This window comes from Klebsiella sp. (assembly GCF_027492335.1).
Lineage (GTDB): Bacteria > Pseudomonadota > Gammaproteobacteria > Enterobacterales > Enterobacteriaceae > Klebsiella > Klebsiella huaxiensis.
Map to the genome: position 1 here is coordinate 57,350 of NZ_JAPUEW010000094.1, position 56,787 is coordinate 114,136.

The window sequence follows — 56,787 nt, forward strand, 5'->3', positions numbered from 1 at the left end:
CCGGCGTACTGGGCGGTATTATTGCGGGCGCGATCGCGGCGTACATGTTTAATCGCTTCTACCGTATTAAGCTGCCTGAGTATCTGGGCTTCTTCGCCGGTAAACGTTTCGTGCCGATCATTTCTGGTCTGACCGCGATCTTTATGGGCATCGTGCTCTCCTTCATTTGGCCGCCGATCGGTACTGCTATCCAGACGTTCTCACAGTGGGCTGCTTATCAGAACCCGGTTGTCGCGTTTGGTATCTATGGCTTCATCGAGCGCTGCCTGGTGCCGTTTGGTCTGCACCACATCTGGAACGTTCCTTTCCAGATGCAGATTGGTGAATACACCAACGCAGCAGGCCAGGTATTCCACGGCGATATCCCGCGCTATATGGCAGGCGACCCGACTGCGGGCAAACTGTCCGGCGGCTTCCTGTTCAAAATGTACGGTCTGCCGGCTGCTGCTATTGCCATCTGGCACTCTGCTAAACCAGAAAACCGCGCGAAAGTGGGCGGCATCATGATCTCCGCAGCGTTGACCTCGTTCCTGACCGGTATCACCGAGCCGATCGAGTTCTCCTTCATGTTCGTTGCGCCGATCCTGTACGTCATCCATGCGATTCTGGCAGGTCTGGCATTCCCGATCTGTATCCTGCTGGGTATGCGTGACGGTACGTCGTTCTCTCACGGTCTGATTGACTTTATCGTTCTGTCCGGCAACAGCAGCAAGCTGTGGCTGTTCCCGATTGTCGGCATCTGCTACGCTATCGTTTACTACGTGGTGTTCCGTGTGCTGATTAAAGCGCTGGATCTGAAAACGCCGGGTCGTGAAGATGCCACCGATGACAGTAAAGCTGGCGCAACCAGCGAGATGGCTCCGGCCCTGATTGCAGCCTTCGGCGGTAAAGAAAACATTACTAACCTCGACGCATGTATCACCCGTCTGCGCGTTAGCGTGGCGGATGTAGCGAAAGTTGATCAGGCTGGCCTGAAAAAACTGGGCGCTGCTGGCGTGGTTGTTGCAGGTTCAGGTGTTCAGGCAATCTTCGGTACCAAATCCGATAACCTGAAAACTGAAATGGATGAGTACATCCGCAGCAACTAAGTTGTGATGTGGGGAGACTAAGGCAGCCAAATGGCTGCCTTTTTTAATGGGTCTATACCCGTCATACTTCAAGTTGCTTATGTGTTGGCTACGCTCATTCCCCCCAGTCACATAGTTATCTATGCTCCTGGGAACTCACTCCCTTGCCGCCTTTAAGCAACTCGAATTATTTAGGGTATATAACATAAAAAAGGGAGCCGATTGGCTCCCGAAACATTGACCAGCTATCAGAACTGATAGCTGGCAGTAATGCTAAAGTTGCGCGGTTCGCCGTACACAATCGAGCCGTCGATGTTGGTATCGTAGGTTTTGTCGAACAGGTTATTGACGTTGCCCTGTAAGGCAAAGTTTTTGCTGACCTGGTAACGGGTAAACAAATCCACCAGCGCGTAGCTGCCTTGTTCCGCACGGAAAGTACCGTACGGCGTAACGGTATCCTTGTACACCCGGTTCTGCCAGTTTACGCCGCCGCCAACGGTCAGATCAGGCATCACCGGCAGGCGATAACTGGTGAACAGCTTGACGCTGGTACGCGGCAGATTAGGGTTCACCGCGTTGCCTTCATTATCCTCTGCAACAAAGCGAGTCGCGCCGAAGGTCATCTGCCAGTTATCGATAAGCGCGCCGTTGATTTCGAACTCCACCCCTTTGCTTACGGTACCATTGACGGTTTTATAAGCCGCCTCGCCGTTGCTGCCAGGGATTTGCCCGCCGGTTGCCTGGCCGAGGTTATCCTGTTCGATGCGGAATATGGAGAGGGTGGTGGTCAGGCGGCTGTCCATCCAGTCGGACTTCAGGCCGACTTCATAGTTATTACCGGTAACCGGGGTCAGATATTTACCGGAGCTATCACGCTTATTCTGCGGCTGGAAAACGGAGGTATAGCTGGTGTAGGCCGACCAGTTATCGTTGATGTCGTAAACCAGACCGGCGTACGGCGTAGTATGGTTTTTCTCCATATTATAGGTCAGCGTCTCGATACTCCAATTGTTATAGCGGACGCCAAGGATCAGGTGCAGCGGATCAAGCAGGGAGATACGAGTCGCCGCATATACCGATTTCATTCGCGTGGTATCGTCCTGCGCCAGGCTCTGCGGTCCCCAGTTGGTTTCCGGGAAGCTGGCACTATTAAAGTCATAGAAATTACCGATCTCATCCGGAAATACGTTTGCCCAGGAGCTGAAGTAGCGGTTATTTTGCTTGCTGTAGCTGCCGCCAATCATCAGGTTGTGCTGGCGACCAAACAGGTCGTAGCCGCCATCTGCAAACAAATCCACGGCATCGACTTTACGTTTGCCGCTGTTCCAGCCGGTACCGCCAACGTAGGTAAAGCTCGGACCGTAATTGCCATAAGGACCAACTAGCATCCCGGTCTCTTTATTAACGTACGCGTCTACGTACATCATTTTGCTGTCGAATTTAACCTCTGAATGGGTTGCATTCATGGTCGCCTGCCAGGTATCGGCAAAGCGCTGTTTCAGCGTGACGAAAACTTTGTTGATCTCTTTGTCGTTATAGGCCCAATCAGGGGCTGTGCTATGAGAACGATCGTAGTGGTTTTTGCTGCCATCGGTATTCCAGCGCGGCAGGCCGCCCCATGTTGGGCTATTCACGTCGATACGCTGATATTCGTAGCCTGCGGATAAACTGGTTGAGGTCCCGAGGTCAGCATCAAGAATGCCGGAGAAGAAGGTTTTTTCGCTGTTATAACGATCGAGCCACGAATCATTATTTTGATAGCCAGCGATAATGCGCGCGCGTACGTTACCCTCTTCGGTGAGCGGGCTTTGCATATCAGCAACGTATCGCTGCTTATTCCAGCTACCGTACTCCGCAGAGATATTGCCTTTAAACTCGCGGCTGGTGGCATGTTTACGAATCATGTTGATTGATGCGGCTGGGTTACCCGTACCTGTCAGCAGGCCATTGGCGCCGCGCACGACTTCTACTCGCTCGAACAGTGCCATGTCGGTAAGGGCATCGCCCAGGTTCCAGCGGGATTCAAACCAGGTCGGAATGCCATCAACCATATAGTTATCTATCTGAAAACCACGGGAGTAATAGCTGGTGCGGTCAGAGTCGGCCTGGCTGCTGCTGATCCCGGTAGTGTGGTCCATCACGTCACCCAGAGTTTGCAACTGCTGGTCCTGCATCCGCTGTTCGGTAATGATACTGACCGATTGCGGAATATCGCGTTGGGCCATCTCCATTTTGGTCCCGGCGGAGGTGGTTTTGACGCTGTAATCCTGCTCTTGCGTATCTGAGCCGGTATCTGCGGAACCTTCTACAATAATCGTGTCTTCGGCCTTGCTGACGGCCTGGCTGAGCTGAGGAAAGAGCGCCAACGCTATGCCCATAGCAAGCAGGGACGGTGTGATACGCCCATCCTGGAAGGTGGTGGAGAGAGACATCATAAACCCTTGATCATAAGATAATTATTATTCGCCGGGGCTCTGTGACCGCGGTCGATCGAAAGCGCGTTGCATTCAATGTGAATACAAATGAGAAATATACGCATTAATATTTAAAGTGTAAACAGAAGTAAGCATTGCTCTGAAAAAGTTGGGGGTAGGTTGTTATGACTAACAACTTTCCACAGAGTTATGATTAATCAGTCAGCAGCTAAGTCCTTTGTCGCGTAAGAAAAAACGCTTTCAGGTTGAAAGAGTGGGAGTAACTCGCTCATACTCTTAAGCGAATCCTGTGCATCCGCGTTTATATGCAGGGGCAGGCCAGAGCACGGTATAAAAATTAATAAGGAATCAGTCATGGCAGAAGAAACGATTTTCAGTAAAATCATTCGCCGGGAGATCCCGTCGGATATTGTTTATCAGGACGAGTTGGTCACCGCTTTTCGCGATATCTCTCCGCAGGCACCGACCCATATTCTGATCATTCCTAATATCCTGATTCCAACTGTCAACGATGTAACTACGGAGCATGAACTGGCTCTTGGCCGGATGATGACCGTTGCGGCGAAAATTGCCCGCGACGAGGGGCTGGCTGACGATGGCTACCGTCTGATCGTCAATTGCAATCGCCACGGGGGTCAGGAGGTCTACCATATCCACATGCATCTGCTGGGTGGGCGTCCATTAGGTCCAATGCTGGCCCACAAAGGTTAATACCCATGCGCGCAGCCCATTTCGGCGCACTTCTGGCCGCGACGCTCCTGGTTGGATGCAGCTCGCATCCGGAAATACCGGTCAGCGATCAGCAAAGTCTGGTGATGGAATCTAACGTACTGGCGGCGGGGATTAGCGCTGAAGTACCGACGGTGACCGCCTCAGAGATACAAGCGACGGCGACCACACGACTATTTAATGAGCGCCAGGTACCGGTGACCGTGCACTATCGCTTTTTCTGGTATGACGCCAGAGGGCTGGAGATGCATCCACTTGAACCGGCGCGCAGCATAACGGTTCCCGCGCACTCCTCGATCACGCTTTACGGCAGCGCCAATATTCTGGGGGCGCACAAGGCCCGACTTTATCTTTATCTGTAAGAGGTCATCGTAATGATTAAAATGTGTCGCTATGCACTTGTTACCGCACTGGCGATATTCCTTGCCGGGTGCGTAGGGCCAGGTCAGCAGCCCGCTCCCGTTGAGGAAGCACAGCCAAAACCGCAGCAGCCTGTTCAGCCGCAGCCGACTGTGCCAAGTATTCCTGTGATACCTACGCAGCCAGGCCCAATTGAACATGGCGAGGAGCCAGCGCAACCGGCCCCGCGCGTGCGTCATTATGACTGGAGCAGCGCAGTGCAGCCGATGGTTGGACAAATGCTGCAAGCGGGTGGCGTGACAGCAGGTAGTATTCTGCTGATTGATAGCGTAAACAACCGCACCAACGGCACGTTGAACGCCGCTGAGGCGACAACCGCATTACACAACGCGCTGGCGGGTAACGGGAAATTTACCCTGGTATCGCAGCAGCAGCTTGGCGTCGCCAAACAGCAGCTTGGTCTGTCGCCACAGGATAGCCTCGGCAGCCGCAGTAAGGCGATGGGTATTGCCCGTACCGTTGGCGCACAGTATGTGCTCTATTCCAACGCGACCGGCAACGTCAACTCGCCTGAGCTGAAAATGCAACTGATGCTGGTGCAAACTGGCGAAATTATCTGGTCAGGTAAAGGTGCGGTTCAGCAACAATAAGCTTACGCGCGACGAAGTGCTGTCGCGCTTTTTTCCTTGCTTTTCACCTGTCGCCGCGCTGACTGAAAACGGTCTGAGCGGCGGCAGTTGTGTCATCAGCGATGGTCGACAAAGATTGGTTCTGCGCCAGCCGCATGATGTGCAGGCGCCAATCTGTCATTTTCGTCGCCAGTACCATGTGCTCTCCCGTCTCCCTGCTACGCTTGCTCCGGCTCCGCTTTTTTATTCTCCTGCCTGGATGGTGGTGGAATATTTCATCGGTGATGTGGCAAACGCACTGCCGGAGTGTCCGGCGCTTGCGGGGTTACTGTATCATCTGCATCGCCAACCACGCTTTGGCTGGCGTATTACGCTGAGCCCATTGCTTGAGCTTTACTGGCAGCAGTGCGATTCCGCCCGGCGCACGCCGTTATGGTTACGCTGGCATAAGCAACTGTTGCTACGCGGCGAACCTCGGCCGTTGCGCCTCGCGCCATTACACATGGATGTTCATGCGGGCAATATTGTCCATAGCGAGGGCGGGCTGCGGCTTATTGATTGGGAATATGCCGGGGATGGTGATATCGCGCTGGAGCTGGCTGCGGTATGGATTGAGCCCGTGGCGCACCGCCAGCTAGCGGCAGAGTACGCGAGGCTGGCGCATATTGATGAGCTTCGGCTATGGCGACAAATACAGCGCTGGCGTCCATGGGTACGTCTGCTGATGGCAGGCTGGTATGAGCGACGCTGGCAACAAACCGGCGATCGACAGTTTATTGCGCTGGCGAATGAGATATGGCGTCAGTTAGAGAAAGAATAAAAAGATAAGAGAGGTATGTGTGGGCCCGGTAATGTTGGATGTCGAAGGTTTTGAACTGGATGCGGAAGAGCGTGAGATTCTGGCGCATCCTTTAGTTGGCGGGCTAATCCTGTTTACCCGCAACTACCACGATCCGGCGCAGTTACGCGAGCTGGTTCGCCAGATCCGCGAGGCTTCGCGCAACCATCTGGTGGTGGCGGTTGACCAGGAAGGCGGTCGCGTGCAGCGTTTCCGCGAGGGTTTTACCCGCCTGCCGGCGGCGCAATCCTTTGCCGCGCTGCTCGGCATGGAAGAGGGCGGTAAGCTGGCAGAAGAGGCCGGTTGGTTGATGGCCAGCGAAATGATCGCCATGGATATCGATATTAGCTTTGCGCCGGTGCTGGACGTTGGGCATATCAGCGCTGCCATCGGCGAACGTTCTTATCATGAAGACCCCGACAAAGCGCTGGCGATAGCCCGTCATTTTATTGACGGAATGCACGGTGCGGGAATGAAAACTACCGGTAAGCACTTCCCCGGTCACGGTGCGGTGACCGCAGATTCACACAAAGAGACGCCGCGTGACCCGCGCGCGCAAGCGGAGATTCGTGCTAAAGATATGGCGGTATTCCGCACGCTTATCACTGAGCAGCGGCTGGATGCCATTATGCCCGCTCACGTTATTTACAGCGACGTTGACCCGCGTCCGGCCAGCGGTTCAGCACACTGGCTGAAGACGGTTCTGCGCGGTGAACTGGGCTTTGACGGAGTTATTTTCTCTGACGACCTGTCTATGGAAGGGGCAGCGATTATGGGCAGCTACGCCGAGCGTGGGCAGGCATCGCTGGATGCGGGTTGCGATATGATCCTGGTCTGCAATAATCGTAAAGGTGCGGTCAGCGTGCTGGATAACCTGTCGCCGATCAAAGCAGAGCGTGTTACGAAATTGTATCATAAAGGTTCCTTTAGCCGTCAGGAGTTAAGGGATTCCGCCCGCTGGAAAACGATAAGCGCGCAGCTCGAACAGCTTCATGAGCGCTGGCAAGAGGCGAAATCCGCGTAATAAACCTGAAAGGCATTGTTGTCTGGTGAGGATGCGATGATTATCTATTTACATGGTTTTGACTCAAACAGCCCCGGTAACCATGAGAAGGTGCTTCAGCTTCAGTTTATCGACCCGGATGTCCGGTTGATTAGCTACAGCACGCGGCATCCCAAACATGATATGCAGCACTTGTTAAAAGAAGTCGATAAGATGCTGCAGCTGAGCGCTGACGATCGTCCGCTTATTTGCGGCGTGGGCCTTGGCGGTTTCTGGGCTGAACGGATTGGTTTTCTTTGTGATATCCGTCAGGCCATTCTGAACCCGAATTTGTTCCCCAATGAAAATATGGAAGGTAAGATTGACCGGCCGGAAGAGTATGCTGATATCGCCACTAAGTGCGTGAATAACTTCCGTGAAAAAAATCGCGATCGTTGCCTGGTAGTGCTCTCGCGTCAGGATGAAGCACTGAATAGCCAGCGTTCGGCGGATTTGCTGCATCATTACTACGAGATCATCTGGGATGAAGAGCAGACCCACAAGTTTAAAAATATCTCTCCTCATCTTCAGCGAATAAAAGCCTTCAAAACCCTCGGCTGATCCTCCTCCAGCCCGCAGTGTGAAAACACCGCGGGCTTTTTTTATCCAGTTATGCGGCTGTGCGCTCAAAAAATATGCGGTAAAACTTGATGCATATCAATTTTGGTATGACCAATGCACCGTTCATGTTATTCTCGATCTCGTTGGATGGTTTCATTGCTGTAACCTGCTGTTAATTAAAGGCTATTGTTATAACTTTTAATTAACAATTGGTTAATAATTTTAGGGGGTTGTGTGACTACACCAATGAAAAAAATAGTGATTGTAGGTGGTGGGGCCGGTGGGCTGGAGCTGGCGACTCAGTTGGGTAAAAAGTTGGGTCGTAATAAAAAAGCCAAAATAACGCTGGTCGATCGCAATCATAGCCACCTGTGGAAACCGCTGCTGCATGAAGTGGCAACAGGTTCACTTGATGAAGGTGTAGATGCGCTGAGCTACCTGGCTCATGCCCGCAACCACGGCTTCCAGTTCCAGTTAGGCTCGGTGATGGATATCAACCGCGAAGCGAAGACCATCACCCTTGCCGAAGTGCATAACGAGAAAGGCGAGCTGCTGGTGGCCGAGCGTAAGCTGCCTTATGACACGCTGGTGATGGCGCTGGGCAGTACCTCTAACGACTTTAATACCCCAGGCGTAAAAGAGAACTGTATTTTCCTCGATAATCCACATCAGGCGCGTCGTTTCCACCAGGAAATGCTGGATCTGTTCCTTAAGTATTCAGCGAATCTTGGTGCGAACGGTAAGGTGAATATCGCCATCGTTGGCGGCGGCGCGACCGGCGTGGAGCTGTCTGCTGAACTGCACAATGCGGTAAAACAGCTGCACAGCTACGGCTATAAAGGGCTGACCAACGAAGCGCTGAACGTGACGCTGGTGGAAGCCGGGGAGCGTATTCTGCCTGCACTGCCGCCGCGCATTTCTGGCGCTGCGCACAGCGAGCTGACCAAGCTTGGCGTTCGCGTGTTGACTAAAACCATGGTCACCAGCGCCGATGCTAACGGTCTGCACACCAAAGACGGTGAATTTATTGACGCTGACCTGATGGTCTGGGCGGCAGGGATTAAAGCACCGGACTTTATGAAAGAGATTGGTGGTCTGGAAACCAACCGTATCAATCAGCTGGTGGTTGAGCCGACGTTACAAACGACACGCGATCAGGATATCTACGCAATCGGCGACTGTGCGTCATGCGCCCGTCCTGAAGGGGGCTTTGTCCCACCGCGCGCTCAGGCTGCCCATCAGATGGCAACCTGCGCTCTGCACAATATCCTGGCGCAAATCAAAGGTAAGCCGCTGAAATCTTATACTTATAAAGATCACGGTTCGCTGGTGTCGCTCTCCAACTACTCCACCGTCGGTAGCCTGATGGGCAACCTGATGCGCGGCTCAATGATGATCGAAGGGCGCATTGCGCGTTTCGTGTATATCTCTCTGTACCGCATGCACCAGATTGCGCTGCACGGCTACTTTAAAACCGGCCTGATGATGCTGGTTGGGCGTATCAACCGTATTATTCGTCCGCGTCTGAAGCTGCATTAATGACCGACGGGCGGCAGAACCTGATGGTTTTGCCGCCCGGTGTATCTATAGCTCAATTCCAGAATATCCTTCTGCCTTATCCCCTAAACCTTCTCGGATTCCTCTGAATCCTGCTATTTTCCTGTATTTTTAATCCGCTTCTTATTTGCATGCCCTGTGTCCCGATCGCAGAATTACAGGCAATAGCAATGAAGGAGGATCTCCCGTGAATAAATCGATGTTGGCGGGTATAGGAATTGGCGTGGCCGCCGCGCTGGGCGTTGCAGCCGTTGCCGGTCTTAACGTGTTAGATCGTGGCCCACAATACGCGCAGGTGGTGTCCAGTACGCCGATAAAAGAGAGCGTTAAAACGCCACGTCAGGAGTGCCGAAACGTCACCGTGACCCATCGTCGCCCGGTGCAGGATGAAAACCGTATCGCGGGTTCCGTATTAGGTGCAGTCGCCGGTGGCGTTATTGGCCATCAGTTTGGCGGCGGACGCGGTCGTGATGTTGCTACCGTGGTCGGTGCGCTGGGCGGCGGCTACGCCGGTAACCAGATACAGGGATCGATGCAGGAAGGGGATACCTACACCACTACCCAGCAGCGCTGCAAAACGGTGTACGACAAATCGGAAAAAATGCTCGGTTATGACGTCACTTATAAAATCGGCGACCAGCAGGGTAAAATCCGCATGGATCGCGACCCCGGGACGCAAATTCCGCTGGACGGTAACGGCCAGCTGATTCTGACGAATAAAGCGTAAAAAAGACGTTTATTTCTATTAGCCCCTCAGTTTGAGGGGCTTTTTTATCAGAAGCTCAGAGCGTAGTTCAGGCCAAAGGTGCGACCGCGACCTTTGTACTCATATAAAGAGCTGCTGCCGTAGGTTGGGCTGTAAAGCAGCGGTGCGCGCTGGCCCCAGATAGTGACATAGTCTTCATTGAGCAGGTTTTCGATGCTGAAGGTTAGCTTGCCGAGAGGAAGCGCGTAGCTGCCGATAAAGTCCACGGTGTTATAGCCATCAAGTTTATTGCCGCTGGCATCGCTGATATCAAATACCTGTTGGCTTTGTACCCGTAGCGACCACGGTTCCGGTGCCCAGCCAACCCAGGCCGTCGCCTTTGATGGTGAGGCGAGCGTCACATCCCACTTCTGCCAGCTGCCGTTGCTCTTCACCTGAGATTTCAGCACGTTAAAGTTAGCCCCGGCGCTCCAGTCGCTGTTCGGGAAGAAGTAATCCACTGCGCCCTCAACGCCATAAATACGGCGTTTGTCAGACTCGACGTCGATAGTCATATCGGTACGGTTAACGACGATGGTCTTATCTGAGGTGGAGTAATAAGCCGCCAGCTGAGTGCGTAGATTATCACCGGTGTAGCGCCAGCCGAGCTCGTAAGAGTTGACTTTAATTCCCTGCAATGGCGAATCGCCAACGTTAACGCTTGAAAGCAGAGGCAGATGACCGTTAACCGCTGCGCCATATTTGCCAATGCCGTAATATTTGCCCGGATCCGGCAGCTCAACGCCCTGGGAGAAGTTAAACCAGGTCTGCTGACGGTCGGTAAGATGAGCAACAATCCCGGCGTTAAATAAGAAGTTGTCGTAATCGGTTTTACCACCCGGAATCGCATCCGCCGAGCTGACTTTGCCGTTGGCGACATCCTGCTGCTGGGCGTAGCCGACAAAATCATCGACCTTATTTTCCGTCCACTGGTAGCGCACACCGCCGCTAATCGTGAAGATATCGTTCAGGTCATAGCTGGACTGCAGGAAAGGTGCCAGGTTGGTAATGCTGTAGCTCGGATAACGACCGGTAGTATAAATCGACTGATTATTCAGGCCGCCGGAAGGCATCGATTGCCCCAGGTCGAAGAACATCTGGTTGGCGTTGAAGGTTTCGTGATCGGCATCCAGTCCCCAGGTCAGATCCCAGCCGTCCAGCGGCTGGCTATTCAGGGTTATCTTCGCGCCATATTGATCGGTATCCTGCTTTGAGGAAGAGAAGCTGCTGACCTGGCCTTTACTTAGCGTAGGGAAGGGGTAAAAGGTCAGGGATTCATCACGATAATAGACCTGGCTGACCAGGTTCTGACCAAAGAAGTCAGCATCGGAATATTGCAGACTAATCAGGTGGCGTTCGGTGCCGGGGACGCGGTCGGAATTAAGCCCGTCAGTGGTGAAGGCTTTACCGTCGCCGGTCACCGCCGACATATTTTTCCCCAGATACAGTCCGTAGTCGTCGCCCTGACTTTTATAGTACTGCGTAACTAGCTGCAGCTGACGGTTATCGTCAATTTCAATGGTGCCTGTACCCATCACGTCCAGGCGGTCGGAATGCTGGAGGCCTGTCTGGGTATTATCGAGGATAAGCGCATCGTTGTTGCCGTCATACCAGCCGCCAAAGCGTTGATAGGCTACGGACAAGCGGCCAGATGCGTGGTCGGTTCCACCACTCACCGCCGCCGCGACGCGCTCATCATGATCGTTACTATTAGCAAAGCCGGTTTTGCCGCCCAGTTCCAGATCGACCTGGCGCTCCTGTTGGCCCTTTTTGGTGACGATATTGATAAGACCGCCGGTACTGCCGCCGCCGTACAGCGATGTTGCCCCGGAGATCACTTCGATGTGCTCAATGTTGAAAGGATCGATAGAGTCGAGCTGACGGCTGTCGGTACGGGAAGAGTTAAGGCGAACGCCGTCAATCAGCACCACGATCGCGCGACCGCGCATATTCATGCCGTAGTTAGTACGTCCCTGGCTGCCGACGTCGATGCCGGGGATCAGCTGCGCCAGGACATCTTTGAACTCTTTACCGCCCTGAACCTGTTGTTCAATTTCCTGGCCTTCGATAACCCAGGTGGTCTGGGCCATTTCAGCGACGGTACGGTGTGTACGGTTGGCGCTGACGATCATGTTGTCATCAGCGGCCCAGGCGGGGAGGGCGGTTGCCAGCAGCAGTGGGTTAAGCACCCAGAGACGCGTTTTCATGCTCATTCCTTTTATGAGTTTACGATATCGTTGTTTTAGTTTTCCGGTACGGGCGCACCGGTTGTTACAAGGTGAAATAAACAGAAATGTTTAAGGCTGAAGTTTGCCCGTATTGATTATTGTTATCAATATCATTTACGTGAAATGTGCAAATAACCTATTGAAAGCATTACTTAATGTGCGGGTAATTAGGGGGGTGACCGACGGAGGAGCCATCGGTCAAAGAGAGATTTAGTGCTGAAGAACCTGCGGCCAAAGACGCATCGTGGTCTCGGCAATTTGCATGATTTTAGTGAAATCTGCACCTTCGCGGGCGCTGATTGACATGCCCTGCAATACGCAGCTTAAGAACTGCGCCAATTGGCTCACGTCGCCGTCAGACGGAAGTTCGCCGCGTATCTGCCGCTGCTGTAGAAATTGCGTCAATGCCTGTTCCTGCATGGCATGCCGCGATTTAAGTGTATTGGCGATATCGGTAGACGAGGCCGCCAGCGCTGCAGAGGCGTTGACCATAAAGCAGCCTGCGGGCGTTTCTTTGCTGGTAAAGCAGGTGGCGACAGCGGTGAAATAATCGCGCAATGCCTGATCGACGGTTTTGCCCTCATCAAACAGCAATGCTTCGTGTTTGGCGGCAAAGCGAGAGATGTAGCGATCCAGCACTGCGCGAAACAACCCCTCTTTATTCACGAATTCTGCATAGAGCGTTGGCGCTTTTGCGCCCGTCGCCTCCACCAGATCGGCGAGAGAGGTGGCTTCATAGCCGTGCTGCCAGAAGAGTGTCATGGCCTTATCCAGCGCCGCGTCCCTGTCGAACACTTTAGGTCGGCCACGGCTTTTTTTTACACAACCCTGAACGTCAGTTGTCATGGTGCCGTTGTACCTGTGTTGGTTTGTTGAAAGGCCATTATAAAAATAAACGTCATAGGCTGCCAGTGATGTCGCTCTAAAAATAAATAATTCATATATGTATGAATTTTAAGTTTTTTATAAATAGTTAAACGGTCGTTATAAAAATGGTTTGACGTGTGATGTGGATCACATTATTATTTACCTATCGATCGTTAAGTTAATTCGTTCGACCCTACAAAAACATTCATCTGCATAGGTATAATAATCATGAAAAACGTTAAAACATTGGCCATCGCCGCTGTTCTTAGCTCGCTCTCTTTCGCAAGCTTTGCCGCTGTTGAAGTTCAGTCAACCCCGGCAGGCCAGCATAAAATTGGCACCGTTTCCGCTTCCGCCGGGACCAACCTGGGTTCTCTGGAAGATCAGCTGGCGCAAAAGGCTGAAGAAATGGGCGCAAGCTCTTATCGTATTACTTCGGTAACCGGTCCTAACACCCTTCACGGGACTGCGGTTATCTACAAATAATTTTTTGTACCCTGTCATGCCACTGACAAAACGCGGACCTGACCCCTTCAGCAGCCCGCGTTAGCAAGAAATATGTTGTACCCTGTTTGATTATTGCTACAAAAAAACCGCCAGCACGTTTGTGTCAGGCGGTTTTTTTATATCTGCTTTCAGGAGGCTATAGCGACTGCGTGCTGCCACCATGGTGACGCGTCACGTCAACCGGCATACCTGAACGCAGCGTCATTGCGCGTTCCATAACATCCTCATCGGTTAACTGGGTCTGCTTAAAGGCCTGCATGCTGTCGTTAAGCGTAATAGGCAGCGTCTGCGGATCGTCATCAATGTGTTTGGACAGCGGCTGGTGAATTTCAACCAGACGTGTACCGTTCGGCTCGACAGAGGCTTTAATCGGCGTATTGATAATGGTGACCTTAGTGCCCGGCGTTATCTTGCTATACAACGTTTTGATATCGTCATCACGCAGGCGGATGCAGCCGGAGCTGACGCGCATACCGATGCCGAAATCAGCGTTAGTGCCGTGAAGCAGATAGACGCCGCCGTAGGCTGCCAGACGAATGGCGTGGTGGCCCATCGGGTTATCTGGCCCGGCAGGCATGACGGCGGGCAGGTCAATGCCCATTGCTTTATAGCGGGCGCGAATATTGGCCGTAGGCGTCCAGGTCGGGTTTGCACGCTTGTCGGAAACGGTAGTGACCATCGTTGGCGTAATGGTATCGCCGCCCAACTGACCAATGCCGATAGGATAGACAGTGACCTCGCTTTTACCCGGCGGATAGTAGTAGAGGCGCAGCTCGGCCAGGTTAAGGACTAACCCTTCGCGCGGCGCTTCAGGTAACAGGGTTTGTAGCGGAATCGTCAGCACGCTGCCCGCTCGCGGAACGTAAGGATCAACGCCAGGGTTCGCCTGTAGCAGTGCCAGAAAACCGACATTGTACTTTTTGGCAATGGCTTCCAGGGAACCGCCGTTATTTTCGACGACGTGAAACTGATTTTGCCCAACCAGCCGGCTGCCCGGAGGCGGCAGCGGCCAGGTATTTGCGCGGGCGGGTAGCGCCAGCGCGGCGGCGATGACAATCATCCCCAACCAAATTGAAATACGCGAAAAGCTTTTCATCACGCTAATTCCATATAATGTAAGTGGTTATTTTTATACGTAAAGTCTTGCGCATTATGGCGTAGCGAGTGTTGGGAAGTGCAGAGGAATTGCAAAATGTTTGTAAATTTTGCAGAGCATGTTGGAGGGGCGGGACACGGCGTCCTGGCCGTATCCCGTATCCCGCTAAGCGGTGGCGTTTTCTTCCAGTTGACGCATAAACTGACGCACCCAGTCCATCCGCGTTTTACGCTCGGCAAGGTCCTGCATAAACTTCAGACGCGTCGGGCCATCAAGTCGATAGTGCTGAGGCTGTTTCTGCAATAAGCCAATTAGCCACATGGGGTTAACGTGATTCTTCTCGTTAAACTCAACGGTACCGCCTTTTTCGTTGCTCTCCAGTTTGCGGATCCCTAGCTTCTGCGCCTGCTGGCGTAAACGGGCGATATCGAGCAGGTTTCTTGCCGGATCCGGCAGTTGGCCGAAGCGATCGATAAGCTCAACCTTGATCTCCTCCAGCTCGTTTTCATTTTTCGCGCTGGCAATGCGCTTGTAGAACGACAGGCGAGTATTCACGTCCGGGATAAAGTCGTCCGGAAGCAGTGACGGCATCCGTAACTCAACTTCCGTCTGCTGGCTGGTGAGATCTTCCAGAGAGGGTTCGCGCCCGGCTTTCAGGGCATCGACGGCGTTTTCCAGCAGCTCCATATACAGCGAGAAGCCGATGGTTTCCATGGAACCGCTCTGGTCTTCACCCAGCAGTTCACCCGCGCCGCGAATTTCGAGATCATGGGTCGCCAGCGCAAACCCGGCGCCGAGATCTTCCAGCGACGCGATAGCCTCAAGGCGTTTTTGCGCATCGGTAGTCATCGCTTTCGGATGTGGCGTCAGCAGCCAGGCATAGGCCTGATGGTGCGAACGACCAACACGACCGCGCAGTTGGTGCAACTGCGCCAGACCAAAGTGGTCGGCGCGTTCGATAATAATGGTGTTGGCGGTGGGAATGTCGATCCCGGTTTCGATGATGGTGGTGCACACCAGCACGTTAAAGCGCTGGTGGTGGAAATCATTCATCACTCGCTCCAGCTCACGCTCGCGCATCTGCCCGTGGCCGATGGCGATACGTGCTTCCGGTACCAACTCTGCCAGCTTGTCTGCCGCTTTCTGGATGTTTTCGACATCATTAAAGAGATAGTAAACCTGGCCGCCGCGCAGCACTTCGCGCAGGATAGCCTCACGCACCACCAGAGCATCATATTCGCGCACAAAGGTTTTGACCGCCAGACGGCGGGCGGGCGGCGTAGCAATAATCGACAAATCGCGCATCCCGCTCATCGCCATATTCAGAGTTCGCGGAATCGGCGTCGCGGTCAGGGTCAGGATATCGACATCGGCGCGCATTGCCTTGATGCGCTCTTTGTGGCGCACGCCGAAGCGGTGCTCTTCATCGACAATTAGCAGGCCAAGATCGCGCAGCTTAACGTCCGGTTGCAGCAGCTTATGGGTACCGATAAGTATGTCGACTTTCCCTTCAGCGACCTGTTCGAGGATCTGCGCCTGTTCTTTGGCGCTTCTGAAACGCGAGAGCATCTCGATGCGCACCGGCCAGTTGGCGAAGCGATCGCGGAAGTTATCAAAGTGCTGCTGGGCGAGCAGGGTGGTCGGCACCAGCACCGCCACCTGCTTATGGTTTTCAACCGCCAGAAAAGCGGCGCGCATGGCGACTTCAGTTTTACCAAAGCCGACATCGCCACAGACCAGACGGTCCATCGCCAGCGGCTGGCACATATCGCTTAACACGGCGTTGATGGCCTGCGCCTGATCAGGCGTGGTTTCGAACGGGAAGCCGTCGCAGAATAGCTGGTACTGCTCTTTATCATGTTTAAACGCGTAGCCTGCTTTTGCTGCTCGTTGGGCGTAAATATCCAGCAGCTCGGCGGCTACATCGCGCACCTTCTCGGCGGCTTTCTGCCGCGCGCGCGCCCAAACGTCGCCGCCCAGTTTATGCAGCGGCGCGTTCTCTTCCGCGCCACCGGCGTAGCGGCTAATCAAATGCAGCGACGACACCGGCACGTACAGTTTGGCGTCGTTGGCGTAGGTCAGCATCAGGTATTCGCCATTAATGCCGCCCGCTTCAAGGGTTGTCATTCCGGCGTAGCGGCCTACGCCATGCTCAAGATGCACCACCGGCTGGCCAATATGCAGCTCCGCCAGGTTGCGGATCAAGGTGTCCGGGTTAATGGTGCGCCGTGAATCCTGGCGGCGACGGGCAACGCGTTCGCCCAGAAGGTCACTTTCACAAATCAGCGCCAGGTTACGCTGGCTGTCGATAAAACCATGTTCCGCCGCGCCAATCATCAGGTAGCGGCCATTACCGGTAGCGTCTTCAAGGCGTTGAATATATTTCGGCGCCACCTTAATCCGCGCCAGCATTTCGCCCAGCGTTTCGCGACGGCCTTCGCTTTCCACAGAGAAAATCACTGGCCCGCTGAAGGATTCAAGGAAGCGGCGCAGGTTATCCAGCGGCGCTTTGTTCTGCGCCTGAATTGCCAGTTCGGGTAATGTCTGATAACCGAGGTTGGTATTGGCGGCTTTCTCCGCCAGACGCTCGGTTTTAAGCTGCACGCGCGGCCATTTTTTTAGCTCGCTAAACAGCTCATCGCTACGCAGCCAAAGTTGTTCCGGCGGCAGAAGCGGGCGCATTGGATCGACGCCGCGATTTTCAAAGCGGGCGCGGGTTTCATTCTGGAATCGTTCGGCGCTGGCCTCCAGATCGCCAGTATTCACAATCAGCGTTTTGGCCGGGAAATAGCTGAACAGCGGCGGTAGCGGCTCGTTAAAAAACAGCGGCTGCCAGTATTCGATCCCCGCCGGCAGTGTGCCTTTACTGACTTGCTGGTAAATATGTTCGGCGTCGCGTTTCACGTCGAAGCGGTCGCGCCATTGGCTGCGGAAAAGTTCGATAGCGGCCTGGTCAATCGGAAATTCATGCGCAGGTAGCAAATTAATGGCGACGACTTCTTCCAGTGTGCGCTGGCTGTCGACGTCAAACAGACGCAGGCTGTCGATTTCGTCATCAAAAAAGTCAAGGCGATAAGGCTGCTCGCTACCCATTGGGTACAGGTCAAGCAGCGCCCCGCGCGTGGCGTATTCACCGTGCTCCATCACCTGATCGACATGGCGATAACCGGCGCTATCAAGCTGCGAACGCAGCGCATCCCGCGATAGACGTTGGCCTTTTTTCATCACCAGCGCATGACCATGAAGGAAATTATGCGGGCAGACGCGCTGCATCAGGGTGCTGACCGGAACGATCAACATGCCGCGTTCCATGGTCGGAAGCTGATAAAGGGTGGCGAGACGGGAAGAGATAATATCCTGGTGCGGCGAGAAGCTGTCGTAGGGGAGCGTTTCCCAGTCCGCCAGGCCAGCCACCATGCTGTCGGTAAACTGCCTGATTTCATCATTCAGCCGCAGAGCGTTTTGCATGTCCGGGGTGATAAGGATCACCGGTCCGGCGTGACGCTCGGCCATTTCCGCCACCAGCGTCGCGCAGGCCGCGCCGGTAAGTTCGCCAAGCTGGCGCTGATCGCCGGCTTTGACCGGCAGAGAGTATCGGTTTTGTTCAGGCATAGACGGTATCATAATCTCTTGGGGATTCGCTCTGCCGATATGGAGGGCAACTCGCTGATATTCAATAGTGTGATTATCCGCGATCGACCTGGATTCGCCAACCCGTATCGCAAATGTCATGTTTTGGGCAAAAATGTAACGGACTCTGATAAGCGTAAAGATAAATAAGGACTTACTTATCTATGTGGCTGTTTATATTGAATTTTTAATGAGTTTGCTAATAAAATCGTCAGGTTTCAGACATTTACGCTGCTCATAATCGCTTATATACTCGGGCATCGGCTTCAGCAATCAGATGGATTACATGTATCAACCTGCCGCACTCTTTATTGGCCTTCGCTATATGCGCGGGCGCGCAGCTGACCGCTTCGGTCGTTTCGTCTCCTGGCTCTCGACCATTGGCATTACGCTTGGCGTAATGGCACTGGTTACCGTGCTTTCGGTGATGAACGGTTTTGAACGCGAGCTGCAAAACAACATCCTGGGGCTGATGCCGCAGGCCATTCTTAGCGCCCAGCAAGGGTCCATCGATCCGCAAAAGCTGCCGGAAAGCGCGGTGAAATTACAGGGTGTTACCCGGATTGCGCCGCTGACGACCGGCGATGTGGTGCTGCAAAGCGCCCGCAGCGTGGCGGTTGGCGTAATACTGGGTATCGACCCGGCGCAGAAAGATCCTCTGACGCCATATCTGGTGAACGTTAAGCAAAGCGATCTGCAACCTGGAAAATACAACGTGATTATCGGCGAGCAGTTGGCCGGACAACTGGGGGTTAATCGCGGCGATCAGATCCGCGTGATGGTCCCTTCCGCCAGCCAGTTCACTCCGATGGGGCGGGTTCCCAGCCAGCGTCTGTTTAACGTGATCGGCACCTTTGCCGCCAGTAGTGAAGTCGATGGCTATCAGATGTTGACCAACATTGACGATGCTTCTCGCCTGATGCGCTACCCGCTGGGCAATATTACCGGCTGGCGTCTGTGGCTGAGTCAGCCTTTGCAGGTTGATACCCTTAGTCAACAAACGCTGCCGGAAGGCACTAAATGGCAGGACTGGCGCGAGCGTAAAGGCGAGCTGTTCCAGGCCGTGCGGATGGAAAAAAATATGATGGGCCTGCTGCTGAGCCTGATCATTGCCGTCGCCGCCTTCAATATCATCACCTCTCTGGGAATGATGGTGATGGAGAAACAGGGTGAAGTGGCAATTTTGCAGACCCTCGGGCTCACGCCGCGGCAAATCATGCTGGTCTTTATGGTCCAGGGGGCCAGCGCCGGGATTGTCGGTGCGCTGCTGGGGGCCGGGCTGGGCGCACTGCTCGCCAGCCAGCTGAATAATTTAATGCCGATTATCGGCGCGTTCCTTGATGGTGCCGCGCTGCCGGTAGCCATTGAGCCGCTACAGGTGATTTCTATCGCCCTGGTGGCGATGGTGCTGGCATTACTCTCTACGTTGTATCCTTCATGGCGCGCTGCCGCCACTCAACCCGCTGAGGCTTTACGTTATGAATAAGATCCTGCTGCAATGCGACAACCTGTGCAAACGCTATCAGGAAGGCACCGTGCAAACCGATGTATTGCATGATGTCAGCTTCAGCATTGAAGAGGGCGAGATGATGGCGATTGTCGGTACCTCCGGTTCCGGCAAGAGTACGCTGCTGCATCTGCTGGGTGGGCTGGATACGCCGACCTCCGGCGACGTTATTTTTTCCGGTCAATCGATGAGCCAGCTTTCTGCCGCAGCTCGTGCCGACCTGCGTAACCGCGAGCTGGGCTTTATTTATCAATTCCACCACCTGCTGCCGGATTTCACCGCCCTGGAAAACGTAGCGATGCCGCTGCTGATTGGTAAACAGAAGGCAGCGGATATCGAACGCCAGGCCAAAGAGATGCTGCGCGCAGTTGGGCTTGAGCATCGAAGTGACCACCGCCCGTCGGAGCTTTCCGGCGGCGAGCGTCAGCGAGTGGCGATTGCCCGTGCGCTGGTCAATAAACCGCGTCTGGTGCTGGCGGATGAGCCTACCGGTAACCTCGATGCACGCAACGCCGACAGCATTTTCCAGCTTCTCGGCGAGCTGAACGTGGCCCAGCGCACTGCATTTCTGGTGGTCACCCATGACCTGCAGCTGGCAAAACGCATGAACCGCCAGCTGGAGATGCGCGATGGGCACTTGACCGCTGAACTCTCCCTGATGGGGGCCGAGTAATGAGTTCTCCGTTATCGTTATTGATTGCCCTGCGTTTTAGCCGCGGGCGGCGACGCGGCGGAATGGTATCGCTGATTTCGGTTATCTCAACCATCGGTATTGCGCTGGGTGTGGCGGTGTTAATCGTCGGCTTGAGCGCGATGAACGGCTTTGAGCGCGAACTCAATAACCGCATTCTGGCGGTGGTCCCACATGGTGAAATTGAGCCAGTAAATCAGCCGTGGAACAACTGGAACGATGCGCTGACGAAGGTTGAAAAGGTCAAAGGCATCGTTGCCGCCGCGCCCTATATTAACTTCACCGGGCTGGTGGAGAGCGGCAGCAATATGCGCGCGATTCAGGTGAAGGGCGTCGACCCGCAGCAGGAGAGTCGTCTCAGCTCATTGCCAACGTTTGTGCAGAATAACGCCTGGGCCAGCTTCAAGGCCGGTGAGCAGCAGGTGATCCTCGGTAAGGGCGTTGCCGACGCGCTGCACGTTAAGCAGGGCGATTGGGTCTCGATCATGATCCCTAACTCCGATGCCGATCACCAACTGTTGCAACCCAAGCGTGTCAGGCTTCATGTCACCGGCATTTTGCAGCTCAGCGGTCAGCTCGATCATAGTTTTGCCATGATCCCAATGCAGGATGCGCAGCAGTATCTGGATATGGGCAGCAGCGTGACCGGTATCGCGCTTAAGGTGAACGATGTGTTCCATGCGAATACCCTGGTGCGCGACGCGGGCGAAGTGACCAACAGCTACGTTTATATCAAGAGCTGGATTGGCACCTACGGTTATATGTATCGCGACATTCAGATGATCCGCGCCATTATGTATCTGGCGATGGTGCTGGTGATCGGCGTGGCCTGCTTTAACATCGTCTCGACGCTGGTGATGGCGGTGAAGGATAAAAGCGGCGATATTGCGGTGCTGCGCACGCTTGGCGCAAAAGACGGCCTGATCCGCGCGATTTTCGTATGGTATGGTTTACTTGCCGGTTCGGTAGGGAGCCTGATTGGGGTGGCGATTGGCGTTATCTGCGCGTTTAAGCTGACCTCAATTATTAACGGGATTGAGGACTTGATCGGGCATAAATTCCTCTCCGGCGACATCTATTTTATTGATTTCCTGCCGTCTGAACTGCACTGGCTGGACGTCATTTACGTGCTGGTGACAGCACTGTTGCTGAGTTTGCTGGCCAGCTGGTATCCTGCCCGCCGCGCCAGCCGCATTGACCCGGCGAGGGTGCTGAGTGGCCAGTAATTTATCGTCATGATCGGCTTTGCCGATGCATCAAGAGGAATTGCTGAAATGTACTACGGATTTGACATTGGCGGCAGCAAGATAGCGCTGGGCGTATTTGATAAAGAGCGGCGATTGCAGTGGGAAAAACGCGTCGCCACGCCGAAAGAAAGCTACGAGGCTTTTTTACTGTCGGTGGAAGAACTGGTTCAGGAAGCCGATCAGCGTTTTGGCTGCAAGGGCTCTGTGGGAATTGGTATTCCGGGAATGCCGGAAACAGAGGACGGCACGCTGTATGCCGCCAACGTTCCCGCTGCCAGCGGCAGGCAACTGCGGGCGGATCTGAGCGAACGTCTGGGGCGCGACGTGCGCCTTGATAACGACGCCAACTGTTTTGCGCTTTCCGAAGCGTGGGACGACGAATTTACGCAATACCCGCTGGTGATGGGGATGATCCTTGGCACTGGCGTCGGCGGTGGTCTGGTGCTCAACGGCAAATCGATTACCGGACATCGCTATATTACCGGCGAATTCGGCCATATCCGCCTGCCTGTGGATGCGCTGGAAGTGGTGGGCCGTGATTTTCCGCTGACCCGCTGCGGTTGCGGCCAGCTTGGCTGCATCGAAAATTACCTTTCTGGCCGTGGATTTGCCTGGCTGTATGAACATTTTTATCAACAATCCTTAACCTCGCCGGAGATCGTCGCGCTCTGGCAGCAGGGCGATGCGAAAGCGCGTGAGCATGTCGAGCGCTATCTCGATCTGCTGGCGGTTTGCCTGGGCAATATTTTAACCATTGTTGACCCGGATCTGCTGGTGCTTGGCGGAGGATTGTCTAACTTTACGGCAATAACCGAAGGGCTGGCGCAGCGTCTGCCGCGACATCTGCTCCCTGTCGCCAGCGTGCCACGAATTGAGCGTGCACGTCATGGTGATGCCGGAGGAATGCGCGGTGCGGCCTTCCTTCATCTGACTCATTAATTACAGAGGTAGCTATGCAGTCGCGCCGCTTACATCGATTAAGCCGATTTCGCCGCAACAAACGCCGGTTACGTGACCGTCTGCGTCAGCGGATTTTCTTCGGTGATGATAAGGAGAACTCTGAGACGATGGAAAAACCAAGAGTCGTGGTGTTAACCGGCGCGGGCATTTCGGCGGAGTCGGGAATTAGAACTTTCCGTGCCGCTGATGGCCTGTGGGAAGAGCATCGGGTAGAAGACGTGGCGACACCGGAAGGCTTTGCCCGCGACCCGGCGCTGGTGCAGTCGTTTTACAACGACCGTCGTCGCCAGCTGCAAAGCCCGGACATCGTACCCAATGCGGCGCATCAGGCGCTGGCGCGGCTGGAAGAAGCCTTAGGCGATCATTTTCTGCTGGTTACTCAGAATATCGATAACCTGCATGAGCGTGCGGGTAATCATCGGGTGATACATATGCACGGTGAGCTGCTGAAGGTGCGCTGTTCGTGGAGTGGGCAGGTGCTGGAGTGGACCGGCGATGTGACGACGGAAGACAAATGCCACTGCTGCCAGTTCCCCGCGCCGCTGCGCCCGCACGTCGTGTGGTTTGGTGAAATGCCGCTGGATATGGATGAAATCTACCTGGCGCTAGCCGAGTGCGATATTTTTATCGCCATCGGCACCTCCGGGCACGTTTATCCGGCGGCAGGGTTTGTTCATGAAGCGCGGCTACAGGGCGCGCATACGGTGGAGCTAAACCTTGAGCCAAGCCAGGTGGGCAGTGAATTTGCTGAAAAACACTATGGCCTGGCAAGCGTAGTCGTCCCGGAATTTATCGGTAAGCTGTTGAAGGAACTTTGATGCTAATCTCAGCCGCGCTAATGCGCGGCTTTTTTATAACGCTTTCTGCATGTTAATCACTGCCCGGGCATTTGATGCGCTGGTAGCCAGCACGTCAATTACACCGGTGCGCAGCGCGCCGAGAATCGCCGTTGATTTAGTGCTTTCCGAAGCAATAGCAATCACGCAGGGGATGGTGCGCAGTTGTTCAAGGCTCAGGCCAATAACCCGATCATTCATCACCGTATCAACCGGCGTGCCCTGAATATTGAAAAAGCTATAGCCCGCGAGATCGCCCACCACGCCTTGTTCCTGACGAGCGGTGGCTATCTCCTGCGGTGAGAACCAGCCCAGCTGCACCATAAAGCTGTTTTCGTTCATATCGCCGAGGCCAATAATGGCAACGTCCGCCTTGCTGGCCTGTTCGAGCGTAGCTTTAATCAACCGGTTTTGCATAAATGCTGAACGCAGCTCCGGGGTTTCGACGTAGGCTGGCGCGTACAGCGTTTCGCTAAAGCCGTTAAATTTGCGTGCCAGGTTTCGACTGATGTGATCGGCATCGATCAGCTGGTTATCGCGCTTGGTTCCGCCGATACCGCAAATAAAACGACAGTTGCGTTCCGGGAAAATCCCCACGTGGTTAGCGACGGCGGCGACATTGCGTCCCTGGCCAACGGTCACGGTCATATCATTTTTGAGGATCCCGGCCAGATAGTTGCTGACCAGCGCCGCCACCTGCTGGCGCTGTTCATCCTCGTCGTGATGGTCTAAGGCGATAAGCGCGCGTTTGATTCCGAAATGGGAAATAAACTGCTGCTCTATCTGCGAGCTGAAGACCGGATGATATTTCACGCTGATCTCGACAATCCCTTCGTGACGGGCTTTCTTCAGCAAACGACCGACCTTAATGCGCGAGATACCAAAGCGCTTTGCAATCTCTTCCTGGGTTTGTTCCTGATCGTAATAAGCCACGGCAATTTCTGTCAGCAGCGCATAATCTGAGTCTTGTTCAGTCATAGTTATCGCCTGGTGTTTCCATCTTTAATGTCTCCCTAATACTACTGCGCCTGAAGAATAAATTCCTCTGTAACGCGTTGAACAATGTCGCAATAGCCGTTGGCATCCCATGCCGAACGACCAATAAACAGCCCATTGATATCATCCTGAAGGAGTAGTTCTACGGCATTTTGCCGATTGACGCTACCGCCGTACAGCAGGGGAATGCGCTGCCCGGTCTCTGTGCCGAAGGTTTCACACAATGCCTGGCGCAGTGCGCGGTGGATCTCTGCGGCCTGTTCCGGCGTCGCTGGGGTGCCGTGTTCGCCGATGGCCCATACCGGCTCGTAGGCGACCAGAGTTTGTAAAACCTGTTCTTCGCTCAAATCATACAGGGCGATTTTCATCTGTCGTACCACGGTTTCTCGCGATACCTGCCAGCGCTTCTCGTCGGCGCTGTCGCCAATGCAGATAAGCGGCCGCAAACCGTGGCGCAGGGCGCTATGCACCTTTTGGTTGATGGCGGCATCGGTTTCATTAAATGCGCCCCGGCGTTCAGAATGGCCAAGTTCGACCAGGGTCGCGCCGGTTTCAGCCAGCATGGCGGCGGAGATCTCACCGGTCCAGGCGCCGTTTTCCGCTTCATGCATATTCTGTGCCCCGGTCAGACAGGGGATTTGGTGCTGCTGGAGATACTGGCTAACCGGATGAATTGCGGTAAAGGGGGGGATAACAAACGGTTGAATTTTCGGGTGTAAAAACCCCGGCAGCCGCCCTGTCAGCGTTTCACACCAGGCCATGGCTTGAGACAACGGCTTGTTCATTTTCCAGCTGGTTCCTAACCAGATTTGTTCCATTTTTGTTCTCCATAATAGATAAATCAATAGCTTGTAGTGAAAGTGGGTTCGCGTGTTAGTGAGATTGAACTTTTTATCACTATATGAACATATGTTAGATCACATTTTTTTATAAAATAAATCTATGGATTTTTTTATGTGATCTAAATCACTAATAACCTCTCAATCATCAGGTAATGTTCTGACCATATGATTCACCAATGAACATATGAACAAAAACTGATTTCCACTACGAGAGGTCCACGATGTCACAAGAGAAAAAACCTGTTGTCGCACTTACCATTGGCGATCCTGCTGGGATTGGCCCAGAGATTTCAGTCGCGACGATGATGGAAAAAAGCGTCTACGACGAGTGCAAACCTTTTTTAATTGGTTCAGTCCCTATTATCGCCAGAGCGATGAAGATCATGGGATGTGATTTCCCGATCAACAAAATTACCCATCCGCAGGAAGCTCGCTTTAGCTGGGGTACGCTGGATGTTCTGGAAACCGGTGATTACGACTGCGAGAGCATTGAATGGGGGAAAGTGCAGAAGCTGGCGGGGCAAATGTCGCTGGACTATGTCCTTAAATCTATCGAGCTGGGCAAAGCGGGCCTGATCGATGTGGTCTCTACCGCGCCCATTCATAAAGAAGCCATCAAGCTGGCGGGATGCAAATTACCGGGCCATACCGAAATCTATCAGGTTGAAACCAATTCGGATTACGGCCTGACGATGTTCCACGTCCACAATCTGCGCGTGTTTTTCGTCAGCCGCCATATGGCGCTGAAAGATGCCTGCGATTACGCTAATAAAGAGCGCGTGCTGGCTTGCGTACAGCAAATCCACCATGAGTTCACTGCGCTGAATATCCAGAACCCGCGCATTGCGGTGGCCGCGCTGAATCCGCACGGTTCAGATAACGGTCTGTTTGGTCATGAAGAAGCCGATAACCTGATCCCGGCGGTTAAAGCAGCGCAGGAAATGGGCATTAACGCCATCGGTCCGGTACCGGCAGATTCCGTGTTCCATCTGGGCAAGCTGGGCCGCTATGACGCCATCCTCTCTCTTTATCACGATCAGGGGCATATCGCCTGTAAAACCCTCGATTTTGAGCGTTCCGTAACCATCACGTTCGGTTTGCCGTTTATGCGTAGCTCCGTCGATCACGGGACGGCGTTTGATATTGCAGGCACGGGTAAAGCGGGCACCGTCAGCATGCTGGAATCCACCATGGCTGCGGCGCGCTACTGGAAAATGAAAAACCACTAATCGCTGACGTTCATGCGAAGCAAAAGGGCAGAGAAATGGAAAAACATCTGTTGATTAGCAAGGGCAGTAAGGGCTGGGGTGGGCCGCTGACCATTAATATTAGCCAGGCGAAAAAGATTGCTTATATTACCGGGGGGATTTGTCCCCCGGTCGTTGAACGCCTGAGCGAGCTCACTGGCTGGCCGTCCGTTGATGTCTTTAAAAACGGCGAGCCGCCGGAAGAGGAAATTGGTCTGATGGTTATCGACTGCGGCGGCACGCTGCGCTGCGGTCTCTATCCCAAACGCGGTATTCCGACGATTAACCTGCATCCAACCGGCAAAAGCGGCCCGCTGGCGGAGTTTATTCACGAAGGAATATATGTTTCTGGCGTCACGCCAGCCTGTATCGAAATGGTCTGGCCGCAAGGAGAAGGCGGTAAGTTGGGGATCGTTGCCGACGACCTGACCGGTGCGACCACCGTTGGGGTACTGCTGGCGCGCAGCGGCTTGAAAACCGCCGCCTTTTTCGATACCGAATCTTTCGCCCGCAACGAAGTAGAGTATCCGGCGATGGTGGTCAGTAGCGACAGCCGTCCACTGCCGAAAGCGGAAGCTCAGCATCAGGTTAGCGCCGCGGTGAAGCTGCTGCAGGCGCGCGGGGCGCACTACTTTACCAAACGTATCGATACGACGCTGCGCGGCGGTATTGGCTTTGAAATCGACGCCATGCTGGAACAGCTGCCGCTGGAAACGGTTGCTGTAGTGGTCCCCGCGATGCCGCAGTCGCGCCGTATTCTGGTTGGCGGCTACTCGGTGATTGACTCCGTTGCGCTCTCGCGTACCGATGTGGCTCGCGATGTACGTACTCCGGTGACCGAGTCGTGGGTTCCGGGGCTGTTGGCGGCGCAGACTCATCATCAGGTCGGGCATATCGCGCTGGCTTCGGTGATGAAAGGCGAGGGGCAGATTCAGCAGGATCTCCAGGAACAGCAGCAGCGCGGTGTGCGGGTTATCGTGGTCGATGCGATTACGGTTGAGGATGTCGACGCGATTGCCGGGGCGGTGGTTTCGCTGAACTGGAACGTACTGGCGGTCGATCCGGGTCCATTTACCGAGCGGCTGGCGGTGCGTCGTGGCCTGATGCGGGAAGCGCGCAACAGCGCGTCAACGACCGCGGTAGCGGAAAACCCGCGCGGCTCGATCCTGGTCGTCGCCGGGAGCGCAACGCCGGTGACCAAAAGGCAGCTCCAGCATCTGATCGCCAATGATGAAAGGGTTTGCCATATCCCAGTTGATGCAGAGCTGCTGGTCGACAAGAAAAACGCCGCTGAGATCGAAGTTAATCGCGTGGTTCAGCATGCGCGGCAGTGCGTACCGGCACAGCAGAACGCGCTGTTTGTTTTTGAATCTGCGTTAACCGGACGGTTATTGAATCTTCAGGAAGAAGAGCAGCGATTTGGCCTGGCACACGGTCAGGCTGCAGAAAATATTAATCAGGGATTGGGCAATATCGTACGTGAAGTCCTTAACTGCGCATCGGGTGAAATTAAAGGTCTGTATATGACCGGCGGTGACACTATGGTGAATGTGCTGAAAGAACTCGGTGCTACCGGTATTGAAATGATTGACTATGTGATACCGCAAACCGATATGGTGCGTATTATCGGCGGCGATTATGCCGGGTTGATTTGCGTCGGCAAAGGCGGATTAACCGGACCGGAAGATATTATTAGTACTATCGTTGACAGAATTTATAAAGAAGCACAGCAATAACCCTGAAGTCATATAACTAAAAACGGCGTAATGGTCGTCCGGGTAGTATTGCGTCGTTATCTCTGTTAAATCATAATTTATGAGTTACCCTATGAACATAAATATACTTGAAAAAATGAATAAGGTGCCAGGCGGTTTAATTATTATCCCGTTGCTCGCGGCGATTCTTATTAATACCTTTGCCCCTGAAGTTCTGGGCATCGGCGGCCCGACGACTGCATTATTTAAAGTCGGTTCCAGTGCGATGATGGGGATTTTCCTGCTGATTTGCGGCACCTCGATTAATATTCGCCAGGCGGGTTTGCCGCTCTATAAAGGCGCGGTGCTATTGTTCCTTAAATGCCTTGCCGGTGCGCTGGCCGTGTGGGCCGCAGGGGCGATGTTTGGTCCTAATGGGTTTCTGGGTATTTCGACGCTGGCGCTGATTGCCTGCTTGACCAGCTCTAACAGCTCGTTGTATATCGCGCTGTGCAGTAACTACGGCGATGCCAGCGATGCCGGGGCGATCTCGGTCTTCTGCGTCAAAGATGGTCCGTTCGTGACCATGATGGTACTGGGCGTCAGCGGGTTGGCTAATATCCCGTTCGCCGCGCTGCTGTCGATGCTGATCCCTCTGCTGATTGGCATGTTGTGGGGTAACCTCGACGAGCGCTTCAAGCAGCTGTGCGCCGCCGCTCAACCGCTGATCATCATTATTATGTCGTTTGCTATCGGCGCAAACTCCAGTATCAATACGGTCTTTACCGCCGGTTTGTCCGGGATCTTACTGGGTATTATCTCTGCGATAACCGGCATTGTGTTCTACTTTATCTACAACCTGTTCCTGAAGAAGAAAACGGCGCTGGGTGCTGCGTTGGGGACGACTGCCGCCAGTTCGGCGCTGACGCCAGCAATGGTGGCTCAGGCTGACCCTTCTTTGGCGATGTACGTTGATGCCGCCACTGCGCAGCTGGCGACGGCGAGCATTATCACCATGATCACCGCACCGATACTGGTGGCCTGGTTCGATAAACGTCTGAAAAAGCGCGCCCCTGCCGTTGAACCGGTAAAAAAAGAAGAGAATGAAGAAAAGGTGGCATTATCTTCTCATGCCGCAAAAGGAAACAAATAATATGACCGTGCCGTTGTATTCATTACTTATCACGGCTGTTGGGGAATACGTCGAAAACTACCTACAGGAGCAGAAACTGATTTTATTCTCAGATTCCGTTCCCGACGATATTGCGATGTATTGCGCCGTACACCAGGGCAGTGAGCTGACGGCTGAATTATCACCCGGGCAGATAATGAAAATAAATGAGACTATTTATCGGGTGACTGCGGTGGGCAGTGTTGCAACGGCAAATTTAAAACAGCTTGGTCATATTACATTAAATTTTGATGGGGCGGTAAGCGCTGAATTACCAGGGACGGTACATCTTTGTGGCGAATCACCACAATATATCCAAACTGGCGACCGAATTTCTTTCTACCAGAATCTGAATTAAAACTGAATTAAGACGTACTGTTAAATTAAGGAAACTACCATGAAAACAATCGCTATTGGTGCGGATGATGCCGCCTATGCTTTCCGCGACGCTATCGTCGCTTATCTGAATGGGCAGGGAATTAACGTCGCGGATTACAGCAGCGATAAACGCCAGGGCAGTACGGTCTATCCGGATGTTGCCCATGCGGTGGCGATGTCGATTAAGCAGGGCGAGCACGATCGCGGCATTTTAATTTGCGGCACAGGTATAGGGATGAGCATTGTGGCGAATAAAGTGCCGGGCGTTCGTGCGGCCCAGTGTCACGATACCTTCTCTGCCGAACGGGCGCGCAAAAGTAATAATGCGCAGATTATTACCCTCGGGGCTCGCGTAATTGGCCCGGAACTGGGTAAGAAAATTATTCAGGCATGGCTTGAATCCGAATATGAAGGCGGCGGCTCTGCATCGAAAGTAGAGCGTATCGATTATTACGAACACCAGCACGCCAGAGATTAATATCCGCAGTCGTAATATAAGGAACAGACTATGAGCCAGTTAGACGAGCTGAAAAAATACACCACGGTTGTTGCCGATACCGGCGATATTGAATCGATTAAAAAGTTTGCCCCGCAGGATGCGACCACCAACCCTTCTCTGGTGCTCAAGGCCGCCCAGCTGCCGCAGTATCAGGCGCTGATTGCTGACGCTATCGGCAAAGCCCGTCAGCAGGGCGGCAGCGCACAAACGCAGCTGATTAACGCCTGCGATCAGGTGGCGGTGGATATCGGTAGCGAAGTGCTGCGCCACGTACCTGGGCGTATCTCGACAGAAGTCGATGCCCGATTTGCCTGGGATCGCGGGATGTGCGTGTCGAAAGCGCGCAAGCTCATCCAGATGTACGAAAAGAACGGCATTGGGCCGGATCGTATCCTTATCAAACTTGCCGCCACCTGGGAGGGCATTCGTGCCGCCGAAGAGCTGGAGCAGAGCGGCATCAACTGCAACCTGACCCTGCTGTTCTCTTTTGCTCAAGCGAGGGCCTGCGCCGAAGCGGGCGTCTTTTTAATCTCGCCGTTTGTCGGGCGTATTTACGACTGGTATCAGAAAAATCAGCCGCAGGCGGAGTATCAGGTGGACCGCGATCCGGGCGTGGTTTCCGTGCGCCAGATTTACCAGTACTACAAATCCCACGGCTACGACACCGTGGTGATGGGGGCCAGCTTCCGCCGCATTGAGCAGATCCAGGCGCTGGCGGGCTGTGACCGTCTGACCATCTCCCCGGCGCTGCTTGATGAGCTGGCCGCCAGCGAAGGTGCGCTGACCCGTCAACTGGTGCCTGGTAACGTGACGGAAACCCGTCCCAGCCCGATGACCCAGGCGGAGTTCCTCTGGCAGCACCACCAGGATCCGATGGCGGTGGAAAAACTGGCTGAGGGGATCCGGCTGTTCGCCGTCGATCAGGTCAAACTGGAAAACCAGATTCAGCAGATGCTGTAAGGCGTGGGGAATATCCTGATGAACACAACGAATAATACCCGCCGCCTGTGCGCCAACGCGCTGCGTGCCCTGAGTATGGATGCGGTACAGAAAGCCAACTCCGGCCACCCCGGCGCGCCGATGGGGATGGCGGATATTGCGGAGGTCCTGTGGCGGGACTTCCTGCGGCACAACCCGAACAACCCGGCATGGGCCGATCGCGACCGCTTCGTGCTTTCCAACGGTCACGGCTCGATGCTGATTTACAGCCTGCTGCATCTGACGGGCTACGATGTATCACTGAACGATTTGCAGAGCTTCCGCCAGCTGCATTCCAAAACGCCGGGCCATCCGGAAGTGGGTTACACCCCGGGTGTCGAAACCACTACCGGTCCGCTGGGGCAGGGTATTGCCAATGCGGTGGGTATGGCGATTGCGGAGAAAACGCTGGCGGCGCAGTTTAACCGTCCGGGCCACGACATTGTTGACCACTTCACTTACGCCTTCATGGGCGACGGCTGCATGATGGAAGGTATCTCCCACGAGGTATGCTCCCTGGCCGGTACCCTGAAACTGGGCAAACTGGTGGCGTTCTATGACGACAACGGCATCTCCATCGACGGTCACGTTGAAGGCTGGTTCACTGACGACACGGCAAAACGCTTTGAAGCCTACGGCTGGCACGTGGTGCGCGGCGTGGACGGTCACGATGCTGACTCGATTAAACGCGCAGTGGAAGAAGCACGTGCTGTTACCGACAAACCGTCTCTGCTGATGTGCAAAACCATCATCGGTTTCGGTTCTCCGAACAAACAGGACACCCACGACTCCCACGGCGCACCGCTGGGCGACGCGGAAATCGCGCTGACCCGCGAAGCACTCGGCTGGAAACACCCGGCCTTTGAAATCCCGTCTGATATCTATGCTCAGTGGGATGCGAAAGAAGCCGGTCAGGCGAAAGAAGCCTCCTGGAACGAGAAGTTCGCGGCTTATGCGAAAGCCTTCCCGCAGGAAGCGGCAGAATTCACCCGTCGTATGAAAGGCGATATGCCGTCTGACTTCGATGCGAAAGCGAATGAGTTCATCGCTAAGCTGCAGGCGAATCCGGCGAAAATCGCCAGCCGTAAAGCATCCCAGAATGCGATCGAAGCTTTCGGTCCGTTGCTTCCTGAATTCCTCGGCGGCTCCGCTGACCTGGCACCGTCTAACCTGACCATCTGGTCCGGCTCTAAAGCCATCAACGAAGACACTGCAGGCAACTACATCCACTACGGCGTGCGTGAATTCGGTATGACCGCGATTGCCAACGGTATCTCGCTGCACGGCGGTTTCCTGCCGTACACCTCCACCTTCCTGATGTTCGTGGAATACGCCCGTAACGCGGTGCGTATGGCGGCTCTCATGAAGCAGCGTCAGGTGATGGTGTATACCCACGACTCCATCGGTCTGGGCGAAGATGGCCCGACTCACCAGCCGGTTGAGCAGGTGGCTTCCCTGCGCGTCACGCCAAACATGTCCACATGGCGTCCGTGTGACCAGGTTGAATCCGCTATCGCGTGGAAATACGGCGTTGAGCGTCAGGACGGCCCGACCGCGCTGATCCTTTCCCGTCAGAACCTGGCGCAGCAGGAACGTACCGAAGAGCAGCTGGCGAACGTCGCCCGCGGTGGTTATGTGCTGAAAGATTGCGCTGGCCAGCCAGAGCTTATTTTCATCGCCACCGGTTCAGAAGTGGAGCTGGCGGTAGCCGCTTACGAAAAACTGACTGCCGAAGGCGTGAAGGCGCGGGTGGTTTCCATGCCGTCCACCGACGCATTCGACAAGCAGGATGCCGCTTACCGTGAAGCCGTGCTGCCGAAAGCGGTCTCTGCTCGCGTAGCAGTTGAAGCGGGCATCGCTGACTACTGGTTCAAATACGTGGGCCTGAACGGCGCTATCGTCGGCATGACTACCTTCGGCGAATCTGCTCCGGCTGAGCTGCTGTTTGAAGAGTTTGGCTTCACCGTGGATAACGTTGTCGCCAAAGCGAAAGCGCTGCTGTAGTCCTTTCACCCCACCCGGGTACGGCGCGGTAAGGCCGCGCCTTGCCTGGGCTACAGGGCCGGTGCGGTCTGGTAGCCCGGACAGGTGCGCAGCACCGCTCCCGGGAATTTTCAACACTGTTTTTGATTTACAAAAAAATAACATTGTGACTAACGAGGCATTATCAAATATTCATTTGTGGCATGTTCCTTAACTCAAGTAACAGAGAAGGAATATAACCATGGCCACTGAGTATGTTGACTACCTTATTCTCGGCGACGAACATCACGGTGAAATCTACAGTGATATTAAAACCCACTCTCTCCAGGTCCGTTCGAAATACTCAACGCCGGTTCAGCGTTACGCCGCCAATGCAGATTCCGCCTCCGTGCAGCCCAAAATGGTGAACTACAACGTACATGAATACCCAGCGCAAGATGGCCGATTTTATCTGGTGGCGACCAACTACCCGCTGGCGGATTTTGACGTTGAGGAAGCATTGGTTAAATCGAGAATTCATCCGCTAAGAGCGTAACCATTCACTATAGCCACCGCTGGCTGAAATCGGGCCAGCGGGGTAAATTCAGTGCCGCTTGCGCGTCCATAGCCAGGTGGCCAGAAAGGTACAGAAGCCGATAAGCACCGCCCATAGCGGAGCAATTTTGTGCAGTGAGAGCACGCCGTGACTTAAGAACAGGCACAGGGCCTGATAAAAGAGGTTGGCTATCGTCATGGCCAGCGTGAACTTCAGCGCATAGCGCCAGCGGGTGGTGAAGCGGAAACACCATGTGAAGGCCATAAACGCCAGCACCCAGAAGAGAAAACCGAGCGGATGGCCGGGCAAATCGTTCTTGTAGGGCGCATCCGACGAAGCATACCAGGTGAGCGGCGGCGTGGGCTGCTGTAATAGCGCCGCCTGTAGTACGTCCAGCGCGGTATTGAGCCCCTGGAACCACAGACCATTCTGCCAGTAGGCGAGGGTGTGATTCTCAATGATTAAGGCCGCGTGACTGGCTTGCAGACGAGGCAGCGCCTTCGGGTCCGCAATCAGCTCAACCTGGCGGCTATCGGTGGTGATAATCAGCAGCAGGAAGCCCTGATTTTCATCAGCCAGTCGTTTTGCCGATTGCAGTAGTTGTGTTTTTTTCGCCTGCAAAAGGGTCTCTTGCGTGGTTAACAGAATAAACGGCGCGATCCCTGTTTGCTTTTTGAAACGCTCAGCGCGCTGGATAATGTCGCTCTTACTGGAAACCGTATTGGTGGTATCAGTAAGATATCCTTCAATATCGGGCGTTGAAACTGCGCTGGCGGAATAAGCGAGTGAAAGACAGAACAGGCCACAGAACAGGATAATGAATTTTCTCACTGGACTATCCTCCGTTTCTTTTTAGAGGAAGGGTGAATAAGCAGGCTGGCGGCGGTAAAAATGATGCCAATAAGACCTAAAAAACCCCATTTAAAAAAATTCATCCATGGGCTATGGATCCTGGCCTGATGCGGTTGTCCGGGAGGATAAATAACATCGACGGTTTCTCCCTCGCTGTTTTCATAAAGGGAATTACCGCTCTTTGATTTAAAAATGAGCGTGTAATCCGGCGTCGGGCGGAAGGCGACAACGGGACGCCAGGTGGCTTTGTTGCGTTTTGTCCCTTTGGCGTTGGGGTTGCTTCTGCGCAATTCGGTATCAACGATAATACCGGTGGTATGGATAACGTTGCTGTTGGCGCGATATTGATAATAAAAATAGCGGCGGAGATGAGCATCGTCACGATGCCAATGCTGAGGAAGATATAATAAAGAACTTTGCCGTCTTGTTTCATGTGTACTTATCCTTGTAACACATTAATACCCATCATACTTCAAGCTGCATCTTTGTTGGCTGCATGCACTTACCCCGGTCACGTACTGTTTGTACGCTCCCGGGGATGCGTTTAGTTGCCGCCGTGATGCCACTCGAATTATTTTGGGTATTAAACTTAACCGAAGCCCGGCAGGCTGGTGCGATTAACGACCCGCTTTCAGCTTCTGATAATACTCTTCATACAAGGTGCTGGCGCTACCGACGTCGTTCTGCCATTCGCCTTTTTGAATCGTATCGGCGTCCGGGTAGAGCGATTTATCGTTAGCGACTTCCGGGCTTAGCATCTTACGCGCGGCGAGGTTTGGCGTCGGGTAGCCGATAGTTTCCGCCACCTGTTTGGCGACTTCCGGGCGCAGCAGGAAATTGATCAGCTTCAGCGCGCCGTCGACGTTTTTGGCGTTTGCCGGGATCGACAGGCTATCCATCCAGAAGATGCCGCCTTCTTTCGGCCACACGACTTCCAGCGGCGTACCGGCCTGGCGCGCCACCCATGCAGAGCCGTTCCACACCATGCCGAGGTTCACTTCGCCTTCCATATACGGGTTCGCCGGGTTATCCGAGTTGAACGCCGCCACGTTAGGCATCAGCTTTTTCAGCTCGTTATACGCCGCTTCAATCTCTTTCGGATCGGTGGTATTGCCGGAGTAGCCCAGTTTACGCAACGCGACCTGGAACACTTCGCGCGCGTCGTCGGTTAGCAGCAGGCTACTTTTATATTCCGGTTTCCACAGGTCCGCCCAACTGGTGACGGTTTTCGGATCGATCTCGTCGCTATTGATGCCAATCGCCGTCGCGCCCCAGATGTAGGGGATCGAGTAGTCGTTATTTGGATCGAACGGTTTGTTCAGCATTTCAGGATCGAGATTGCCGAAGTTGGTCAGCTTGCTTTTGTCGATCTTCTGCAGCATGCCCTCTTTGCGCATTTTATCGACGAAATAGGTGGACGGCACCACCAGGTCATAAGCGCCATCTTTGTAGGTTTTGAGCTTGGCGTACATGGTTTCATTCGACTCGTAGGTCGAATAGATAACCTTGATGCCGGTCTCTTTGGTGAACTGTTCCAGCAGGCCCGGCGGTACGTACTCGGTCCAGTTGTAGAAATAGAGCGTTTTGCTATCGTCCGCGTGCGCGGCGCTCATTCCGACTGCCAGAGCGCCCGCAGCGAGCAGGTGGCGTGACCATTTTTTCATTTTAACGTCCCCTGAGTTTTATCACGTGCAATTAACTGGCTGGCAATCACCATTGCCAGCGACAGAACCAACAAAATGGTCGCCAGCGCATTGACCTCTGGCGATACCCCAACTTTGACCATCGAATAAATTTTCAGCGGCAGGATTTCATAACCTGGACCGGTAACGAACGAAGAGACTACCACGTCATCCATTGACAGGGTGAAGCTCAACAGCCAGCCTGCAGCCACCGCGGGCAGCGCCAGCGGCAAAATAATCTTGCGCAGAATGGTTATCTCACTGGCGCCGAGATCTTTCGCTGCTTCCAGCATCCGCACGTCGAAGCCCTTCAGGCGCGAGAATACTGTGACGACCACAAAGGGCAGGCAGAAAGTGATATGCGAAAACAGCAGCGACCAGAAGCCGAGTTGAATACCGATCAGCATAAACAGCACCAGCAGCGAAATTGCCATCACGATATCCGGCGACATCATCACCACAAACAGCATCCCGCTGACGAACGGCTTGCCGCGAAAGCGATAGCGGTACAGCGCCACGGCGGTCAGCGAGCCGATAAGCGTAGCGAAAGTTGCTGACAGCACCGCCATGGTCAGCGAGTGCTGCGCTGCCTGCAGCAGGCTGTCGTTGTTCATCAACAGGCTATACCACTTGGTAGTGAAGCCTTGCCAGTTGATGCCGAAGCGTGAACTGTTAAACGAGTTAACGATCAGAATAATAATGGGGATATAGAGGTACGCGTAAATGGCGGTCATAAAGCCGCCGCGCAGCAGTCGACCGATCATTCCAGCTCCACCTTTTTATTCAGTAAACGTGCCGCGCGCCAGTAAATCAGCAGCATCAGGCCCATCACCAACGTGAGCGTAATGCTGGTCGCCGCGCCGAAAGGCCAGTCGCGAATGTTGAGGAACTGGCTCTTAATCACGTTACCGATCAGCAGGTTCTTCGCGCCGCCCATCAGGTCAGAAACGTAGAACAGCCCCATCGCCGGGAGCATCACCAACAAGCAGCCAGCAATAATGCCCGGCATGGTCAGCGGAATAATGATGCGGATAAAGGTTTGCAGCTTGTTGGCACCCAGATCTTTCGCTGCTTCCAGCAGCGGGCGGTCGAGCTTCTCGATGCTGGAGTAGAGCGGCATTACCATAAACGGCAGCAGAATATAGACCAGGCCGATAATCACCGCCGAGGGGGTGTACATGATGCGCAGTGGCGTATCGATAACCCCTGACCACAGTAGAAACTCGTTGAGATAACCTTTAGTACTGAGAAAAATCTTCAGTCCGTAGATACGAATCAGTGAATTGGTCCAGAAGGGCACGATCAGCAGAAACAGTAGCAGCGGACGCACTTTCTCGGGCAATCTCGCCAGAAACCAGGCAAAGGGATAGCCGAGCGCCAGGCAGGCCAGCGTCGCCAGCAGCGCCATATTCAGAGAGTGCAGAAGCACATCGTAGTAGAGCGGGTCGAGCAGGCGCGCGTAGTTATCCAGCGTAAAGACCAGCTTGACGAAATTGATATCGTCGCGGGTCAGGAAGCTGGTGCCAATAATCATCAGGTTGGGCAGAAAGACAAACAGCACAAGCCAGCCCACGATGGTGGCAATCACCACATTTTGGAATCTACTTGTGTTCTTCATCAGCCAGCACAACCTCCCAGCTTTCTACCCAGTTAATGGCCATTTTCTGGTCGAGAGAGTGGTCAAAGTCAGGATCGTCTTCATTAAAGAATTCGCTGACCATTACCATCTTGCCGTTTTCCAGCTCAACCACCGACTCCAGCGTCATGCCTTTATAGTTACGTTCACGGATATAGCCTATCAGGCCATCTGCCTCGTTACTGTGGTGAATCTCATCGACGCGCAGATCTTCCGGGCGCAGTAACACGTTGAGCTTCTGGCCTTTTTCGACGGCAAAGTTGACGTAGATATTGCATTCACGGCCTTCAACGTTCGCACGCACTCGCTGCTCGTCGATACGTTCGATAACCGTGGCATTGAAGAGGTTGATTTCGCCGATAAAGCTGGCGACAAACAGGTTTTTCGGCTCTTCGTAGATTTCACGCGGCGTGCCGTCCTGCTCGATTTTTCCGTCGCGCATCACCACGATGCGATCGGACATGGTTAACGCTTCTTCCTGATCGTGAGTGACGAACACGAAAGTAATACCGAGCTTACGCTGGAGGGCTTTCAGCTCGTTCTGCATCTGCTTGCGCAGTTTGTAGTCCAGCGCAGAGAGGGATTCATCAAGCAGCAGCAGACGCGGTTTATTAACCACAGCTCGGGCAATCGCTACGCGCTGCTGTTGCCCACCGGAAAGCTGATGCGGTTTACGCTGGGCAAACTCTTCGAGCTGCACCATGCGCAAAGCGTCATGGACGCGGGGGGCAATTTCCGCCGCCGGGGTTTTTTGCATGCGCAGGCCAAAGGCAACGTTCTCAAATACCGTCATGTGCGGAAAGAGCGCATAGCTTTGAAAAACGGTGTTAACGTGACGGTTTTCCGCCGGGATATGGGTGATGTCGTGATCTTCGAGATGGATATGGCCACTATCGACGTTTTCCAGTCCGGCGATAAGACGAAGAACGGTTGTTTTACCGCAGCCAGAGGGGCCAAGCAGGGTGAGAAACTCACCGTTGTTGATGGTCAGATTGAGGTCGGATATTACCGTTTTACCATCAAAGCTTTTGCGAATTCCCGCCAGTTGAACCAGCGGCGAACGCGAACGCGGTTGTATATTCAATTTTTGACTCTGTCCCATGTAGACGCAGCGGAAAGCTTACCGATGCGGGGTTTGTGGTTAACCACCTTTGGGTTTGCACATGAAATAATAAGGGCAAGCATTCTACGGCAAACGATTGTAATCGCCAATGATTGATGCGCCACGATGAACTACCTTTACAACATTATCGTTCGAAATGTATTAAATTCTCATTTGCCGGGCTAAAAATGACCTGACGCAATATTTGTCTTTTCCGGCTTATCAATAATGTTGTCACAAAAGAAGAGGGTGGCTACATGGATAAATTGCTTGAGCGTTTTTTGCAGTACGTTTCTTTGGACACGCAATCGAAGTCTGGCGTGCGTCAGGTTCCGAGCACCGAAGGGCAGTGGAAGCTGTTACGCCTGCTCCAGGCGCAGCTGGAAGAAATGGGACTCGTCAATGTGACGCTAAGTGAGAAAGGGACAGTCATGGGCACCCTGCCGGCTAACGTCGCGGGCGATATTCCGGCCATTGGCTTTATTTCACACGTTGATACGTCGCCAGACTTCAGCGGCAAGAACGTCAATCCGCAGATTGTTGAAAACTACCGCGGCGGCGATATTGCTCTTGGTATTGGTGACGAAGTGCTTTCTCCGGTGATGTTTCCGGTGCTGCACCAACTGCTTGGACAGACATTAATTACCACTGATGGTAAAACCCTGCTCGGCGCTGATGATAAAGCGGGTATTGCCGAGATTATGACCGCGCTGGCAACGCTAAAGGCGAAGAACATTCCCCACGGCGATATTCGCGTGGCCTTTACCCCGGATGAAGAGGTCGGCAAAGGGGCGAAGTATTTTGACGTCACCGCGTTTGACGCCCGCTGGGCCTATACCGTCGATGGCGGCGGCGTGGGTGAGCTGGAGTTTGAAAACTTTAACGCCGCGTCGGTGACGATTAAGATCGTCGGCAATAACGTGCATCCCGGCACCGCGAAGGGTGTGATGGTTAATGCGCTGTCGCTGGCGGCACGAATTCATGCCGAAGTGCCCGCCGATGAAGCACCGGAAACCACTGAAGGCTACGAGGGCTTCTACCATCTGGCCAATATCAAAGGTACTGTCGACCGTGCGGATATGCACTATATCATCCGCGATTTTGACCGTAAGCAGTTTGAAGCCCGCAAACGCAAAATGATGGAGATCGCCAAGAAGGTTGGCAAAGGGCTGCACCCGGATTGCTATATTGAGCTGATCATTGAGGACAGCTATTACAATATGCATGAGAAGGTGATGGCGCACCCGCACGTGGTCGAGATTGCTCGTCAGGCGATGGTGGATTGCCATATTGAGCCGGAAATGAAGCCGATTCGTGGCGGCACCGACGGCGCGCAGCTCTCTTTTATGGGCTTACCGTGCCCGAACCTGTTTACCGGTGGTTATAACTACCACGGCAAGCATGAGTTCGTGACCCTCGAAGGCATGGAAAAAGCGGTGCAGGTGATTGTGCGTATCGCCGAGCTGACGGCAAAACGCTAAACCCAGAGCCCGGTCCTGTAGCTCCTGTAGGCCCGGTAAGGCGCTAGCCGCCACCGGGCAAAAACAGTCCATATAAGCTGAAGAGGAGGGAACCTCTGATGTCAAATTATCGCCGTAGTTATATCCCCGGCGGCACCTGGTTCTTCACGGTAAATCTGCAAAACCGCCAAAGCAATCTCCTGACCCGGCACATTGAAAAACTGCGTGCCACCACCGCGCTTATCAAACGCAAAAAGCCCTTTCTGATTAATGCATGGGTTATTTTACCTGAGCATATGCACTGTATCTGGACGTTGCCGGATGGCGACACCGATTATTCGGGACGCTGGCGGGATATCAAAAAAATCTTCACCCGTGAGTTAGAGATGCGGCGAGTCTGGCAGCCGCGTTTTTGGGAGCATGCGATTCGCAACGAAGAAGATTACCAGCGGCATATAGATTACGTTTATATCAACCCGGTGAAGCATGGTTATGTGAAGAGAGTCATTGATTGGCCGTATTCAACTTTTCATCGCGATGTTCTCACGGGGTTGTATTCGTCTGATTGGGCGGGGGAAGTTGCCGATTTTGACGCCGGAGAGCGCAGATAGAACGCCGGGTGGCGGCTCACGCCTTACCCGGCCTACCGGTCAGCGTTCGGTACGCAAACCCAGAGCCCGGTCCTGTAGGCCCGGTAAGGCGCTAGCCGCCACCGGGCAAACAAACGGTTCGGTACGCAAACCCGGAGCCCGGCCCTGTAGGCCCGGTAAGGCGTTAGCCGCCACCGGGCAAAACAAACGGGTCGGTACGCAAATCCGGAGCCTGGTCCGTGGCCCGGTAAGGCGTTAGCCGCCACCGGGCAAAACAAACGGGTCGGTACGCAAATCCGGAGCCTGGTCCGTGGCCCGGCAAGGCGTTAGCCGCCACCGGGCAAAACAAACGGTTCGGTACGCAAACCCGGAGCTCGACCGTAGGCCCGGTAAGGCGTTAGCCGCCACCGGGCAAACTGAGGGATTAGTCCTCGAAGAACCAGTAACCACTGTTGACCAGCGCCGCCAGCAGGGCGAGGAATGATGGGTCTTCCAGCGCATCGCCGAAATGGTCGGCCTTGAGCGAAAGGTGCGTTGCCATGGCATCCAGCGCCGGGCGGTGCGGGGAGTTAATTTGCTCGCCGTTGACGAACACCTCGCCATCGATACGCAACACGCGCAGGCCACCGAGGCGCGCCAGCTTATCCCCCTGCTGCAGGGCGTCGTAAATCTCATCGGGCTGATACGGCGGCTCCGGCGGCGCGACGTCCAGCTCGTGACGGGACTGAGTAATAAACTCGCCAAACCACTGCTTAAAATGCTCCGGCTGGTTAATCAGCCCGAGCATCATTTCGCGCAGGCGATCCAGCTCGGCAGGCAAAATATCCGCCGGATGATCCCGCGACGGCACGTCCGGATCGGCGTAACGCTGGCTACCTAACTCGCGTTGTAAAACATAATCAGCAAAGCCGCTAAACAGTTCGCGGGCGTTAGGGGCGCGATAGCCAACGGAATAGTTCAGCGAGTTTTCCAGCGAATAGCCCTCATGCGGGAATCCCGGTGGAATATAGAGAATATCGCCTGGCTCCATCTCTTCATCAATAATCGCGTTAAACGGATCAACCTGCAGCAGATCCGGGTGTGGACAGTGCTGCTTCATCGGCACCTTTTCGCCCACGCGCCAGCGGCGACGACCGGTGCCCTGAATGATGAATACATCGTATTGATCGAGATGGGGACCGACGCCGCCACCAGGGACGGAAAATGAGATCATGAGATCGTCGATGCGCCAGTCGGGTAGGGCGCGGAACGGAGCCATCAGCGCCGCTGATGGCTCGTGCCAGTTGTTTACCGCCTGTACCAGCAGCGACCAGTTATTCTCGCTCAGGTGATCGTAGCTCTCAAACGGACCGTGGCTGACCTGCCATTTGCCGTCCTGGTGGCTAACCAGGCGGCTGTCGACTTCGCTCTCCATGGCCAGTCCAGCCAGCTCATCCGGGCTTAAAGGATCGACGAAATTAGCAAAGCCACGTTTCAGTACTACCGGGCGTTTTTGCCAGTAGCGCTCGATAAAGTCGGGCCAGTTCAGCGTTAATTGATAATCCATAATTATATTCCACAGCAGGTGTTTGTTAGGGATTATAACGGATGCGACACCTGCATGATGCAGGCGCCGTTAAAAAACTGATTGTTTTAGCTTTCTTTATCGTCAGGGAGCTGGTGGCCAAAAATGACTTCCATGCAGGCTCCGCCGAGTAAGCTGTCCTCGGTCAGGATGCGGCCATCATACTGTTCAACGATATCGCGGGCGACGGCAAGGCCTACACCTTGTCCGGGGCGCAGCGTATCGGCGCGCTGGCCGCGATCGAACACCGCGTTACGCATACTCTGGGGGATCCCTGGACCGTCATCCTCAACCAGAATATGCAGGTGGTTGTCGTTGGACTGACGCACGGAGACTTCCACAAACTCCAGGCAATACTTGCAGGCGTTGTCGAGCACGTTGCCCATGACTTCCATAAAATCATTCTGTTCGCCGACGAAGCTGATTTCCGGTGAAATATCGAGGGTGATATTCACGCCTTTACGCTGATAGACCTTGTTTAGCGCCGAGGTCAGGCTATCAAGCAGTGGGGCGATTGGGTGAAGTTCGCGACTGAGGAGAGAACCGCCGCTGCGCATGCTTGCGCGATGGAGATAGTAACCAATCTGCTGTGAGATACGACTGATCTGTTCCAGCATCACCGGTTCGGCTTCATTAACGTTGAGCTTCCCGCCGCGCATCGAGCGCAGGGTGCTTTGCATCACCGCGAGCGGCGTTTTCAGGCTATGGGTCAGGTCGGTCAGGGTGGTGCGGTATTTGTCGTAGCGCTCGCGTTCACTTTTCAGCAGGCGGTTAAGGTTGCTGACCAGCCGGGTGAGCTCGCGGGTGGTGTTCGGGTTGAGCATCTCACGGTGATGCTCTTCCAGTTCACGCACCTCTTTTGCCAGCGACTCGATAGGTCGCAGGCTCCACCATGCTGCTACCCATAGTAACGGGATCACCAGCAGCAGGTTGGCCGCCAGCACGTAGATAAACCAGCTCCACACCATATAGGAACGCTTAAGTTCCACCGGAATGGTATCGACGACCACGATACTCAGCTGCGGCATCGTGCTGGTGGCGGGGTAAAGATTAATCGCCACCGAGTGGGTCATCTCGGAGTCGTCATCCTCTTCACGGATAGCGTCCAGCTGTTGCTGCACTTCCAGGTTATTGTGTTGCAGCATGCTACTGCTGTCGACATCGGCCTCAATCTCATGAAAACCGTTGTTTTTCAGCCACTCCGGCTGAATGCGTTTGGTAAGCCATGGCACGTCGTGCTGTGCCCATAAGAGTTTGCCGTTGGCGTCGTAAATCAGCGTCACTGTGGGGCTTTGCATATTGAGGTTTTCGGGAATATCGACCTCAATTGTGTTGTTTTCCCACTTTGCCAGCATATAGAACAGGTTGCTCTCGCCACGTAGCAGGCGAAAAGTGGTTTTATCGAAGCTTACGCTATAGCCGACCAGCGCCACCATTCCGTAAGACAGCGACAGCACCAGCACCACAGCGGCCGTCGCCAGCAGAAAGCGAACGCGTAGCGACAGCGGCAGAATATGTCGTAGCACGCCTTTCATCCGCGTAGTTCGAACAGATAGCCCTGGCCGCGGACCGTCGTAATCACATCCTGCGGATACTCGGCCTGGATTTTCTTGCGCAGTCTTCCCATAAGTACATCAATGGTGTGGCTTTCGCGTAGTTCGGCGTCGGGATAGAGTTGCAGCATCAGCGAGTCTTTACTGACCACTTTGCCCCGGTTACGGATCAGCGTTTCCATAATGGTGTATTCGAAAGCGGTAAGCTTGATCGGCTGGTCGTTGACCGACAGCTCGCGACGCGACAAATCAACCTGGAAAGGCGGGATGGATATGACCTGTGAGGCCAGGCCGCTGTTACGCCGCAGCAGAGCCTGCATGCGGGCGGCGACCTCTTCGATATGAAACGGTTTGGTGACATAGTCATCGGCCCCGGCGCTGAGAACTTCGACCTTGTCCTGCCACCCTTCACGCGCGGTGAGCACCAGAATCGGCACCGAGACGTCGTGACCGCGCCAGCGGCGAATGAGCGACAGACCGTCCTCATCCGGCAGGCCAAGATCAACAATAGCGATGTCCGGAACGTGTTCACCCAGATAGTAATCTGCTTCCTTCGCATCTTCCGCCGCATCTACCTGATGGCCCAATTCCTGCAACTGAACTTTCAGGTGATGGCGCAGCAGAGCGTTGTCCTCAACCACGAGTACGCGCATGCCAGTTCTCCATTTTATTTATGATTTGAATAGTTTAGCTCTAATTATACACCTTTAACATAAACAGCTGTTAAATAACGAGTTTTATTTAATTTTTTGGACCTCTGTTTCATGAGGTGTTAGCGGCATTCCATCCTGGGCGACCGGCATCATCAGGGGGAGCGCGTGCTGCGTCCGTTTATCGATCAGTACTGAATGACGCTCGCTGTCGGCGAAGAGATATTGTTCTCCCCACTGGCGTAACGCGACGACGATGGGGAACAGGCGCTCTCCTTTTTCCGTCAGTACGTATTCTTGATAGGCCGTACCATCTGAAGCAGCCCGAGTGGTCAGAATACCGGCATCCATCAGCTTGTGCAGACGATCGGAGAGAATATTACGGGCCATTCCGAGGCTGCGCTGGAAATCGCTGAAGCGGCGCATGCCATCAAAGGCGTCGCGAACAATCATCAACGACCAGCGGTCACCGATAATATCCACGCTGCGTGCCACGGGGCAGGTCTCATTTTTCATCTTTTCACGCGATGACATTCGCACTCCTGACATTTGGCTAATCCGGTTGCATTTTAAAACTACATCATTTAGCCTTCAACTGGTTTTGTTTTGAAACCAGAATGGTAAGGTTGGAATCATGAAAGCGTCAGTGGTATCGCCATCATTAATGGACCCGGTTGCAGTGATGCCCCGCAGCCTGGTCTGGTTATTTGCCATCGCCAGCGGTTTGAGTGTGGCAAATGTGTATTACGCGCAACCGTTGCTCGACGCGTTAGCCCGGAGTTTTGCTATTAGCCATGCTGCCGTCGGGGGCGTGATTACGGCGACCCAGATTGGCTGCGCGCTGGCGTTGTTATTGCTGGTGCCGCTCGGTGACCGGGTGAATCGCCGCCGCCTGATGGCGATACAATTGATACTACTGATTGCCGCGCTCGCTGCGGTAAGCATGGCATCTTCTGCCCTGATGTTGTTGGGCAGCATGCTTGCTGTTGGCCTTTTGGGGACCGCGATGACTCAGGGATTAATTGCCTACGCAGCCAGTGCCGCTTTGCCCCATGAGCAGGGGCGAGTTGTTGGTGCCGCACAAAGCGGAGTGTTTATCGGACTGCTGCTGGCGCGGGTATTTTCCGGAGGCATCAGCGATCTGCTCGGCTGGCGCGGAGTTTACATTTTTGCCGCTTTGCTGATGCTGAGCATCGCACTGCCGTTATGGCGTCGGTTACCGGTATTAACGGCTGTGCCAAATACCCTGAGCTACCCGCAACTGCTGACATCAATGTTGACGCTGCTGCGCGGGGAAAGAGTGCTTCAGATTCGCGGTGTGTTGGCGTTGCTGATGTTTGCTGCGTTTAATATTTTTTGGTGTGCGTTGGTGCTACCGCTAAGCGCACCGCCTTTTAGCTTTTCCCACACCGAGATTGGCGCGTTAGGTCTGGTGGGGGTTATTGGGGCGTTGGCGGCGGGCCGTGCCGGGAAATGGGCCGACAGGGGATATGGTCAGCGTACCAGCGCTGCGGCTTTGGTGATTCTGCTCCTCGCCTGGTGGCCGCTATCGCTGATGGTGTGGTCACCAGCGGCGTTGTTAATGGGCATTGTGCTGTTGGATCTCGGGGGCCAGGCGCTGCATGTCACTAACCAGAGTATGATTTTCCGCACTCGTCGCGAGGCGCACAGCAGGCTGGTCGGGCTCTATATGCTGTTTTATGCCGTTGGCAGTGGTCTGGGGGCTATAAGTACAACAGCGGTGTATGCAAGCGGAGGATGGCAGGGCGTTTGCCTGCTGGGGGCGTTGGTCAGCCTGTTAGCGCTGGTATTCTGGTTTGCAACCCGGGGCCAGATGGCAGGCAAATGACGGGGCGAAAATCCCCCTCTTTCCCGCAGGAAAGAGGGGCAGAGGGCTTATTTCAGTTCGTCAACCATGGTGGTCGCGCGGCCGATATAGTTGGCCGGAGTCATCGCCTTCAGGCGAACTTTCTCATCCTCCGGCAGCGCCAGGCTGTCGATGAACTGCTGCATACCTTCAGCGTCAACGCGCTTGCCACGCGTCAGTTCTTTGAGCTTCTCATACGGCTTTTCAATGCCGTAGCGGCGCATCACGGTCTGGATTGGCTCCGCCAGTACTTCCCAGTTGTGATCCAGCTCATCCAGAAGACGGTCCTGATTCAGCTCCAGCTTGCTCACACCTTTCAGGGTGGACTGATAGGCAATCAGCGCGTAACCGATACCTACGCCGAGGTTGCGCAGCACGGTGGAGTCGGTCAGGTCGCGCTGCCAGCGGGAAACCGGTAGCTTGCTCGCCAGGTGCTGCATCATCGCATTAGCCAGACCGAGGTTGCCTTCGGAGTTCTCGAAGTCAATCGGGTTCACTTTATGCGGCATGGTTGAAGAGCCGATTTCGCCAGCAATGGTTTTCTGCTTGAAATGGTTGAGCGCGATATAGCCCCACACGTCGCGATCGAAATCGATCAGGATGGTGTTGAAGCGTGCCATGCAGTCGAACAGCTCGGCGATGTAGTCATGTGGCTCAATCTGGGTGGTATACGGGTTCCACTGGATGCCCAACGAGGTCACAAATTCTTCGCTGAACTGGTGCCAGTCCACTTCGGGGTAGGCGACAATGTGGGCGTTGTAGTTACCGACCGCGCCGTTGATTTTACCGAGGATTTCAACCTGGTTTAGCTGACGATACTGGCGTTCCATACGGTAAGCGACGTTCGCCATCTCTTTACCCATGGTGGACGGCGTGGCCGGCTGACCGTGGGTACGGGAGAGCAGCGGGATATCGCGATACTGTACCGCGAGGTCTTTGACCGCGTCGATAAGCTTGCGCCAGTAGGGCAGGATCACTTCGTCGCGCGCGGTTTTCAGCATCAGCGCGTGAGACAGATTGTTGATGTCCTCAGAGGTGCAGGCGAAGTGGATAAACTCGGAGACGGCGTGCAGCTCGGCCACATCAGCGACCTTTTCCTTGAGGAAATACTCAACCGCTTTAACGTCGTGGTTGGTGGTGCGCTCGATAGTTTTGATGCGCTCTGCATCTTCGACGCTGAAATCGGCGACAATTTTATCAAGGTAACCGATTGCGTCGGCAGCAAAAGCAGGAACTTCCTTGATCGCTGCGTGCGTGGCCAGTTTTTGCAGCCAACGAACTTCTACCTGAACACGGAATTTCAGCAAACCGAATTCGCTGAAGATACCGCGCAGCGCGCTGACTTTATCGCCGTAGCGTCCGTCGACTGGGGAAACGGCGGTCAGTGAGGATAATTCCATAGATCATAACTCCGGGGTTAAATGAGCAAGAATTTGTTTTGCCTGGTTAACCAGACGATTACGAGAAAACATTAGCTGCAGCCGTCCGCCGCCTACCTGGTGCCAGAGCACGGCGGCGCGAATGCCCGCCAGCAGGGTGGAGCGAACTTTGGCCTGTACCTGTGGGCTTTGCAGCACGGCAGGGGAGCCGGTTACCTGAATCCGCGGGCCCAGCGGGCTAATCACATCAACGTAGATGCCCGCCATCGCGCTGAGCAGGGTTTCAGATTGCAGATCGAAATGTTCCAGCTGACGGCGCAGGCCACCAATGCGGTCACCGAGGGTATTCATCGCCCCTTTGCTGGCAGCCAGCTTACGCTCCAGCACCATCAGGCTTAAAGTATAGCGGGTGAGTTCGGCATTCAGTCCCTGACGGCTGCTGGTATTCAGCACGCCGATGAGGGTTTCCAGCCCGAGGCGAAGATTGGCTTCACTGCCACCGAACACCGCCAGAGTCGAATCCGGGTCGAGATCGATGATGCTGTTCAGCGACACATGCAGGGCATCGCCATCGCAATGCCCCTGGTGCGCCAGCTCCTGAACCAGACGCGCGGCCTGGCAAACTCCGGCCAGCGCCAGCGTAATGTCATAATAATTCTTCGCCACACATTCTCCTTGTAAACCGCCGGACGCCCGATTGGTACATCTAGCGGCAAAAACGTCTGTCAGGCCTGCAGCGGCAAGCGCTGTTCAATAATACCGCCACCGAGGCAGATTTCGCCGCTGTAGAAGACCGCTGACTGACCAGGCGTAACGGCCGCGACCGGTTCGCCAAAGATAACTTCGATACGTTCGTCATCCAGCGCCTTCACGGTGCAGGGGATATCGGTCTGGCGATAGCGGGTTTTTACCGTGCAGCGCAGGGTGCCCGTTACCGGCTCGCGGTCGACCCAGTGCAGCTGTTGGGCAATCAGGCCAACTGACATCAGACGCGGATGCTCGTGGCCCTGGGCCACTATAAGGATATTATTCTCGACATCTTTATCGACCACGTACCACGGGTCTTCGCCACCGTCTTTGATGCCGCCAATACCCAGGCCTTTACGTTGCCCAAGCGTGTGGTACATCAAACCCTGATGCTCGCCGACTTCATCACCGTCAACGGTGATGATTTTGCCCGGCTGAGCAGGCAGATAGCGGCCAAGGAACTCGCGGAATTTACGTTCGCCGATAAAGCAGATGCCGGTGGAGTCTTTTTTCTTCGCGGTGATTAAATCCAGCTCTTCAGCGATTTTTCGCACCTGCGGTTTTTCCAGCTCACCCACCGGGAACAGGCTTTGCGCGATCTGCTCGTGACCCAGAGTATAAAGGAAGTAGCTCTGGTCTTTATTGCCGTCGAGGCCGCGCAGCAGCTGACTCTTACCGTTGACATCGGCGCGGCGCACGTAGTGACCGGTGGCGATGTAGTCAGCACCGAGGTCTTCAGCGGCAAATTCGAGGAAGGCTTTAAATTTAATTTCTTTGTTACACAGAATATCCGGGTTCGGCGTGCGTCCGGCTTTATATTCTTCAAGGAACAGTTCGAACACGTTGTCCCAATATTCTGCGGCAAAGTTAACGGTGTGAAGCTCAATGCCGAGCTTATCGCAGACGGCTTGCGCGTCCGCCAGATCTGCTGCTGCGGTGCAATATTCCTCGCCGTCGTCTTCTTCCCAGTTCTTCATGAACAGGCCTTCCACCTTATAACCTTGCTGGAGAAGCAGGTAAGCGGAAACTGAGGAATCAACCCCGCCGGACATGCCGACGATCACTTTTTTCTGGCTTTCTGACATTGGAATACTCACTACATTGAACTTCGAGGCGGCGTATTCTAGCACGCGTCTCCCGTTCAGGCACCCCCTGTGAACGGCCAGTTAAATTCGCCAATTAACGACAGAGGGTAACGTGGGTCTTGCTGATAGCTGCGGATACTCTCGGCAACTAATTGAGAACGCAGGTTTGCCGCGTTAAGGATTTCCTCAGCACTAAGCCACAGGCAGCGGTCAATATCGCTGTCATGCGGTTCAGTGGCGCACGTATCGTTAAGCTCAATGGCGAACAAAAAACGCAAAAAAGGCGTGCGATCCGGGGCTATCCACTGATGCATGCGGATAAAATGCTGTGGTGTCGCGCGGATGCCGGTCTCTTCCCACAGTTCGCGTTCTGCGGCCTGCACCAGCGTTTCATCGGCCTCCAGATGCCCCGCAGGCTGGTTCCATAACGCTTTGCCATTGATCGTTTCTTCAACAACCAAAAATTTGCCTTTCGCATGGACTACGCAGGCGACGGTGACGTGCGGTTTAAACATATTGCATCCTTATTATGGTTCGAACCCTTCTGCGACATCCGGCCAGCGAATTTCGCCGCTGAGTTTATTAAGGCTAATGTAAGCGATAACAGGCGATGTTTCCGGGTCGCCTGCGCCGCGACACTGCGGGGACTGGTGATCTTCACGCACCATCATTTGAATCTCTTTTTCCGCATTCCAGCTTTCATAAAATATACAGCTATAGTCGTGACGTAAATTAAGCGTTACCAGGCGAGATGCTTTGTCCGTTGATAAGGGATTGATATCCTCACGGTAGCTATCGCCACGGTTTAGGGGCGTGAGCCGCGATTTTTTCAACCAGCCGCGCACGATATGGCGATCGGCAGTGTAATAAACGGCCTCGATAAAATCATCGTTGGATTGTTCCTGGACGGAAACAGTATCCCCGGGCAGGAGGAAAACGCTGCTGCTGCGGCACTGTTCGTTCGGCACGGCGTAGAACCACGCCCGGCTGGAGCCTTGTATTTGATAGTGATTATTCTGAGCCGGAGCGAGACTTTCGCGCTGTCGCATCGCTTTATTTGCCCATTTCTGACACTGGCTGCTGACGGGTAGGGGATTATTCTCCGGTGCCAATCCGGCAGCATTCACCCAGCCGGTGGCGAATTGTCCTTTGGCATCGCGAAAACGTACATATCGATACTGCTGATCCGCAGAGTCACCCAGCGCAATACTGCGGAGTATCTCGACGTTGTCGCCAGCAATCAGAAACGCCGGGAGCGAACATTTGGCTGCGGGAGCCGAGTAGAAATGCAGTCGCTCCCCGGTTTTTACCTGGGCTGAATCATAGAGGTAATTGGCCTCTCCGGCGGCGATACCGGCAAGGGCGTCGCAATTATCCTCTGCGAAACAAAGCGATGAGATGCAGCAGAGACCTAGTGTACCAAGAAGGGCTAAACGCATATTTTTTCTTCCCTGAAATGACCTTATGCTGCTTTTGGATTGAATTATTCGACCTTTCGCCATTCGCCGTTGGTCAGTCCATCCAGCGTATAGCCGCCCATCGCATAACGAATCAAGCGCAGCGTGGGATAGCCGACGTGCGCGGTCATTCTGCGAACCTGACGGTTGCGCCCCTCATAAAGCGTGATTTTTAGCCAGCTGGTGGGGATCGACTTGCGCTCGCGGATTGGTGGATTTCGCGGCCATAGCCACGCGGGTTCCGCAACCAGCTCAACGCCGGCGGGCAGGGTCGGGCCATCATTTAATGTGACGCCGTCTCGCAGGGCGACCAGTGCCTCCTGCGTCGGGTCACCTTCAATCTGAACATAATAGATCTTGCCGGTGCGTTTGCCTGGCTGAGTCAGCGCCGCCTGTAGCGCGCCGTCGTTGGTCAGTACCAGCAGGCCTTCGCTATCCCGGTCCAGCCGACCAGCAGCATAGACTCCAGCAACCGGAATAAAATCTTTTAGCGTGCTTCGCCCGGACTCATCAGTAAATTGTGGCAACACATCATATGGTTTATTGAACAAGATCACAGTTTTTGGTTGGTGTTCTTTACGTTGTCTGGTGACTTGTTGCTTGCTGAATCGCTCAACGCGATGTTTTCTAAATGAAGTTTTTTGCATGGTATTTTCAGACTCAATCAATTGCCGCATTATAGCCTAATTACGAATGCCTTTCATGGACGCAAACATTCAGGTAGTATTGACATGCTCATTACAACTTATTAACAAAAAGGTTGCTCAAACCGATTCGCATTACAGGAAGGCGACACGGACGCGAAATCTCCGGTTAGCGGGATATTCCGATGACGGGAGTGGGCGAATAAAGCCAACGCCCGGCTAGCGTGAAGAGGGAAGAGCAGAACCAGAAGCGCTCGAAGGAGAGGTTAATGGAAAGCAAAGTAGTAGTTCCGGCGGAAGGTCAAAAAATCACCCTGCAAAACGGCAAACTGAACGTCCCTCATAACCCGATTATCCCGTTCATCGAAGGCGATGGTATCGGTGTTGACGTAACCCCAGCAATGCTGAAAGTGGTTGATGCTGCCGTTGAGAAAGCCTATAAGGGCGAGCGTAAAATTTCCTGGATGGAAGTTTACACCGGTGAAAAATCGACCCAGGTTTATGGCCAGGATGTCTGGCTGCCTGCCGAAACTCTTGATCTGATTCGTGATTATCGTGTTGCTATCAAAGGCCCTCTGACTACGCCAGTTGGCGGCGGTATTCGTTCCCTGAACGTTGCTTTGCGTCAGGAACTGGACCTCTACGTTTGCCTGCGCCCGGTACGTTACTACCAGGGTACGCCGAGCCCGGTTAAACATCCTGAACTGACCGACATGGTTATCTTCCGCGAAAACTCAGAAGACATCTATGCAGGCATCGAGTGGAAAGCTGACTCAGCAGAAGCCGATAAAGTGATCAAGTTCCTGCGTGATGAAATGGGCGTGAAGAAAATTCGCTTCCCGGAACATTGCGGTATTGGCATCAAGCCATGCTCTGAAGAAGGCACCAAACGCCTGGTTCGCGCTGCTCTCGAATACGCTATCACTAACGATCGCGACTCGCTGACCTTGGTGCATAAGGGCAACATCATGAAATTCACCGAAGGCGCGTTTAAAGACTGGGGCTACCAGCTGGCACGCGAAGAGTTCGGCGGTGAACTGATTGACGGTGGCCCATGGCTGAAGATCAAAAACCCGAACACCGGGAAGGAGATCGTAGTTAAAGACGTGATCGCCGACGCCTTCCTGCAGCAGATCCTGCTGCGTCCGGCGGAATACGACGTTATCGCCTGTATGAACCTGAACGGTGACTACATCTCTGACGCCCTGGCGGCGCAGGTTGGTGGTATCGGTATCGCTCCGGGCGCGAACATCGGCGACGAGTGTGCACTGTTCGAAGCGACCCACGGTACTGCACCGAAATATGCAGGCCAGGATAAAGTGAACCCAGGTTCTATTATTCTGTCTGCTGAGATGATGCTGCGCCACCTGCAGTGGTTCGAAGCCGCAGACCTGATCGTTAAAGGCACCGAAGGCGCAATCGCCGCTAAGACCGTGACCTATGACTTTGAACGTCTGATGGAAGGCGCTAAACTGCTGAAATGTTCAGAGTTTGGTGACGCGATCATCGCGAACATGTAATCCAGATTTTGGGTTAAATAAGAACGGGAGCCGATGGGCTCCCGTTTTGTGTCAGTAATAAAAAGGCTGCGCCACCTACGGCCTTCACGTCAGGTTCTTGCTATTTAGTTTGCCACATTCGATATTGCCCCCATGCTCCCTGCTCTGTTACATACTCCTGAGGCGTTCCATCGGCAACAATATCCAGTGTTTTACGCATTCCCATACTCAGCGTGGTGCACTCATTACTCACTTTTAATCTATGCGGCCCATTATTAATATATGCACTCACGAACTGGTTTTGGCGCAAGAGCGCGATATCTTTACCATCAATAGAGATTAAAAACTTACATGTACCGCCGCTAGCGCTGGCAATAATTGAGACTGTTCATCGGTAATGACAACTCTCCCTGGAGGATAGCGATTTGTGACAATCCTAATTGAGTTAGCAAAATAGTGTGGCAGGTTTAGTTGGTCAGTTGCCAAAAACTATTTTTTTAAAGGAAGGCCGAATTTCTGAGATTGGTTCCCTGAAGTATCTTTTCATGGATAATGTACTTTCCTTGCTCATAACAGACAAAGCCATACTGTCACCAATTCCTTGAGGACCGTGAAATTTTCTCAATAACCCTCTATTACTGATTTACAGCAGAGGTTTCTTTTAGCGATCTATATTGAGTATAATTCGATTCCAGGACTTTCTGATAACTGCCGTGGCTACTGATATGAATCTCAATCGCTTCTGTTATTTTCTCCTGGCCATTGCGGCTGTTGGAAGCCTATTTACCCCGCATTCCTGTGCCATATGGCTTCTGCTCGTCAACATCCTGACGCTGGTGGTTTACGGCGTGGATAAAATGGCGGCACGCAGGGCCTGGTGCAGAGTGCCGGAACTCACCTTGTTGGTATTTGGGGTTATGGGAGGGTGGCCTGGCGCGATAGTGGGTCAACAACTCTTTCGCCATAAAACGCAAAAGCAGCCATTTAAAACCTACTTTATCATCAGCGTGATATTGAATATCTCAGCGATGGTGGCGGTTTACCAGTTTGATCTGTTTTCTCCTTTTCTCACTTCCTGAATATTGACTGAGTCTTCCCTCAACGGTAGCCGCACGATAAATGTTTCATATATTCCCGGTTATCTCAGGCAGTAATTGTTCGATCACACTTATAATGCTTCTGACCCTCTGGGGGATAAAATGGGCATCAGGATAGACGGCATAGAGGAAGCGGTCAGGTAACCGCCAGGCGGGTAATACAGGAATCACCTTACTCAGTTGGTGTCCAACTTTTGCGGTGCAGTACACATTGGGCGAGGTCTTACGCGCAAATTGATAAGAATAATAAGGGGAGCGTGATGGATACAGACAAGTTAAGTTTCTGGTTGAATCGTTGGGATCTCATTGCGGACGGCAACCCATTTATCACGCATACCTCAACGCTACTCCCGGTTAAAGCAGCACATGGTATTAAGGCCATGCTGAAAGTGACTGATGATGCGGATGAGCAAACCGGGAACGCACTCATGACATGGTGGGAAGGTAACGGTGCAGCAAAGGTTATTGCGCATGAAAACGAAGCAATTCTACTCGCCCGGGCGACAGGCTCTGCGTCACTGGCAACGATGTCGAGAAAAGGTCAGGATAATGAAGCCTGTCGCATTTTGTGCGCCACGGCTAACAGGCTTCATAGCCCCTCAACAAGACCCTTACCCCGGCTAACCACTCTGCATGAATGGTTTTCTTCGCTAAAACCAGCAGCTCTGAAATATGGTGGCATCCTGACTATCTGTGCGGAAACCTCAGAAGATTTGCTTTCGTCTCCACGCGATATCGTTGTGTTACATGGTGACTTACACCACGGTAATGTGCTCGATTTTGAGACGTCTGGCTGGTTGGCCATCGATCCAAAAGGGCTTATAGGTGAACGAGGGTTCGACTTTGCCAATATTTTCACTAACCCGGATCTTGATAATCCAGTGCCGCGTGTAGCGACTGTTCCGGAGATATTTAAACAACGACTAAGTATCGTTACCGAGACGGCGGGCCTGGACAGAGAACGCCTTCTCAAATGGATCATTTCATGGTGCGGGCTATCAGCAGCATGGTCCCTCGAAAGTAACGGCGATGTATCTACAACATTAAAAGTTGCTGAGTTGGCAATTATTGCACTTGAGCAGTGAGCAGAAGCTCAACCTGACCTGCATTCGGCGCGCAATAACCGCCAGCGACTGATATCCCTGGCCCATCACAATCATCATCTCTCCTCCGAGAGCATCAGTCCATTGCTGAAGCTCCACTCATCGGCGGTATTAAACTGAATGATCACCATGACATCATCCGGATTAATACCCAGCGCCGTATGCAGCTGCTCACATAGCGTACGGCAGAGGTTTTTCTTCTGCTCGAATGCGCGAGGTTTACCAGCCGTGATATGGAACTGAATGAAATTGTCGCTGCGGCCAGCGCTTTTATAGTGGCGGTCGAACACATGCAGGTTCGTAGGTAGCCTTTCGAAAACCTGAAAGCGATCATGAGGCGGAACGGCAAATTCTTTCTCAAGGCTTTGTTGCAGAATGTCGGAAATCTGCGTTATTTGCGCGTCGCTATAACCCTGATGCAGAGTGATACGAGTGAAAGGCATCTCGTTAATCCTCTTTCAGGCATTCAAAGGCGGAAACCGCAGCAGGCCAGCCAGCGTAGAATGCCAGATGGGTGAAAACCTCAACGATTTCTTCGCGGGTCAGGCCATTTTGCTGGGCGAAGCGGATATGCCAAGGTAATTGCTGAACGCGGCCAAGTGCGGTCAGCGCTCCCAGCGTCACTAAACTGCGCTCGCGTGGGGAAAGCGGTTCTCGTTTCCAGATATCATTAAAAAGTACATCCCGGCTCAATTCAGCCAGCTTTGGTGCGACGCGGGCCAGGGTTTCACGATCAAGGGATTTCGTCATTGTTCTCTCTCCGTATTGACAGTGAAGTCATTCTGGCGCGATATTTCGATCCTGAAAATTGAATTATACGTGACTATCCATCCCGTATTTCAGGACGATAATGAATAAGCTTCCTCTTACGCTCGACCTCGACGCGCTGCGCAGTTTTGTGACTGGCATTGAGTGCGGCAGCTTTGCGCAGGCGGCAAATCGCCTCTGCCGTTCAACCTCGGCGG

At 53.9% G+C, this 56,787-nt stretch carries 55 protein-coding genes and 2 pseudogenes (2 of these 57 only partly in view); 30 read left to right on the forward strand and 27 right to left on the reverse strand.

Annotated features, from left to right (window positions below):
* Nucleotides 1-1,088, forward strand: partial view of a PTS glucose transporter subunit IIBC gene (gene ptsG / locus QVF11_RS26110; protein ID WP_112216815.1) — the 3' portion only. It extends 346 nt beyond the left edge of the window; the window shows 1,088 of its 1,434 coding nt (coding positions 347-1,434); the start codon falls outside the window, past its left edge; the stop codon is at nt 1,086-1,088.
* A gap of 227 nt (nt 1,089-1,315) precedes the next feature.
* Here the strand turns inward: ptsG and fhuE are convergent, their stop codons facing one another.
* A complete protein-coding gene (fhuE, locus tag QVF11_RS26115) occupies nt 1,316-3,499 on the reverse strand; it encodes a ferric-rhodotorulic acid/ferric-coprogen receptor FhuE (protein ID WP_287860660.1) in 2,184 nt (727 codons plus the stop codon).
* A gap of 357 nt (nt 3,500-3,856) precedes the next feature.
* Here fhuE and hinT point away from each other — a divergent pair, with 357 nt between their 5' ends.
* From hinT to QVF11_RS26155, 8 genes are all read left to right on the forward strand, one after another.
* On the forward strand, nt 3,857-4,213 hold the full coding sequence (gene hinT, locus QVF11_RS26120) for a purine nucleoside phosphoramidase (protein ID WP_041144975.1): 357 nt from the start codon (nt 3,857-3,859) through the stop codon (nt 4,211-4,213).
* A 5-nt stretch (nt 4,214-4,218) separates the two neighbouring features.
* Entirely contained in the window at nt 4,219-4,593 is a 375-nt protein-coding gene (locus QVF11_RS26125) for a YcfL family protein (protein ID WP_112216813.1), read from the forward strand.
* A 21-nt stretch (nt 4,594-4,614) separates the two neighbouring features.
* Nucleotides 4,615-5,241, forward strand: coding sequence for a penicillin-binding protein activator LpoB (gene lpoB / locus QVF11_RS26130; protein WP_167492879.1), 627 nt, complete (start codon nt 4,615-4,617; stop codon nt 5,239-5,241).
* Nucleotides 5,222-6,040 (forward strand): thiamine kinase, encoded by an 819-nt coding sequence (gene thiK, locus QVF11_RS26135; protein ID WP_287860502.1) that lies wholly within the window; start codon nt 5,222-5,224, stop codon nt 6,038-6,040. Before lpoB ends, thiK begins: the two co-directional genes overlap by 20 nt.
* 31 nt (nt 6,041-6,071) lie before the next feature.
* Nucleotides 6,072-7,082, forward strand: coding sequence for a beta-N-acetylhexosaminidase (gene nagZ / locus QVF11_RS26140; RefSeq protein WP_167492783.1), 1,011 nt, complete (start codon nt 6,072-6,074; stop codon nt 7,080-7,082).
* A 36-nt stretch (nt 7,083-7,118) separates the two neighbouring features.
* On the forward strand, nt 7,119-7,661 hold the full coding sequence (ycfP, locus tag QVF11_RS26145; protein ID WP_112216810.1) for an alpha/beta hydrolase YcfP: 543 nt from the start codon (nt 7,119-7,121) through the stop codon (nt 7,659-7,661).
* Nucleotides 7,662-7,895: 234 nt separating this feature from the next.
* Nucleotides 7,896-9,200 carry an NAD(P)/FAD-dependent oxidoreductase gene (locus tag QVF11_RS26150; protein WP_139537798.1) on the forward strand — a complete coding sequence of 435 codons (1,305 nt, stop codon included), beginning with the start codon at nt 7,896-7,898 and terminating at the stop codon, nt 9,198-9,200.
* 205 nt (nt 9,201-9,405) lie between these two features.
* Nucleotides 9,406-9,945 (forward strand): glycine zipper 2TM domain-containing protein, encoded by a 540-nt coding sequence (locus QVF11_RS26155; protein WP_112216808.1) that lies wholly within the window; start codon nt 9,406-9,408, stop codon nt 9,943-9,945.
* A 47-nt stretch (nt 9,946-9,992) separates the two neighbouring features.
* Here the strand turns inward: QVF11_RS26155 and QVF11_RS26160 are convergent, their stop codons facing one another.
* The 3 genes from QVF11_RS26160 to QVF11_RS26170 all read right to left on the reverse strand — a co-directional run bounded on the left by QVF11_RS26160 (nt 9,993) and on the right by QVF11_RS26170 (nt 13,162).
* Complete coding sequence (locus QVF11_RS26160; protein ID WP_287860512.1) at nt 9,993-12,170, reverse strand: TonB-dependent siderophore receptor; 2,178 nt, start codon at nt 12,168-12,170, stop codon at nt 9,993-9,995.
* Between the two features lie 231 nt (nt 12,171-12,401).
* Entirely contained in the window at nt 12,402-13,037 is a 636-nt protein-coding gene (locus QVF11_RS26165; RefSeq protein ID WP_112216806.1) for a TetR/AcrR family transcriptional regulator, read from the reverse strand.
* Complete coding sequence (locus QVF11_RS26170) at nt 13,034-13,162, reverse strand: hypothetical protein (protein ID WP_287860665.1); 129 nt, start codon at nt 13,160-13,162, stop codon at nt 13,034-13,036. The genes QVF11_RS26165 and QVF11_RS26170 overlap by 4 nt, the downstream gene beginning before the upstream one ends.
* Before the next feature lie 124 nt (nt 13,163-13,286).
* Between QVF11_RS26170 and bhsA the strand changes: the two genes are divergently transcribed.
* Nucleotides 13,287-13,544, forward strand: coding sequence for a multiple stress resistance protein BhsA (gene bhsA / locus QVF11_RS26175; RefSeq protein WP_110277139.1), 258 nt, complete (start codon nt 13,287-13,289; stop codon nt 13,542-13,544).
* Nucleotides 13,545-13,701: 157 nt separating this feature from the next.
* On the opposite strand, the gene ldtC is transcribed toward bhsA, so the two are convergent.
* A complete protein-coding gene (gene ldtC, locus QVF11_RS26180) occupies nt 13,702-14,661 on the reverse strand; it encodes a L,D-transpeptidase LdtC (RefSeq protein ID WP_112216805.1) in 960 nt (319 codons plus the stop codon).
* A 165-nt stretch (nt 14,662-14,826) separates the two neighbouring features.
* Nucleotides 14,827-18,273: a transcription-repair coupling factor gene (mfd, locus tag QVF11_RS26185; protein ID WP_287860518.1), complete on the reverse strand. Its 3,447-nt coding sequence runs from the start codon at nt 18,271-18,273 to the stop codon at nt 14,827-14,829.
* Between the two features lie 304 nt (nt 18,274-18,577).
* On the opposite strand from mfd, the gene lolC reads away from it, so the two are divergent.
* Genes lolC through cobB form a run of 5 tightly spaced genes read left to right on the forward strand, consistent with a single transcriptional unit; the run spans nt 18,578 to nt 23,514 of the window.
* Nucleotides 18,578-19,777, forward strand: a complete 1,200-nt coding sequence (lolC, locus tag QVF11_RS26190) for a lipoprotein-releasing ABC transporter permease subunit LolC (RefSeq protein WP_112216803.1) — start codon at nt 18,578-18,580, stop codon at nt 19,775-19,777.
* Nucleotides 19,770-20,471, forward strand: a complete 702-nt coding sequence (gene lolD / locus QVF11_RS26195; protein WP_110277142.1) for a lipoprotein-releasing ABC transporter ATP-binding protein LolD — start codon at nt 19,770-19,772, stop codon at nt 20,469-20,471. Before lolC ends, lolD begins: the two co-directional genes overlap by 8 nt.
* Entirely contained in the window at nt 20,471-21,715 is a 1,245-nt protein-coding gene (gene lolE, locus QVF11_RS26200) for a lipoprotein-releasing ABC transporter permease subunit LolE (RefSeq protein WP_112216802.1), read from the forward strand. Before lolD ends, lolE begins: the two co-directional genes overlap by 1 nt.
* 48 nt (nt 21,716-21,763) lie before the next feature.
* Nucleotides 21,764-22,675 carry an N-acetylglucosamine kinase gene (nagK, locus tag QVF11_RS26205; RefSeq protein ID WP_112216801.1) on the forward strand — a complete coding sequence of 304 codons (912 nt, stop codon included), beginning with the start codon at nt 21,764-21,766 and terminating at the stop codon, nt 22,673-22,675.
* A gap of 14 nt (nt 22,676-22,689) precedes the next feature.
* Nucleotides 22,690-23,514, forward strand: a complete 825-nt coding sequence (gene cobB, locus QVF11_RS26210) for a Sir2 family NAD+-dependent deacetylase (RefSeq protein ID WP_112216800.1) — start codon at nt 22,690-22,692, stop codon at nt 23,512-23,514.
* Between the two features lie 33 nt (nt 23,515-23,547).
* Here the strand turns inward: cobB and QVF11_RS26215 are convergent, their stop codons facing one another.
* The gene (locus QVF11_RS26215; protein WP_110277146.1) at nt 23,548-24,510 is read right to left on the reverse strand and encodes a sugar-binding transcriptional regulator; all 963 of its coding nucleotides are present in this window, start codon (nt 24,508-24,510) and stop codon (nt 23,548-23,550) included.
* Nucleotides 24,511-24,551: 41 nt separating this feature from the next.
* Complete coding sequence (locus QVF11_RS26220) at nt 24,552-25,346, reverse strand: triose-phosphate isomerase (protein WP_287860525.1); 795 nt, start codon at nt 25,344-25,346, stop codon at nt 24,552-24,554.
* Nucleotides 25,347-25,591: 245 nt separating this feature from the next.
* On the opposite strand from QVF11_RS26220, the gene pdxA reads away from it, so the two are divergent.
* From pdxA to QVF11_RS26260, 8 genes are all read left to right on the forward strand, one after another.
* Nucleotides 25,592-26,599, forward strand: coding sequence for a 4-hydroxythreonine-4-phosphate dehydrogenase PdxA (gene pdxA / locus QVF11_RS26225; protein WP_142465010.1), 1,008 nt, complete (start codon nt 25,592-25,594; stop codon nt 26,597-26,599).
* A gap of 35 nt (nt 26,600-26,634) precedes the next feature.
* Nucleotides 26,635-28,353 (forward strand): four-carbon acid sugar kinase family protein, encoded by a 1,719-nt coding sequence (locus tag QVF11_RS26230; protein WP_287860528.1) that lies wholly within the window; start codon nt 26,635-26,637, stop codon nt 28,351-28,353.
* Between the two features lie 91 nt (nt 28,354-28,444).
* A complete protein-coding gene (locus tag QVF11_RS26235; RefSeq protein WP_112216796.1) occupies nt 28,445-29,464 on the forward strand; it encodes a 2-keto-3-deoxygluconate permease in 1,020 nt (339 codons plus the stop codon).
* Between the two features lies 1 nt (nt 29,465).
* Nucleotides 29,466-29,840, forward strand: coding sequence for a PTS glucitol/sorbitol transporter subunit IIA (locus QVF11_RS26240; RefSeq protein WP_112216795.1), 375 nt, complete (start codon nt 29,466-29,468; stop codon nt 29,838-29,840).
* Between the two features lie 39 nt (nt 29,841-29,879).
* Nucleotides 29,880-30,338 carry a ribose 5-phosphate isomerase B gene (gene rpiB, locus QVF11_RS26245; protein WP_110277152.1) on the forward strand — a complete coding sequence of 153 codons (459 nt, stop codon included), beginning with the start codon at nt 29,880-29,882 and terminating at the stop codon, nt 30,336-30,338.
* Between the two features lie 30 nt (nt 30,339-30,368).
* Nucleotides 30,369-31,319 carry a transaldolase gene (gene tal, locus QVF11_RS26250; protein ID WP_287860533.1) on the forward strand — a complete coding sequence of 317 codons (951 nt, stop codon included), beginning with the start codon at nt 30,369-30,371 and terminating at the stop codon, nt 31,317-31,319.
* Nucleotides 31,320-31,337: 18 nt separating this feature from the next.
* Nucleotides 31,338-33,341: a transketolase gene (gene tkt, locus QVF11_RS26255; protein WP_287860536.1), complete on the forward strand. Its 2,004-nt coding sequence runs from the start codon at nt 31,338-31,340 to the stop codon at nt 33,339-33,341.
* Nucleotides 33,342-33,561: 220 nt separating this feature from the next.
* A complete protein-coding gene (locus QVF11_RS26260; RefSeq protein ID WP_112216659.1) occupies nt 33,562-33,855 on the forward strand; it encodes a hypothetical protein in 294 nt (97 codons plus the stop codon).
* A gap of 48 nt (nt 33,856-33,903) precedes the next feature.
* Here the strand turns inward: QVF11_RS26260 and QVF11_RS26265 are convergent, their stop codons facing one another.
* The 6 genes and pseudogenes from QVF11_RS26265 to potA form a co-directional block, all read right to left on the reverse strand.
* On the reverse strand, nt 33,904-34,686 hold the full coding sequence (locus tag QVF11_RS26265) for a TPM domain-containing protein (protein ID WP_287860540.1): 783 nt from the start codon (nt 34,684-34,686) through the stop codon (nt 33,904-33,906).
* A pseudogene (locus tag QVF11_RS26270) lies at nt 34,683-35,140 on the reverse strand (DUF3592 domain-containing protein). Before QVF11_RS26270 ends, QVF11_RS26265 begins: the two are co-directional and overlap by 4 nt.
* Before the next feature lie 184 nt (nt 35,141-35,324).
* Entirely contained in the window at nt 35,325-36,371 is a 1,047-nt protein-coding gene (gene potD / locus QVF11_RS26275; RefSeq protein WP_112216656.1) for a spermidine/putrescine ABC transporter substrate-binding protein PotD, read from the reverse strand.
* Nucleotides 36,368-37,153, reverse strand: a complete 786-nt coding sequence (gene potC, locus QVF11_RS26280; RefSeq protein ID WP_112216655.1) for a spermidine/putrescine ABC transporter permease PotC — start codon at nt 37,151-37,153, stop codon at nt 36,368-36,370. The genes potD and potC overlap by 4 nt, the downstream gene beginning before the upstream one ends.
* A complete protein-coding gene (gene potB, locus QVF11_RS26285; protein WP_112216654.1) occupies nt 37,150-38,007 on the reverse strand; it encodes a spermidine/putrescine ABC transporter permease PotB in 858 nt (285 codons plus the stop codon). The genes potC and potB overlap by 4 nt, the downstream gene beginning before the upstream one ends.
* A complete protein-coding gene (gene potA, locus QVF11_RS26290) occupies nt 37,991-39,127 on the reverse strand; it encodes a spermidine/putrescine ABC transporter ATP-binding protein PotA (protein WP_112216653.1) in 1,137 nt (378 codons plus the stop codon). The genes potB and potA overlap by 17 nt, the downstream gene beginning before the upstream one ends.
* 257 nt (nt 39,128-39,384) lie before the next feature.
* On the opposite strand from potA, the gene pepT reads away from it, so the two are divergent.
* The gene (gene pepT, locus QVF11_RS26295) at nt 39,385-40,608 is read left to right on the forward strand and encodes a peptidase T (protein ID WP_112216652.1); all 1,224 of its coding nucleotides are present in this window, start codon (nt 39,385-39,387) and stop codon (nt 40,606-40,608) included.
* Nucleotides 40,609-40,706: 98 nt separating this feature from the next.
* Entirely contained in the window at nt 40,707-41,198 is a 492-nt protein-coding gene (locus QVF11_RS26300; protein ID WP_287860546.1) for an REP-associated tyrosine transposase, read from the forward strand.
* Nucleotides 41,199-41,601: 403 nt separating this feature from the next.
* Here QVF11_RS26300 and QVF11_RS26305 read toward each other — a convergent pair whose 3' ends face one another.
* The 4 genes from QVF11_RS26305 to QVF11_RS26320 form a co-directional block, all read right to left on the reverse strand.
* Nucleotides 41,602-42,723 carry a ribosomal protein uL16 3-hydroxylase gene (locus QVF11_RS26305; RefSeq protein WP_112216651.1) on the reverse strand — a complete coding sequence of 374 codons (1,122 nt, stop codon included), beginning with the start codon at nt 42,721-42,723 and terminating at the stop codon, nt 41,602-41,604.
* An 86-nt stretch (nt 42,724-42,809) separates the two neighbouring features.
* Entirely contained in the window at nt 42,810-44,276 is a 1,467-nt protein-coding gene (gene phoQ / locus QVF11_RS26310; RefSeq protein ID WP_112216650.1) for a two-component system sensor histidine kinase PhoQ, read from the reverse strand.
* Nucleotides 44,273-44,947: a two-component system response regulator PhoP gene (gene phoP, locus QVF11_RS26315; protein ID WP_287860550.1), complete on the reverse strand. Its 675-nt coding sequence runs from the start codon at nt 44,945-44,947 to the stop codon at nt 44,273-44,275. The genes phoQ and phoP overlap by 4 nt, the downstream gene beginning before the upstream one ends.
* 84 nt (nt 44,948-45,031) lie before the next feature.
* On the reverse strand, nt 45,032-45,478 hold the full coding sequence (locus QVF11_RS26320) for a winged helix-turn-helix transcriptional regulator (RefSeq protein ID WP_287860553.1): 447 nt from the start codon (nt 45,476-45,478) through the stop codon (nt 45,032-45,034).
* A gap of 100 nt (nt 45,479-45,578) precedes the next feature.
* On the opposite strand from QVF11_RS26320, the gene QVF11_RS26325 reads away from it, so the two are divergent.
* Entirely contained in the window at nt 45,579-46,793 is a 1,215-nt protein-coding gene (locus QVF11_RS26325; protein WP_287860556.1) for an MFS transporter, read from the forward strand.
* Nucleotides 46,794-46,840: 47 nt separating this feature from the next.
* Here QVF11_RS26325 and purB read toward each other — a convergent pair whose 3' ends face one another.
* From purB to rluE, 6 genes are read right to left on the reverse strand one after another with little or no spacing between them, the layout of a single operon-like run.
* A complete protein-coding gene (gene purB / locus QVF11_RS26330; protein ID WP_182237965.1) occupies nt 46,841-48,211 on the reverse strand; it encodes an adenylosuccinate lyase in 1,371 nt (456 codons plus the stop codon).
* Between the two features lie 3 nt (nt 48,212-48,214).
* The gene (hflD, locus tag QVF11_RS26335; RefSeq protein ID WP_110273628.1) at nt 48,215-48,856 is read right to left on the reverse strand and encodes a high frequency lysogenization protein HflD; all 642 of its coding nucleotides are present in this window, start codon (nt 48,854-48,856) and stop codon (nt 48,215-48,217) included.
* A 59-nt stretch (nt 48,857-48,915) separates the two neighbouring features.
* Nucleotides 48,916-50,022, reverse strand: coding sequence for a tRNA 2-thiouridine(34) synthase MnmA (mnmA, locus tag QVF11_RS26340; RefSeq protein WP_287860562.1), 1,107 nt, complete (start codon nt 50,020-50,022; stop codon nt 48,916-48,918).
* A gap of 56 nt (nt 50,023-50,078) precedes the next feature.
* Complete coding sequence (locus QVF11_RS26345) at nt 50,079-50,537, reverse strand: NUDIX hydrolase (protein ID WP_110273626.1); 459 nt, start codon at nt 50,535-50,537, stop codon at nt 50,079-50,081.
* Nucleotides 50,538-50,549: 12 nt separating this feature from the next.
* On the reverse strand, nt 50,550-51,461 hold the full coding sequence (locus QVF11_RS26350; RefSeq protein ID WP_287860565.1) for a hypothetical protein: 912 nt from the start codon (nt 51,459-51,461) through the stop codon (nt 50,550-50,552).
* A 44-nt stretch (nt 51,462-51,505) separates the two neighbouring features.
* Complete coding sequence (gene rluE / locus QVF11_RS26355) at nt 51,506-52,156, reverse strand: 23S rRNA pseudouridine(2457) synthase RluE (protein WP_112216643.1); 651 nt, start codon at nt 52,154-52,156, stop codon at nt 51,506-51,508.
* Between the two features lie 236 nt (nt 52,157-52,392).
* Here rluE and icd point away from each other — a divergent pair, with 236 nt between their 5' ends.
* Both icd and QVF11_RS26365 read left to right on the forward strand, forming a co-directional pair.
* Nucleotides 52,393-53,643: an NADP-dependent isocitrate dehydrogenase gene (icd, locus tag QVF11_RS26360; protein WP_287860569.1), complete on the forward strand. Its 1,251-nt coding sequence runs from the start codon at nt 52,393-52,395 to the stop codon at nt 53,641-53,643.
* A 704-nt stretch (nt 53,644-54,347) separates the two neighbouring features.
* On the forward strand, nt 54,348-54,701 hold the full coding sequence (locus QVF11_RS26365; RefSeq protein ID WP_287860572.1) for a DUF1294 domain-containing protein: 354 nt from the start codon (nt 54,348-54,350) through the stop codon (nt 54,699-54,701).
* Between the two features lie 45 nt (nt 54,702-54,746).
* Here QVF11_RS26365 and QVF11_RS26370 read toward each other — a convergent pair.
* Nucleotides 54,747-54,887, reverse strand: a pseudogene (locus QVF11_RS26370) (LysR family transcriptional regulator); the annotation flags it as partial.
* A 92-nt stretch (nt 54,888-54,979) separates the two neighbouring features.
* On the opposite strand from QVF11_RS26370, the gene QVF11_RS26375 reads away from it, so the two are divergent.
* Nucleotides 54,980-55,804, forward strand: a complete 825-nt coding sequence (locus QVF11_RS26375) for an aminoglycoside phosphotransferase family protein (RefSeq protein ID WP_287860575.1) — start codon at nt 54,980-54,982, stop codon at nt 55,802-55,804.
* Nucleotides 55,805-55,878: 74 nt separating this feature from the next.
* Here the strand turns inward: QVF11_RS26375 and QVF11_RS26380 are convergent, their stop codons facing one another.
* Entirely contained in the window at nt 55,879-56,265 is a 387-nt protein-coding gene (locus QVF11_RS26380; RefSeq protein ID WP_287860578.1) for a tautomerase family protein, read from the reverse strand.
* 4 nt (nt 56,266-56,269) lie between these two features.
* On the reverse strand, nt 56,270-56,572 hold the full coding sequence (locus QVF11_RS26385; protein WP_287860580.1) for a carboxymuconolactone decarboxylase family protein: 303 nt from the start codon (nt 56,570-56,572) through the stop codon (nt 56,270-56,272).
* A 100-nt stretch (nt 56,573-56,672) separates the two neighbouring features.
* Here QVF11_RS26385 and QVF11_RS26390 point away from each other — a divergent pair, with 100 nt between their 5' ends.
* Nucleotides 56,673-56,787: the 5' portion of a LysR substrate-binding domain-containing protein gene (locus QVF11_RS26390; protein WP_287860583.1), read on the forward strand. 812 nt of this gene lie beyond the right edge of the window; 115 of the gene's 927 nt are visible here — the first part of the coding sequence; the start codon lies at nt 56,673-56,675; its stop codon lies beyond the right edge, outside the window.

Excerpts from the sequence above, each read along its gene's own strand:
- QVF11_RS26380 (WP_287860578.1), bottom strand. The coding sequence starts at position 56,265 with ATGCCTTTCACTCGTATCACTCTGCATCAGGGTTATAGCGACGCGCAA.
- QVF11_RS26345 (WP_110273626.1), bottom strand. The coding sequence starts at position 50,537 with ATGTTTAAACCGCACGTCACCGTCGCCTGCGTAGTCCATGCGAAAGGC.
- potD (WP_112216656.1), bottom strand. The coding sequence starts at position 36,371 with ATGAAAAAATGGTCACGCCACCTGCTCGCTGCGGGCGCTCTGGCAGTC.
- QVF11_RS26305 (WP_112216651.1), bottom strand. The coding sequence starts at position 42,723 with ATGGATTATCAATTAACGCTGAACTGGCCCGACTTTATCGAGCGCTAC.
- QVF11_RS26375 (WP_287860575.1), top strand. The coding sequence starts at position 54,980 with ATGGATACAGACAAGTTAAGTTTCTGGTTGAATCGTTGGGATCTCATT.
- QVF11_RS26220 (WP_287860525.1), bottom strand. The coding sequence starts at position 25,346 with ATGGAACAAATCTGGTTAGGAACCAGCTGGAAAATGAACAAGCCGTTG.
- ldtC (WP_112216805.1), bottom strand. The coding sequence starts at position 14,661 with ATGAAAAGCTTTTCGCGTATTTCAATTTGGTTGGGGATGATTGTCATC.
- QVF11_RS26350 (WP_287860565.1), bottom strand. The coding sequence starts at position 51,461 with ATGCGTTTAGCCCTTCTTGGTACACTAGGTCTCTGCTGCATCTCATCG.
- potC (WP_112216655.1), bottom strand. The coding sequence starts at position 37,153 with ATGATCGGTCGACTGCTGCGCGGCGGCTTTATGACCGCCATTTACGCG.
- QVF11_RS26365 (WP_287860572.1), top strand. The coding sequence starts at position 54,348 with ATGAATCTCAATCGCTTCTGTTATTTTCTCCTGGCCATTGCGGCTGTT.
- tal (WP_287860533.1), top strand. The coding sequence starts at position 30,369 with ATGAGCCAGTTAGACGAGCTGAAAAAATACACCACGGTTGTTGCCGAT.
- tkt (WP_287860536.1), top strand. The coding sequence starts at position 31,338 with ATGAACACAACGAATAATACCCGCCGCCTGTGCGCCAACGCGCTGCGT.
- lolD (WP_110277142.1), top strand. The coding sequence starts at position 19,770 with ATGAATAAGATCCTGCTGCAATGCGACAACCTGTGCAAACGCTATCAG.
- QVF11_RS26230 (WP_287860528.1), top strand. The coding sequence starts at position 26,635 with ATGGAAAAACATCTGTTGATTAGCAAGGGCAGTAAGGGCTGGGGTGGG.
- pepT (WP_112216652.1), top strand. The coding sequence starts at position 39,385 with ATGGATAAATTGCTTGAGCGTTTTTTGCAGTACGTTTCTTTGGACACG.
- nagK (WP_112216801.1), top strand. The coding sequence starts at position 21,764 with ATGTACTACGGATTTGACATTGGCGGCAGCAAGATAGCGCTGGGCGTA.
- QVF11_RS26215 (WP_110277146.1), bottom strand. The coding sequence starts at position 24,510 with ATGACTGAACAAGACTCAGATTATGCGCTGCTGACAGAAATTGCCGTG.
- QVF11_RS26320 (WP_287860553.1), bottom strand. The coding sequence starts at position 45,478 with ATGTCATCGCGTGAAAAGATGAAAAATGAGACCTGCCCCGTGGCACGC.
- QVF11_RS26240 (WP_112216795.1), top strand. The coding sequence starts at position 29,466 with ATGACCGTGCCGTTGTATTCATTACTTATCACGGCTGTTGGGGAATAC.
- hinT (WP_041144975.1), top strand. The coding sequence starts at position 3,857 with ATGGCAGAAGAAACGATTTTCAGTAAAATCATTCGCCGGGAGATCCCG.
- nagZ (WP_167492783.1), top strand. The coding sequence starts at position 6,072 with ATGTTGGATGTCGAAGGTTTTGAACTGGATGCGGAAGAGCGTGAGATT.
- QVF11_RS26160 (WP_287860512.1), bottom strand. The coding sequence starts at position 12,170 with ATGAAAACGCGTCTCTGGGTGCTTAACCCACTGCTGCTGGCAACCGCC.
- QVF11_RS26165 (WP_112216806.1), bottom strand. The coding sequence starts at position 13,037 with ATGACAACTGACGTTCAGGGTTGTGTAAAAAAAAGCCGTGGCCGACCT.
- potA (WP_112216653.1), bottom strand. The coding sequence starts at position 39,127 with ATGGGACAGAGTCAAAAATTGAATATACAACCGCGTTCGCGTTCGCCG.
- lpoB (WP_167492879.1), top strand. The coding sequence starts at position 4,615 with ATGTGTCGCTATGCACTTGTTACCGCACTGGCGATATTCCTTGCCGGG.
- rpiB (WP_110277152.1), top strand. The coding sequence starts at position 29,880 with ATGAAAACAATCGCTATTGGTGCGGATGATGCCGCCTATGCTTTCCGC.
- phoQ (WP_112216650.1), bottom strand. The coding sequence starts at position 44,276 with ATGAAAGGCGTGCTACGACATATTCTGCCGCTGTCGCTACGCGTTCGC.
- ycfP (WP_112216810.1), top strand. The coding sequence starts at position 7,119 with ATGATTATCTATTTACATGGTTTTGACTCAAACAGCCCCGGTAACCAT.
- QVF11_RS26385 (WP_287860580.1), bottom strand. The coding sequence starts at position 56,572 with ATGACGAAATCCCTTGATCGTGAAACCCTGGCCCGCGTCGCACCAAAG.
- cobB (WP_112216800.1), top strand. The coding sequence starts at position 22,690 with ATGCAGTCGCGCCGCTTACATCGATTAAGCCGATTTCGCCGCAACAAA.
- rluE (WP_112216643.1), bottom strand. The coding sequence starts at position 52,156 with ATGCGGCAATTGATTGAGTCTGAAAATACCATGCAAAAAACTTCATTT.
- QVF11_RS26260 (WP_112216659.1), top strand. The coding sequence starts at position 33,562 with ATGGCCACTGAGTATGTTGACTACCTTATTCTCGGCGACGAACATCAC.
- phoP (WP_287860550.1), bottom strand. The coding sequence starts at position 44,947 with ATGCGCGTACTCGTGGTTGAGGACAACGCTCTGCTGCGCCATCACCTG.
- potB (WP_112216654.1), bottom strand. The coding sequence starts at position 38,007 with ATGAAGAACACAAGTAGATTCCAAAATGTGGTGATTGCCACCATCGTG.
- purB (WP_182237965.1), bottom strand. The coding sequence starts at position 48,211 with ATGGAATTATCCTCACTGACCGCCGTTTCCCCAGTCGACGGACGCTAC.
- mfd (WP_287860518.1), bottom strand. The coding sequence starts at position 18,273 with ATGCCTGAACAAAACCGATACTCTCTGCCGGTCAAAGCCGGCGATCAG.
- QVF11_RS26125 (WP_112216813.1), top strand. The coding sequence starts at position 4,219 with ATGCGCGCAGCCCATTTCGGCGCACTTCTGGCCGCGACGCTCCTGGTT.
- bhsA (WP_110277139.1), top strand. The coding sequence starts at position 13,287 with ATGAAAAACGTTAAAACATTGGCCATCGCCGCTGTTCTTAGCTCGCTC.
- QVF11_RS26235 (WP_112216796.1), top strand. The coding sequence starts at position 28,445 with ATGAACATAAATATACTTGAAAAAATGAATAAGGTGCCAGGCGGTTTA.
- icd (WP_287860569.1), top strand. The coding sequence starts at position 52,393 with ATGGAAAGCAAAGTAGTAGTTCCGGCGGAAGGTCAAAAAATCACCCTG.
- QVF11_RS26325 (WP_287860556.1), top strand. The coding sequence starts at position 45,579 with ATGAAAGCGTCAGTGGTATCGCCATCATTAATGGACCCGGTTGCAGTG.
- QVF11_RS26300 (WP_287860546.1), top strand. The coding sequence starts at position 40,707 with ATGTCAAATTATCGCCGTAGTTATATCCCCGGCGGCACCTGGTTCTTC.
- mnmA (WP_287860562.1), bottom strand. The coding sequence starts at position 50,022 with ATGTCAGAAAGCCAGAAAAAAGTGATCGTCGGCATGTCCGGCGGGGTT.
- fhuE (WP_287860660.1), bottom strand. The coding sequence starts at position 3,499 with ATGTCTCTCTCCACCACCTTCCAGGATGGGCGTATCACACCGTCCCTG.
- lolC (WP_112216803.1), top strand. The coding sequence starts at position 18,578 with ATGTATCAACCTGCCGCACTCTTTATTGGCCTTCGCTATATGCGCGGG.
- lolE (WP_112216802.1), top strand. The coding sequence starts at position 20,471 with ATGAGTTCTCCGTTATCGTTATTGATTGCCCTGCGTTTTAGCCGCGGG.
- pdxA (WP_142465010.1), top strand. The coding sequence starts at position 25,592 with ATGTCACAAGAGAAAAAACCTGTTGTCGCACTTACCATTGGCGATCCT.